This window comes from Duganella aquatilis (assembly GCF_009674565.1).
Classification (GTDB): Bacteria; Pseudomonadota; Gammaproteobacteria; order Burkholderiales; family Burkholderiaceae_D; genus Rugamonas; species Rugamonas aquatilis.
In genome coordinates, this window is record NZ_WKJL01000028.1 from 1 (window position 1) to 55,878 (window position 55,878).

The following is a 55,878-nucleotide window of genomic DNA, read 5'->3' on the forward strand; positions in this document are numbered from 1 at the left end:
GCTCCGGGCGGGCTGGCCGCCCTGGGGCTGTGCGCTTTCGCATGGTGGCGCTGCGCGGCAGCGGCACGCCGGCGTTCACGGCGTCGCCCAGCAGGCTGCTCTTGGTGGCGCCCTCGGTATTCGCCGATTGCGGATCGACCTGGTTGCGCAGCACCAGCGACAGCGTGCCGACGCTGCGCGCCAGGTCCAGCTTTTCCACCTGGTCCGGCGTCAGTTCCAGCGTGACCGCGTTGACCACTTTCGGCTTGGTATCGTCGCGGCTGGATTCCTGCGCGATCGCCAGCACCAGGATGCGTTCCAGCACGATCTTGGAGATCGCCTGTTCGCGCACCAGGTGGTCGCCGTTGCTGTCGCTTTGGGTGTTGACCAGGATGTCGACGTAGTTGCCGGGCAGCGCGAAGCCGGCCACGCCGACCACGTCGTTGACGCGCACGGTCATGGCGCGCTTGCCTTCGGCCACCACCGACGACAGCCCGCCCTGGCTGCCGGCCGGCGCCAGCTTGCCTTCGGTGATCGGTTCGCCGCGCTGCACGTTGGCGCGCGTGATGCGGCCTTCCAGCGTCTTGATGTCGGTCATCGCACCCGGCGGCACCGAGCTGGCCGGCCAGTCCACCATGTGCACCAGTTCCGGCGTGATGCGCGCCCCCATGCTGATGTCGAGCATGGCCACCGCGACCTTGTTGCTGTTGCTGGCCGACTGGCCGGCGATCCATTGCGCCGCCACCACCACGGCCGCCAGCGCCAGGAACAGCGCCACCCCTATCATTGTCAGAGCACGAGTGTTTCTCATCCCAGCCTTCCTGCGTTAAGCGGATTGGTTTGCAGTTCGCGGCGTTCGCGTTCCTTCTTCTGCTGTTCGGCGGCGACGCGTCGGGCGCCGGCGCCGGCAAAGTAGTTGTGCCAGGCCCAGTCCAGCGAGCGCTGGTTCAAGGCGGGCGGCGTGCTTTCGTAGCGGGCCAGGTCGCGCACCTGGCGGATCAGGTCGCGCGGATAGCAGGCCAGCAACGGCGTCTCGTCCTTGGCATGCAGGCCGCCCAGCAGGTAGTCGAAGGCTGCGGCGTCGAATGCGATGCCGTACTGCGCGCAGGCCTGGCGGAACAGAAGCTCATATTCCGCGGGGCTTTGCGGCGGTACTTCTATCTTGTATCCGAGCCGGCGGAGGAAGGCGCCATCCGATAAACGTTCCGGCAGGAAGTTTGACGAGAATACCACGACCACATCGAAAGGAACTTGAAAAACCAGTCCCGTGTGCAACGAAAGATAATCGACGCCACGGTCCATCGGCACGATCCAGCGGTTCATCAATTCCAGCGGCGAGCAGCGCTGCCGTCCGAGGTCGTCGATGATGAAAATACCGTTGTTGGCTTTCAGATGAGGAGGCGCCTGGTACAGGCGCGTGTTGGCGTCGAAGCGCAGGTCGAGCATCTCCAAGGTCAGTTCGCCGCCGGTTAGCGCGGTCGGCCGCTGCAGGCCGCGCACCCAGCGTGCGTCGAGCGTGCGCAGCAGGTCGCTGCCTTCCTCGGCCGGCGGCGCGTCGGCGGCAGGGCGGTGTTGCACCGGATCGTAGAAGGGCACCACTTCGCCGTCGATCATGATGGCGTAAGGCACCGAGATGGCGCCGTGCAGCAGGTCGCACAGGCGCTCGGCCAGGAAGGTCTTGCCGCTGCCGGCCAGGCCGTAGATGAAAATCGCGCGGCCGGAATTCATCGCCGCGCCCATCTGGTCCAGCACCTGCGCGCTGGCGACGACGTCGTGGAAAGCGGCTTGCACATCGGAACGCGTGACATGCAAGTGACGCACGCTTTGCGTCTCCACCTGCGCCACGTAGGCGGCCAGCGTGACCGGCGCCGGGCCGGCGTAGGAGTTGCGGTTGAGGCAGGCGATGGCGCGCTGCATGCCGGCCTCGGTCAGGTGATAGGTCAGGTCGGCGTCGGTGCCGCTGCCGCCGCTGCGCGTGACCTCGCACAGTTTTTCGTTGCGCAAATGCGTCACCAGCGGCGTGATCACGCTGACGCTCAGTTTCAAATGCGCGGCCAGTTCCGGCAGGCGCACCTGGCCGCGCTGGAACAGCACCTTGCACAGCAGCTCGACCAGGAACAGGAACGGCAGCCCGGTTTCGTCGGTGGTGCGCGGCGCGCGGGCGTCGGCGGGAGCTTCGCTGATCTGCGGAGTGGACATGATGCCCATCAGAAGAACAGGCTGCGGCCGCTGCTGGCGCCGACGATCAGGTAGGGCGCGGCGCCGGCGGCGATGGCCACCGCGTACGGCAGGCGGCCGCTCGGCGTGGCCGGCGCCTCCATCTTCGGCACCTCGCCCGCGAGCGAGCGCAGCATGCTGTATTTGATCAGGTGCCAGGTGTTGTAGAGCATCGGCTTGAGGCGGCCGTTGAAGCCGGCCACGACCAGGGCCAGCACGCCGCCGGCCAGCAGCGTCAGCAGCGTGATGCCGGCCACCGCGCCGGGACCGGTGAAGGCGCCGATCATGGCCATCAGCTTGACGTCGCCGGCGCCCAGGGCGCGCATGGCGTACATCGGCAGCAGCAGGCACAGGCCGACGGCCAGGCCGGCCAGCGCCTTGACCAGGCCGATGCCGCCAAAGACTTGTATGAAGAGACCGTCGCCAGCAGGCAACACTGCGTTGAACAACAGGCCCAGTACCGCGCCGCCGAACACCAGCGCATTGGGAATGCGGCGGGTGCGCAGGTCGCTCCAGACTGCCAGTGCCAGCAAGCAGCACAGTATGATCAACGGCAAGATGGTCATTCGTTCGCCTTGTAAAAGGGGCAGACAATTTAGTGTATAGAATATTTCCGGAACGGCGTACACCGTTACGGAAATATTTGCAGCTTGCAAATCAGGAGGATTTCACCAGGCCTGAGATATAGCTCAACGAATCGGACAGTTTCGTGCCGAGAATGGCGACACCGCCGGCAACCGCTGCTGCAATCGCGGCGGCCATCAGTGCGTATTCGATGGCGGTAATGCCATCTTCGTTGCGGACAAAATTACGGAGGGCATTCATTGGGGGCCTCGGAAAGTTAAGGGAAGGGCCGCCGCGCCTACGGGTCAAGGTTGGCGTGGCGGTTCGCCGTGTGCGGCCATCGGCCTCCGCACGGCACGGATAAAAAAAGATCCGGCGCGGGTCCGGATCTTTTGATGCGGCGGCCGATTACGACGACTTGATCAGGCCGGAAATATAGGTCAGCGAGGCGGTGAGTTTCGGACCGAGGAAGGTCAGGCCGGCGGTGATGGCGGCGGCGATGGCGGCGGCCATCAGGGCGTATTCGATGGCGGTGATGCCGTCTTCGTTGCGGATGAAGTTGGTGATTGCGTTCATGCTGAGCCTCGTTAAAGTTAGTTGAGTAATCGGATGCTGCGTCAACTAAAACGGGGTTCAGGTTTTAGGTACTGCAATGTTGCCTATATGAAGCATTCTACGTTGTCTTGCTTGTCACTGCATAGCAGACAAAAGTCACTTTCGGACCGTGACATTTGTCACGGTCGCTCAGGTCTTGGCGCCGAGCACGGCCAGGATGGCGATGATCACGATCACCGACGCCAGGGCGGCGATCAGCGCGTATTCCAGCAGCGTGGCGCCGTCATCGTCGTGGACGAAGCGTTGAATCGATGGTGTGCGCATGCGGCTGCTCCTGTAAGGCGGGGTGGTAATCGATGGTACAAACTGGCATTCTAGACAGCCTGGTATCGTTTCACATCCGACAAACGTCCTGATGTGCCGTGACATTTGTCACGCAAAAAAAATCCGGAACGCGGTTCCGGATTGAAGGCTGCTGAACATCGAGGAGATGGTCGATCAGGACGATTTGATCAGGCCGGAGATATAGGTCAGCGAAGCGGTGATTTTCGGGCCCAGGATGGCCAGGCCGGCGGTGATGGCGGCGGCGATGGCGGCAGCCATCAGGGCGTATTCGATGGCGGTGATGCCGTCTTCGTTGCGGATGAAATTGGTGATTGCGTTCATGGTGAGCCTCGTCAAAGTTGGTGGAGTAAGTGGGGTTGCTTACGACGATTTGATCAGGCCCGAGATGTAGGTCAGCGATGCGGTGATCTTCGGTCCGAGAACGGCCAGGCCGGCGGTGATGGCGGCGGCGATGGCGGCGGCCATCAGAGCGTATTCGATGGCGGTGATGCCGTCTTCGTTGCGGATGAAATTGGTGATTGCGTTCATGATGAACCTCGTAAAAGTTGGTTGAATAAGTAGGGTGACTGCTTCAACTAAAACGGGGTTCAGGTTTTAGGTACTGCTGGTTGCACTGCTGATGTAAGTCATTCTACGCAGCGCACCGCCGCCGCACATCCGACAAACGTCACGACCTGCGGTGACATTTGTCACCTTGTGGGCCATGAGGTTGGCGTGACCCCTCGCAGCACGGGCGGCCATGCGTCGGTTCTGCGCCGACCATCCGGCCGCCCAAGCGCAGAAAAATTCTGCGACTGAAAATTTATTATTGCCGCAGAAATGTTTTCATGGCCTAATGTTCCGTTCCAAATGCGCGGATAGCGATCCTGCCGCGCGTTCATGTAGTGATATAAAAAACGGGAGAAAGACCATGCAGGGAAAACACCTGTTGTGCAGCCTCGTGAGCGCCACGCTCGCGGTCGGCATGACGAGCACCGCCATCGCAGCGCCAGCCACCGTACCAGCCGCTGCCGCCACCAGCGTCTACAACCAGCCCCCCAAGGAAATCCTCGATGTGATGCGCGCCGCAGCGCCGCCGTCGCCGTCGCTCAGCCCGACGCGCGACCGCCTGATGCTGGTCACCATGCAGGATTACCCGTCGATCGCCAAAGTCGCCACGCCGTTCCTGCGTCTGGCCGGCGTGCGCATCGAACCGGGCAACCGCAGCCAGCACGACACGCCGGGCGGCTACGGCATTCCGCCGTGCGTCAGCGCCATCGACCTGGTGCAGGTCGACGGCGGCAAGCAGACCGCCGTCAAGCTGCCGGCCGACGCCTGCCCGCGCCGTCCGGTGTGGAGCGCCGACGGCCAGCGCTTTGCGTTTGAAAACATCACCAGCGACGCCGTCGAGCTGTGGGTCGGCGACGCCAAGACCGGCGCCGTGCGCCGTCTGCCGGGCGTACGCCTGAACCAGATGTTCGGCGACCAGTTGCAGTGGATGCCCGACCAGAAAACCCTGCTGGTCAAGCAGGTCGCTGCCCGCAAGGCGCCGCCGGCCGCGCCGCCGGGTTCGGACGGCCCCGGCATCCAGGAATCGCTCGGCGAAAAAGGCCAGAGCAGCACCTACGAAAACCGCGACACGCTGCGCAACCGCCACGACGAGGAACTGTTCAACTACTACGGCACCTCGCAACTGGCGCTGGTCGACGCCGCCAGCGGCAAGATCACGCCGGTCGGCAAGCCCGGCCTGTATGAAGAACTGAGCGTGGCGCCGGATGGCCACCACGTGGTGGTCACCGAAATCCGTCCGCCGTATTCCTACGTCACCACCTTCGACCGTTTCCCGAAACAGATCGATCTGTGGGACCTGACCCAGCGTGCGGGCAAGGACGGCAATCCGGTGGTGCGTGAAATCGCCGCGCTGCCGCTGGCCGACCGCGTGCCGAACCGCGGCGTGCCGGTCGGTCCGCGCAACTTCTCCTGGCGTCCGACCGACGCGGCGACGCTGACCTGGGTGGAAGCGCTGGACGGCGGCAACCCGAACGTCAAGGCCGCCGAACGCGACAAGCTGATGGTGCTGAAAGCGCCGTTCACTTCGGCGCCGGTGGAAATCACCCGCACCGAGCAGCGCATGGCCAACCTGCAGTGGAGCGAACAGCCGGGCGTGGCCCTGCTGAGCGACTACGACGTCAACCGCAAATGGCTGCGCACCTGGCTGCTGAACGTGGACGATGCGCAGAATTCGCGCCGCCTGATCTGGGACCAGTCGAGCGACGAGAAGTACGCCAATCCCGGCCAGCCGGTGCATCGCCGCCTGGCGAACGGCTTCCCGGTGATCCGCCAGGAGGGCGACACCATCTTCCTGTCCGGCGCCGGTTCGTCGCCGGATGGCGACCGTCCGTTCCTCGACAAGTTCAACCTGAAGACGCAGCAAACGGAGCGCCTGTTCCGCAGCAGCAAAACCTCGTATGAACAGTTCATCGGCTTCGCCGGCAACGACACCCGCCATCTGCTGACCTGGTTCCAGTCGCCGGAAGACACGCCGAACGCCTTCGTGCGCACGGTCGGCGCCAGCACCACCGCCGCTGCCGGCGAGCCGGGCTATGCCTCCACCAGCGTGGCGCTGACCCACCTGGTCGATCCGGTGCCGCAGGTCCGCGAGATCAAGAAGCGCCTGGTCAAGTACAAGCGCGCCGACGGCATCGACCTGTCGTTCACGCTGTACACGCCGCCGGGCTACAAGGAAGGCACGCCGCTGCCGACCATCCTGAACGCGTATCCGCTGGACTATGCGGACGCTTCCAAGGCGGGCCAGACCACCGGCTCGCAGGCCACCTTCACCCGTCTGCGCCAGTACCGCCTGCTGCTGCTGTCGGGCTACGCCATCATCGACAGCGCGGCCTTCCCTATCGTCGGCGATCCGCGCAAGGCGTATGACACCTACACCGAGCAGCTGGTGGCCAACGCCAAGGCGGCCGTCGACGAAGCGGTGCGCCTGGGCGTGACCGATCCGAACCGCGTCGGCGTGACCGGCCACAGCCATGGCGCGCTGATGACCGCCAACCTGCTGGCGCACTCGGACCTGTTCCGTGCCGGCGCGGCCACCAGCGGCTCGTACAACAAGTCGCTGACGCCGTTCGGTTTCCAGAACGAGCGCCGCTCGGTATGGGAAGCGCCGGAGGTCTACACCAAGGCGTCGACCTTCTTCTACGCCGACAAGCTGAAGACGCCGCTGCTGATCGTGCACGGCGGCGACGACGCCAACCCGGGCACCACGCCGCTGCAATCGGTCAAGCTGTTTGAAGCGATCCGCGGCAATGGCGGCGTGACGCGCCTGGTGATGCTGCCGCACGAGCCGCACTGGTACGCGGCGCGCGAATCGAACGAGCAGCTGGTGTACGAAATGCTGCGCTGGTTCGACAAGTACGTGAAGAACGCACCGGCCGCAACCACGGCACCGGCTGCCGCGGCGCAATAACCGTGCTGAAGGTTGTCGTTGCGGTGGTGTTGGGCGGCGTACTGCAATTGGCGAGCGCTGAAAAGATGCAGACCAAGGACCAGTGCTTTGCCAAATGCGCGCCCCTGATCGCCGGAGAACCGGCGTTCAAGGACCCGCATGAGGCAAGCTTGAAGAAGATCCGGGCCAAGCGCGAAGGCATCACCGACCCGGAGAAGCTCAAGCAGCTCGACGAAGAGGAAGCGGACCAGCTGGAACGCTTCCTCGACAAGAACGAGAAGACCTGCCGTTCCCTGTGTTCGTCCTTCCCCGACACGCTATAAACACAAAAACCGGAGCATGCTCCGGTTTTTTTTTGCCGCAGGGCGGATCAGGACGACTTGATCAGGCCCGAGATGTAGGTCAGCGAGGCGGTGATCTTCGGTCCGAGGATGGTCAGGCCGGCGGTGATGGCGGCGGCGATGGCGGCTGCCATCAGCGCGTATTCGATGGCGGTGATGCCGTCTTCGTTCTGGATGAAGTTTTTCATGGCGTTCATGGTGAGTCTCCTTGTCTGGTAATCAGGCGGAGGTGCCGCCGATGAAAACCATTCTACGCAGCCGTGTCGCGCTGCGCAGTGGACAAACGTCACGATCTCCGGTGACATTTGTCACCAATTCTCACACTAGGCGGGAACGCTGGTCATGCCGTGCTTGGTGGCGTAGACGTACAGTTCGAGCCGGTTGGCCACGCCCAGCTTCTGGTAGATCGTGGTCAGGTTGTTGCGCAAGGTCGGCTCGGCGATGAACAGCTTGGAGGCCAGCTCCTTGTTCGGCGCGCCATTGCCTTCCACCACCACGGCGACGATCTTGCGTTCCTTCGGCGTCAGCGAAGCGATGCGGGCCGCTTCCGGATCGGCCTTGGCCGGCGCCGACAGCTGCCCCAGCAGGGCGTTCATCAAGCTCGGGTCGACGCACATATCGCCCTTGAACACGCTGCGGATGCTGTTGAGCACCACGTCGGCCGGCGCTTCCTTGCTGACCACGCCGCGCGCGCCCAGCTTGACGGCCTGCGTCAGCAAGCCCTGGTCGCGGTTGCCGGACAGTATCATCACCTTGGCGCCGCTTTGCTGCAGCAGCTGCGGCAGGATTTCGATCGAGCTGCGGCCTTCAAGGTCGAGGTCGAGCACGATCACGTCGGGTTTCAGCAGGCTGGCCTGCTGCAACGCGCTATCGTTGTTGTTGGCGGTGCCGACCAGCGTCAAATCGCTGCCGCCGCCTTCGATCAGTTTTTCCAGCCCCCACAGCATGGTCTTGTGGTCGTCTACCAGCAGGATGCGGATAGGTGTGCTCATGTCTTGCCTCGGTCAGTTATACCGGGATGGCGATGCTGACTGCGGTGGCGCCTGGCGTATCGCAGTCGATCTCGATCGTTCCGCCCAGCGCAGCGGTGCGCTCGGCGAGTGATCCAGGCAGGAATGGGGCCGTGGGACCTTCCGGGGTTTCATTTTCGATGCGGATCCGCAGCTGGCCGTCAGCGTTGTTGAGGCTGATCGTCCCGGTGCGGGCGCGGGTGTGTTTGCGTATATTGTGCATGCCTTCATTCACGATCTGGAACACTTCCGCAGCGAGCCGGTCGCTGATGGTCAGGCCGTCCTGCGCCTGTATCGTAATCTGGATATCGTAGAACTCTTGCACCTGCTGCGCCTGTCGACGCAACGCCACCAGCAGTTCAGCGTCGGTTTGCGACGCACCCTGCCGTACTTGACGGGTGAATTGTCGCATGTCGCCGATGACCTGGGTGGTCATGTCCAGCAGTTTATCAAGTTCCGCCGCAACCGGGTGGTCCGATTGCAACGTTTGGCGCACCGCGCTGATGCCGTGGCGCAGGCCGATGTAGGGCTGGATGGTGGTGTCGTGCAGGTCGCGGGCGATCTTCTGCCGCTCGCGGAAGGCGGCGTCCGAGGCCAGGCGGTCGAGCAGCACGATGTTTTCGATCACCGGAAACACCTGCGCCGCCAACTGTTGCAAAAACACCGCATCGACGCGGCTGAAGCGGTGCCGGTCGGACACCACGTAAATCCGACCCTCGCCCTTGCGCAGCGGCAGCGGGGCGCTGATGAAGGAACTGGCGTCCAGCAAGTCGATCAGCTGTTCGACGGTTTCCGGCGGCAGGCGCTGCCAGCGCGCCTGCTCCGGCGTGCGGCTGCGCGACTCCAGCGTGCCCGGCAGGCGCGCATGCAGCGCCGCCGCATACTGCACCAGCGCCTGCGGTGCGAACACCAGCAGCGGCGCGGCGGCGCCCTCCGGCAGCCGCGACAGCGAGGCGCGGCCCTGCGGCGCGCCCGAGGAGTGCAACTGCCACAGCTCTTCGGGATTGTCGCGCATCAGCAGCAGGCAGTTGCTGGCGTGGTAGAAGTCGCGCGTCTGCTGCAGCACCAGGGCGATGGTCTGGTCGACGCCGAAGCGCGGATTGGCCAGGCGGCTGACGTCGCGCAGCAGGCGCAGGCGGCGGCGCTGCGCCACGCCCAGGCCGCCCCAGTAGGCGATCATGTAGCCGAGCGCCAGCACGAAGGCGGTGCGCAGCAGCAGGTGGGCGTGGTTGATGCTGCTGTCGGTCAGCCAGGTCGACAGGGCCAGCGCGAAGGTGGCGCCCAGCGTGATGCGCGCGCCCTCGTCGAAGCCCCACTGGAAGGAGGCGGTCAGGATGACGAAAAAGAAAAACGGGAAGAAGAAACTGTTGCCGCCGCCGGTGCAGTACACCATCAGCGCGTACCAGCCGAGGTCGATCCAGTACACCGCCTTGCCGTGCCAGAACGGCGTGCGGTGGCGGCGCGCCACCAGCAGCAGGGTCAGGCTGTGCAGCAGGTAGCCGCCGAAGATCAGCGAATTGAGCAGGTTGCGTTCGCCGTAGCGGTTGCCCAGGTCGCCGGGCGCGACCACCAGCGTCAGGATGGCGGTCAGCGCCAGCACCAGGCGCATGACGAACACCATCGACGCGCCGACGGCGTCGCCGGCGTTGCGCGCGACAGTGCTGGAAGGGCTTTGTGGTATCAATCACGTCTCCTGCCGCGCGTGCCGGCGGCTTCACATATACCCAGGCTAAACAAAATAGCGATTCGATAGTTGTTGCTAACTCAATCGAGTCTACGCAGTCGAAGCTGCTCTGTCCAGCCAGCGCGTGTTACGCTGCTTGCCATGGTTCACGCCCGCGTTGGCCCCGCGCCGCGCCGGCGCCGCGTTTTTGATGCTATGAGAAAACATTAAATAACTAGGCGACATAAATGAATCGGGATAGAATAGCTTACCGTCACCTCATTCCCGTGGCGCTGCCGCCGGCCCCTGCTGCGCCGGCCAGCCCGTCAGCAGTGCCGCGCCATCTGCGCTCCCGCCTGTATTTTCAACGTAACCGTACCACGGACGCAACACCATGAGAGTGCCCGGATTCCTGCGCCGCCAGCGCGGCTCGGCCGTCGTCGAGATGGCGATTGTCGCCCCCGTCGCGTTTCTGCTGCTGATCGGCCTGATCGAATTCAGCCTGGTCTTTTTTGTCACGCTGACCATGCAATACGCGGTGCGCGAAGGCGCGCGCTACGCCGTCACCGGCCGCACCGACGTCGACCCGACCTCGCGCCTGAAGTCGGTGATGCAAGTCATCCGCACCAATTCCATGGGCTACCTCGATACCGTGTGCCCGGTGTTCTCGGTCAACGGCACGGTGTCGTCGACCGCCAACGCCGCCACGGTGCTGGGCGCGCCCGGCGACATCGTGGTGCTGCGGCTGGACTGCACCTGGAACCTGGCCACGCCGATCGTCGCTGCCGTGTTCCCCAGCGGCCAGTACAAGTTCGCGGTGGCCGCCACCATGCAGAACGAGGCGTTCACGCCATGAGCCCGCGCCGTTATCACCGCCATCGCGGCCTGGCCGCCGTCGAGTTCGCGCTGCTGCTGCCCTTGCTGCTGGTGCTGATGCTGGGACTGGTCGATGTGGCGCGCGCCATGCAGGCGCAGATGATCCTGATTAACCTCAGCCGCGAGGCCGCCAACCTGGCCTCGCGCGGCAAGCTGCAGTTGTCGGAAAACGCCCAGACCATCATCGGCCAGGTGGCGGCGTCGGCGCCGCCGCTCGACATGAACAAGCTGGGCATGATCTACATCACCCGCATCATGGGCTCGACCTCGGGCGGCACCACCAAGAGCATCGTGCTGGAACAGTACCGCTGGGACGACGCCGTCAACAACCGCGGCTACCGCATCAGCGGCTACGCGCCGCTGTCGAAGATCTGGACCTGCAGCAACTGGGCCAGCGGCACCGCCGGCACCTGCGTGGTGCCGACCGGCAGCACGGCGCCGGTGGTGTCGATGATGAGCGGCCAGCTGCTGGACGGCGAAGTGATCTACGTGGTCGAGGTCTACTACAAATACAACATGCTGTTCCAGACCTTCACCTTCGGCAGTTTCAGCACGCCTTCGCTGGCGACCGATTTTTACTCGATGACGGTATTCTGACCATGCGCTTCTACAAACATACCCAACGCGGCGGCATCACGCTGATGGTGGTGCTGTCGCTGACCACGCTGCTGGCGGTGGTGGCGCTGGCCTTCAGCGCCGGCCTCAGCTACATGGTGCGCTCCAAGCTCAACGCCGCCACCGACGCCGCCGGCCTGGCCGCCGCGCGCGCCATCAGCAACGGCACCACCCAGGTCGAGCAGACCGCCAACGCCAAGGCGGCGGCGCAGCGCTTCTTCAACGCCAACTTCCCGGCCAACTACCTGATGTCGACGGCGACGCTGAACGATGTCGGCGTCTCCTTCAGCGCCAGCGAGGTGACGGTGACCGTCAGCGCCTCGGCCAGCCTGCCGACCGCGCTGTTCGGCGGCTTCAGCACCGGCGTGCTGGCGCCGTCGGTGCTGACCGAAACCAAGCGCAAGGACCTCGACATGATCGTGGTGATGGACACCTCCGGCTCGCTGGCCGGCTCGGCCGCCAATGTGCGCAGCTCGGCGGTGACCTTCCTCAACCAGTTCAACGTGGCGCGCGACCGGGTCGGCCTGGTGCACTTCGCCTTCGGCTCGATCGTCGACGACGCCATCCGGCCGATCGCGCGCGGCTTTGACCGCACCAGCATGACCAACCACATCAAGGCCTACTCCTTCAGCGGCTCGACCGCCTCGGCCGAGGGCATGTACACCGCGCGCGACCAGATCAACAGCGTGCCGACGGCCAATCTGAACCGTTCCAACCTGCGCGTGATCGTGTTCTTCTCGGACGGCGCGCCGAACTCCTTCGGCGCCTATTTGAACTGGAAGAGCGCCGGCACCTGCACCCAGCCCGGCACCATCTACACCGACGATGACGGCTCCGGCACGCCGGCCGGCCTGTTCAAGCTGGACCAGCAGTACGACGACATCGGCGGCAACTGCACGCCGTCCGATTTGCCGAGCAAGGCGGCGTCGCTGCCGGACTGGTACAACGCGCACAATCCGACGCTGACGCCGAACGACCCGGCGCTGCGCGAATATCCGGTGGTGACGACGACGCCGCGCGTGGTGACCAACACGCTGACCTACGCCAACGTCAACCGCGCCGCGCGCAACCTGGTGGAAGCGATGGCGTCGAAATCGCGCGACGAGGGGATCTACATCTTTACGCTGGGACTGGGCAACAGCCTGAAGATCGGCACCGGCGTCGACGGCGAGAAGGGCGAAGACACGCTGAAGTGCATGGCCAACTCGGTCGATGCGCCGGCGCGCTGCTACAACGCCGCCAAGCCGGTCGGCGTCTACTGCTACGCCGCCACCCAGGCCGACCTGACGCCGTGCTTCTCCAAGCTGGCGTCAGCCATCCTGCGCATCTCCAAATAAAACCGGGGTCAGTTCTGCCAATCGCATACAAGCTCTGCCGTAGCGGCCGCTACGGCAGAGCTTGTATGCGATTGGCAGAACTGACCCCGGATTCGCTTAGCGGTGGTTGGGCGGGGCGACGGCGGCCATTGGCGGCGTCGTTGTCTTGTGGCCGAAGGACATCAGCTCCCAGCTGTCGCGGCTGTAGAGGCGGCCCTGGGCGTCGGCGTCTTGGTAGTCGAGCTTGACGTAGTTGTTGAGCGCCGGGACGAACCAGACGGTCTCGGTCAGCTTGCCGCCGCCGCGCGTGGCGTCGTTGGCATCGGCGTATTGCGCTTCCACCACGATCTTCAGGGCTTCGAATTCACCGGCCGGCACCCGCACTTTTTCCCAGTCCAGCACCTTGCCCTTGATGGCGTAACGCTGCTGCTTGCCGGCCTTGCTGTTGTCGCCGACGACGTCGCTGCTCCATTCGGCACCCGGCGCCATCGGGAAGGCGAAGCGCGTAAACGATGGGCTGAAATGCATGCCGCCGCGCTCGACCGGATTCATGTCCGGGCTGAACAGCTGGGTGCTGATCAGCGCGCCACTGGCGGCGCGCTTGATCGCCATGTGCACGCCGGCCTCGTCGATGGAAGCCACTTCCATGCGGTTGACATTGCCCTTGGCGCCTTTCCACACGTCCGTGTATTGATACGTCCACGAATCGCCAACCGCTGGCGCCGGGGCCGGCACCGATTCGTGGTTGCCTGCCCGCGCGAGCGCGCAAGGCAGGATGAAACAGAGCACTGCAAACGTACGTTTGATGGTCATGCTGTCTCCTTTGTTGTGGTTTGTTCATTGACTATATAACCAAGTTTCAAAGAGAGCTAGCGGCAGTGCAGCAAAGTTTCCTGCGCGTATTAGTTTGACGAGAGGTGTCGGTTCGGCGTCGCGCCTGGGCTTCAAGGGCAACGAGGATCTCGGGGGCGGGCTGGACGCGGTGTTTGTCCTGGAGTCCGGCGTCAAGGTCGACACCGGGGAGTCCGATGTCGCCGGCTCGGCCTTCAACCGCCAGGCGCTGGTCGGCCTGAGCAGCAAGCAGTATGGTGCGCTCACGCTGGGTCGCCAGAAGACCGCCCTGTACAAGGCGCTGGCCGAAGTGGGCGATCCGTTTGGCCTGGGCTATGCCGGCAGCGCCAAGAACCTGTTCCCGCTGGCTGGCCCGAATACCCGGACCAGCAATACGGTTGCCTATGCAACGCCGTCGCTGTCCGGCTGGTCCGGCGAAGTCACCTACAGCCAGGGCGAGCAGCAGGGCGATCAGGCGGCGGGACGCCAGTACGGCGGTGCGGTCGCCTACAGCAATGGCACGCTCAACGCGCGACTGGTGTACAACAACCGCAACAGCGACAGCGTCCCGGCCGGCGCCGCGCCCGTGTCGCGTGACCTCGGACACAATGTGCTGTTCGTGGCCAATTACGACTTCCAGATCGTCAAGGCGTTCCTGGCGCTGGGGCAGGACAAGGGCTTCAACAGCGCGGTGCTGCCGGTCGCCAACGCCTACGGCTACCAGGATGCGCCCAAGCCGACCACCGACAGCCGCGACCTGCTGATCGGCGCCACGCTGCCGCTCGGTCCGCGCGGCACGTTGATGACCTCGTTCCTGCACAAGGATGACCGGCAGTGGAATCAGGATGCCAGCCAGCTGGCTGTCGGCTATTCCTACGCCTGGTCGAAGCGCACCAGCACCTATGTGGCGTACGCGAAAATCCGCAACCAGCATGGCGCCGGCTACACGGTCGGCAACGATACCGAAGCGGGCAGCGGAGATGCCGCCTTCAATCTGGGCGTCCGCCAGTTGTTCTGATAGAGGGGGGATCGGCGCGCACCGCTGCCTGCATGGCGCGCGCCGGGGAGGGGAGGGGAGGGGAGGGAAACTTACGGCTGCGACGCCAGCACCGCCGCGCCGCCGGTTTCCTTGACGGTGACGGCGCCGTTGGTCTGGCCCGGTCCGATCATGGTGCCGTTGGCCATGCCCATGGCGTTGGTGCGGAAGCTGCCGACCGGCGCCGCGTTGCCGCCGGCGTAGACGTCGTACTGCGTGTCCGGCTTCAGCTTGTACAGGAAGGCTTCGATCGATTCCACCACGCCCAGGCTGCGCACCACCACGAAGCCCTTGCTGTCACCCTGCAGCGGCTTGAGCTGGATGTTGACCGAGTCCTGGTTCACGCGCGGCACCAGGTTCGACTTGTCGCTGGCCGACGGCGCCACGTTCGACAGGTAGATCAGCGCCTGCGGCGCCTGGCCGCCGCCGATGGTGGCGACGATCTTGTTGGTGGCGGTGTCGATCGCCTGCACGCCGTCGCCGTTTTCCAGGCCGATGTAGACGCGGCTGTTGTCGTCCGAGGTCCAGGCGCCGTGCGGCAGCGCGCCGGTCGGGATGGTGGCCAGCAGCCTGGCTTCCTTGCCGGTACTGTAGACCTTGACCACGTTCTCGCCGCCGATGGTGACATAGGCGCGCACTTCGCCGCCGACCTTGGCGAAGGCCAGGTGGTTGGAGATGAAGCCGGTGTCGATTACGCCGGTCACTTCCAGCGTCTTGGTGCTGATGCGCGTGACCTTGCCAACGTCCTTATGCGTCATCCAGATTTCGCTGTAGTCCGGCGTGAATTGCAGGAACGGCGAGAACGGGCTGACCACGTTGATGCGCTTGATGATGGTGTGCGACGCCACGTCGATGATGTCCACCGTCGGCGTGAAGCTCGACACCGCGAAGGCCAGCTTGCCGTCCGGGTGGAACTGCACCATGCCCGGTCCCAGGTCGGTCTGGATGCGGCGGGTTTCCTTGAACGTCACCGGGTCGATCACCGAGATGTAGTCCTCGCCGCGCACCACCACCCACACTTCCTTGCCGTCGGCGCTGAAGAAGCCTTCGTGCGGCGAGCGGCCGACGTAGGTCTTGCCCTTGACCTTGTTGGTGGCGGTGTCGATGAAGGTGACCGAGTTGGAGCCGTTGGAAATCGCGATCAGCGTCTTGTGGTCCGGCGAAAAGCCCAGGCCGTGCACATTGATCTCGCCTTTATAGAGCGGCGACAGCACGTCCGGCCGCGAGTTGCCCAGCTTGATCTGGCCCAGCAGCGTATTGGTGGCCGGGCTGAACACCGAGATGGTATTGGTGTTCTGGTCGGCGGTGTAGACGCGGTCCAGCGGCGAGATGGCGGCCCAGGCATGGGCGCACAGCAGCGCGCCGGCGGCGAATGCGAGTTTCTTCATTTGGTGGTCTCCTTGGTGGGGTGGTGTTGCAGCCAGGCTTGCATGACGTTGATCTCGACTTGCTGCTCGGCGATGATGCCGAGCGCCAGGTTGCGGATCTCGGGATCCTGGGTGGTCAGCAGCACGGCCTTGGCCATGTCGATGGCGCCCTGGTGGTGCGGCATCATCATGGTGACGAAGTCGTGCTCCGGTACGCCGTTCATGGGCGCCTGCTTCATGCCGGCGTCCATCACGGCCATGGCGTCGTCCATCAGCGCGCTGAACGGCTTGGCGCTGCTGGCGACGAATACGGGCGGTGTGGCGGACGGCGCCGCGTCGGCGCCGTGATGGTGGTGTTCCTGCGCCTGCGCGCCTGCCGCGATCAGCGACAGGGCGGCAAGGCAGCTGGCGATGGCGGCCCGCATCGGATCAGCCGCGGTACAGCGGGTTGCTGGCGACGTAGACGTTGGTCATGCCGGTGTCCACGCCGGCCGGGGCGATCTTCGCCAGGTCGAAGCTGCCCATGCCGCGCAGGGTGTCGAAGTGCCAGGTGAAGGTTTTGCCGTTGACGTTGAAAGCCACGGTGTCGCCGTCGTTGACGTTGACCGACTTGGTGTCGGCGGTGATGGTGACCTGGCGCGCGGCGGCGCTGCCGGCGACGGCTTCGCCGTAGACTGCTTGCGGATTGGTGGCTGCGTGAGCGGCGCCGGTGGCGGCGATGATGGCGGTGGCGACCAGGGCGGTGCGGAGTGCGTTCAACATGATGTTTCCTTTCAGTGGTGAGTGACGATGGAGCCATTCTAGGCAGACGCTACTGACGGGACGATGACCCGAAGATGACACATTTGTAATCCACGCGTCGCCGTTTAAAACCGACAATGGGCCTCCGTTGAAACCGTATGGGAGTTATTCATGTCACGTCTTGTTCGCGCACTCAGCCTGGCCGTGCTGGCCAATATCGCTGTTGCTGGTCATGCCTGGGCGCATGCTCACCTTAAAGCGGCGGCGCCGGCCGAGCAGGCCGCCGTTGCATCGCCCGCCGGATTGGATCTCACGTTTTCCGAGTCGGTGAACCAGTCCTTCAGCGGCATCAGGCTGACCGGGCCGGATCAGCAGGAGGTCAAACTGGAAGCGGCGTCGCTGGCGGATGGCGGCAAGACCCTGAAAGCGCCGCTTGCCGCCAAGCTGGCGCCCGGCGTGTACACGGTCGACTGGCACGTCCTGTCCGTCGATGGGCACAAGACCAGCGGCACTTACCGCTTTACCGTCAAGCCTTGAGCGCGATAGAGCTGGCGCTGCTGGCCAGCCGCTTTGTCTTCGATGCGTGCGCCTTGTTCCTGTGGGGCGCCGCGGCGTTTCTCGGTACCCTGGCGCCGGCCGTCTTGCGACAGCCGGTCTGGCGCCAGATTGGCGGCCTGCGGCGGGCGGCGCTGGCGGGCATCGCGCTCGCCGTGCTGTGCTCGCTGCCGCTGCAAGCGGCCAGCCTGGGCGACGGCTGGCGCGACGCCTGCAATCCGCAGATGCTGTACCGCGTCGCGACTGGAACCAGCATCGGTGCGGCGTGGTGCATGCAGGTCGTCGTGCTGGTGTGCGTGCTTGGCTGGCGCAGCATGGGGGCCTGTGCGTTCGGCAGCGCGGCGCTGCTGGGCAGCCTGAGCCTCACCGGCCACGCCGTCATGCATGACGGCTGGCTGCGCGCGCTGCATCAGCTGAATCAGCTGTTGCACCTGTTGAGCGGCGGCGCCTGGATGGGCGCGCTGGTCGTGGTGCTGACCTTGCTGCCGAGAATGAAGCGCGCGGAGGAATTCGCGTCCGCCAAGCTTGCGCTGATGCGCTTCTCCACCGTCGGCCACGTGGTCGTGCTGATGGTGTTGCTGAGCGGCCTCGCCAACAACTTCCTGATCCTCGGCGCCTGGCCGTTTGCGCTGTCGCAGCCATACCAGCGCCTATTGCTGTGCAAGGCGGCGCTGGTGCTGCTGATGGCGGTCATCGCCATTGCGAACCGCTACATCATCTTGCCGCGCCTGCGCGCGTCGCCGCTGTTGCGCTGGTCGGTGTGGGGCGAAATTGCCTTGTCCGCCATCGTGGTGCTGCTGGCCGCATGCATAGGAATGCTGGCGCCGTAGCGGTTTCCTCGCCATGAAAAATGACTTTCCATAATGTGAAATCGGACATGATGGAGTGCCGCATGGTTTTTCTCATTTTTTGAAAAAGCGTTTCATATTAAGAAAAGTGATATCTATCTATTTGAAAAATAACGAATAAATTTCACTTGTATGTCTTATATAAGACTTGGTGCAATGCATCAGAATGGCCTACTATTTAGACATGCGGTTTTGCTTATTTGTGTTTTTCTTTAGGAGATAAAAATGTCCCAATATCAAGACGACATCAAGGCAGTTGGCGCTTTGAAAGAGCAACAAGGTTCCGCCTGGAACGCCATCAACCCCGAGTCAGCTGCCCGCATGCGCGCGCAGAACAAGTTCAAGACCGGCCTGGACATTGCCAAATACACCGCCGGCATCATGCGCGCCGACATGGCCGCCTACGACGCCGACCCAAGCAAATACACCCAGTCGCTGGGCTGCTGGCACGGTTTCATCGGCCAGCAAAAAATGATCTCGATTAAAAAACACTTCAACAGCACCGACCGCCGCTACCTCTACCTGTCGGGCTGGATGGTGGCCGCGCTGCGCTCGGAGTTCGGCCCGCTGCCGGACCAGTCGATGCACGAAAAAACCGCTGTCTCGGCGCTGATCAAGGAGCTGTACACCTTCCTGCGCCAGGCCGATGCGCGCGAGCTGGGCGGCCTGTTCCGCCAACTGGACGCCGCCGAAGGTTCGGCCAAGGCCGCCATCCAGGACAAGATCGACAACCACGTCACCCACGTGGTGCCGATCATCGCCGACATCGACGCCGGCTTCGGCAACGCGGAAGCGACCTACCTGCTGGCCAAGCAGTTCATCGAAGCGGGCGCCTGCTGCATCCAGATCGAAAACCAGGTGTCGGACGAGAAGCAATGCGGCCACCAGGACGGCAAGGTCACCGTGCCGCATGAGGACTTCCTGGCCAAGATCCGCGCCATCCGCTACGCCTTCCTGGAGCTGGGCGTGGACAACGGCATCATCGTTGCCCGCACCGACTCGCTGGGCGCCGGCCTGACCAAGCAGATCGCCGTCACCGCCGAGCCGGGCGACCTGGGCGACCAGTACAACGCCTTTCTCGATTGCGAGGAAGTGTCGGCCGACGCGCTGGGCAATGGCGACGTGATCATCAAGCGCGAAGGCAAGCTGCTGCGTCCCAAGCGCCTGCCAAGCAACCTGTTCCAGTTCCGCGCCGGCAGCGGCGAAGCGCGTTGCGTGCTTGACTGCATCACCTCGCTGCAGAACGGCGCCGACCTGCTGTGGATCGAAACCGAAAAACCGCACATCGCGCAGATCGGCGGCATGGTCAAGGAAATCCGCAAGGTCATCCCGAACGCCAAGCTGGTGTACAACAACAGCCCGTCGTTCAACTGGACGCTGAATTTCCGCCAGCAGGTGTACGACGCGTTCAAGGCCGAAGGCAAGGACGTGTCCGCCTACGAGCGCACCCAGCTGATGAGCGTCGAGTACGACGACAGCGAACTGGCCAAGCAGGCCGATGAAAAGATCCGCACCTTCCAGGCCGACGCGGCGCGCGAAGCGGGCATCTTCCACCACCTGATCACGCTGCCGACCTACCACACGGCTGCGCTGTCGACCGACAACCTGGCCAAGGAATACTTCGGCGACCAGGGCATGCTGGGCTACGTGGCCGGCGTGCAGCGCAAGGAGATCCGCCAGGGCATCGCCTGCGTCAAGCACCAGAACATGTCCGGCTCGGACATCGGCGACGACCACAAGGACTACTTCAGCGGCGAAGCAGCCCTGAAGGCCGCCGGTAAAGACAATACGATGAACCAGTTCTAAGACCGGTTCAAGCACCACTTCAAGCTCGCCTCGGCGAGCTTTTTTTTTATGACATGGGATGAAGTCCATCGGCTGGGCGGGAGTAAGATAGCGCAGCCGCGCGACGTGCGCGGAAAAATCAGGAAAGGTCCGATCCATGAAATCAGTATTGTTCTTGAAGTCAGCGCTCGTTGGTTTGGCGGTTGCGCCGATGCTGTTGTCCGTACCGGCACAGGCGCAGGCGCCGTCGGCGGCTGTGACGGCGGCGGTTGCCGATAAGGCGCGGCCGGAAAAAGATGTGCAGCAGGACGAGGTGCGCCATCCGGCCGAGCTGGTCGCTTTCGCCAGGGTGAAGGCCGGCGATGTGGTAGTGGATGTCTGGCCGGGCGGCGGCTACTGGTCGCGCCTGTTCTCGACGGTGGTCGGCCCCAAGGGCAAGGTGGTCGCCTATGTGCCGGCCGAGATCACCGGCTTCAAGTCCGATCCGCTGGCGCTGGCCAAGGCCATCTCCACTGAGGCGGGGCACGCCAATGTCGAGGCAAGTTCCTACCCGCTCGCCGAGCAGCCTGGGGCCGACATGGCCAAAAAGGTGGATGTGGTGTGGACCTTCGAGAATTATCACGACCTGCACGACAGCTTCATGAAAGGCGCCGACGTCAACGCCTTCAACCAGGCCGTCTTCAAGCGCCTGAAACCGGGCGGCTACTACATCGTTGCCGACCATGCGGCCGCTGCGGGCACCGGCTTGAAAAACACCGAGGACCTGCACCGCATCGATCCGGCCGCAGTGAAAGCCGAAGTGGAAAAAGCCGGCTTCGTGCTGGACGGCGAAAGCACCGTGCTGGCAGTGCAGGGCGACGACCATCAGCTGAAGATCTTCGATCCGGCAATCCGCGGTAAGACCGACCGCTTCGTGCTGCGCTTCAAAAAGCCCTCGCCTTAACAGATGCGCTACTGGCGCCCTGCGGTCACATCTGGAGATTGAGCGCAGGGATCTTGGCAAACGCTTCGGCGATGAAGTCCATGAAGACGATCGCCCGTCTTGGCAGAAGCCGGTTCGCAACGTAGAGCATCTGAATGGGCACGCGCGGTGCAGCGTGCCCGGCTAACAGTATTTGCAATCGGCCATTCTTGAGGCCTTCCTCGAACAGCCAGCGCGGCCCATGCCCAATGCCAAGGCCCGCGTTGACAGCCTCGCGCACGGCGTCGGGAGAGTTGACGCGGAATCTGCCGGATACCGGTATCTCGGCATCCCGAAAGCGCCATGTAGACCCGGACGAAAGCAAGGTGTAGATCACACAATCGTGTGCGCGCAAATCGTCTGGTGTTTCCGGGACGCCGCGCAGAGCCAGATAATCTACGCTGGCAACGCATGCGCGCTCGAAAAATCCTATGTGCCGCACCCGTAGTGCACTGTCCTCCAGGTGGCCGATGCGTATCGCCAACTCGGCACCTTCATCGATCAGGTTCACATAGCGATCATTGATCTGCAGGTCCAGTTCCAGGCGGGAATAACGCGCCAGAAATGCCGGCAACTGCGGCAAGACAAAGGCGTGGGCTAACGCGGAGGGGCAGGCAACACGCAGCAAGCCCGACGGCTCGGCGTTTTCACGCAATGAAAATTCCGACTCCGCCACCGCATCCAGAATCCTTCGAACTTCTGCATAGTAGCGCTCGCCTTCAGGCGTCAGCGCGAGCTTGCGCGTGGTGCGGTGGAGCAGACGGGATTGGAGATGTTCTTCCAGCGCCGCGACATACCGGCTCACATTGGGTTGGCCGAGGCCGAGATCGCGCCCTGCAGCCGAAAAGCTTCCTGTCTCTACCGCCCGGGCAAAACAGGTCATCAACAAGAATCTATCCACCGCGCCTCCATGATTCATGCAAAAGCAGCATGAAATATATGCAGAAATCTCATCTTATCAGCAGAAAAGCATGAGCGCATAGTTCCGGGGCAGTCAGTTAATCACTTTATCGGAGAAATTTATGTCTCGTTTGCAAGGAAAACGCACCCTCATCACCGGTGGAACCAGCGGTATCGGACTTGAAACCGCCAAGCAATTCCTGGCGGAAGGTGCGCGCGTCATCGTTACCGGCGTCAATCCCGACAGTATCGAAAAAGCCAGGGTGGAGCTGGGTTCCGAAGTGCTGGTCTTGTCTGCGGATTCGGCGAGTGTCACCGCGCAGAAAGCGCTCGCCCCTGCCGTCCAGGCGCATTACGGCCAGCTGGACATTGCCTTCCTCAACGCGGGAATATCGGTGTGGGTGCCGGTGGAGGAGTGGACCGAGGAGATGTTCGACCGCTCGTTCGATATCAATGTCAAAGGGCCGTATTTCCTGATCCAGTCACTCCTGCCCGTATTCGCCAACCCGGCATCGGTGGTGCTGAATACCTCGATCAATGCGCATGTCGGCGCCGCGCGGTCGTCCGTCTACGCGGCAACCAAGGCCGCTTTTCTGAATCTGTCCAAGACGCTTTCCGGCGAACTGCTTGGACGCGGCATACGCGTCAATGCGGTCAGCCCAGGTCCGGTCGAGACGCCTTTGTATGACAAGCTCGGCATCCCTGATGCCTACCGCGAGCAGGTCAACCAGGACATCACTGCCGGCATTCCCTTTGGCCGTTTCGGTTCGCCGGAGGAGGTAGCGAAAGCCGTTCTGTACCTGGCATCGGACGAGTCGCGCTGGACCGTCGGCACGGAAATCATCGTCGACGGCGGACGCACGCTTAACGGCTGATCAATCACTCTCTTACGGGAACACTTTTATGAAATCATTCTTTCACGGCCTGCTGGCGGCCATCTTGGTGGCCGCCACGGCCGCTTCCGCACAGACTGCGACGCCGCACAAGAGTGCGCTCATCCTTATCGAGTATCAGAATGACTGGATGGCGGTGACCGGTGGCATCAACGCCCAATTCAAGGACCGCAAGCAGTTCGAAGACTCCGTCGCCAACTCGAAGCAGGTGTTGGCGGAAGCGCGGCGCCGTCATATGGAAGTCATTTTCGTCACCATGACCCTGGAACCTTCCTACAAAGTCCTGGGCCAGGCGAAATTCGGTCTGCGTGCAGCGATGCCGCAATACAAATCGTTTCTGGGTAAGCAGGCGGAGTTCTTTCCGGGTTTTGAGCCTGCCGCCAACGAGTATGTGATCCGCGAACGCACCGGCAGCAGCGCCTTCGCGGGAACGTCGCTGGATAGCTATCTGCGCAACAACCACATCGAGGATATTTACCTGACCGGCTATGCCTTGCGCCAGTGCGTGGAGTCGACGCTGCGGCATGCACACGACCTGGGCTACAACACCCATGTCATCTACGACGCCTCGGCGGCATTTACGCGTGAGCAGCAGACCTCGTTCCTGTCGGATATCGTACCGTTCTACGGCAAGGCGCTGACGACGATGGACTTCTTGAAAGCGCCGATGCTTACATCAGAATGACGTCGTAGCGTAATTCGATGCTCTAATGCAATCTATTGGCGTCTACGAATTTATATAAGTATTTGATTTAATAGGTATTTATTGTCTATTGTCGTACATTGACGCCCCGTAAAGTCGCCGCTAATATGCGTAGCCATGTGTGTAGCTAGCGACAAAAAGGACCGGCAATGACAGGGAAAACTAACGCGGCGGAGGGGCTGCAAACCCTCCAGTTGCAACACTGGATACGAGCAGTGAAGGGCGGTGGCAAGCCAACCGCCAAAGACCCGGAAACGGGCGAGGTAAGGGAGTTACCGTTGCCCTTGGCGCGGTCGGATGGTGGCGGACTAACGTTCACGCTGTCCACTGCTGGAACTGCGAGTTGGATTTTACGCTATCGGAGTGCCGGTAGGGCGAAGGAACTCACCATCGGCAACTTCCCCGACATCAGCTTGTCTGATGCCCGCAAGATTGCCCGCGAAAAGCGAGCGCATGTCGACAAGGCAGGCGATCCGGCCATTGACAAGCGGCGCGCGAAAGCGTTAGCGGTGAAGGACTGGACCATGCGGGAGTTGATTGATGACTACCGTGACAAGATCATGGTTGACCTGGGAGTGAGTACGCAAAAGGGCTATGGCCGCAATCTGATTCGCATAGAGTCTCGTCTCGGCGCGTATATGGTGACCCAGGTATCCTCATTAGATATCGTGGAGATGATCGAATACATTGGCGCGCCCTGGGTCGAGTCGCGCACGTTGCTGACCACTGCACGGATGCTGTTCAGGCATGCCGCTGGCCGCAAGCTAGTAGCATCCAATCCATGCATCGGCATCGATCTGACAGCGTTATTGGGCAAGCGTCCGGCAACTAAGCGGCGCCTGATGTTGAGCAGGGATGAACTACTGCTCCTGATGCGGGCTGACATGAACCAAGAGAATGCGCTTGCCGTTCGCCTGCTGCTGGCGACAGCTGTACGTACCTGCGAATTGAGAACCGCTAAGTGGTCACACTTCGATTTCAAGCGTGATATATGGACCATTCCGGAATCGAAGACGGGGCCGGGCATCCAGATACCCTTGACTGAGCCGGTCAAGGGTTGGCTGTACGAACTGAAACAGCGGGCCGGGAATTCGGCATTCGTTTTGCCGATGCGTGGCGATTACAAAAACGCGTCTTCGACGGGCGATCGGCCGATTAATCCGAACACGATAGGTGCGGCGATTGAATTCTGGCTGACCGAGTACAAGCCTGAGGTACGCCGGTTCACGCCGCATGATTTGCGGTCCACCGCGAAAAGCCAGATGCGGGCGCTTGGCGTGGAGCGTGACATCACGGAAATGTGCTTGAACCACAAACTACCTGGCATCGAAGGCATCTATGACGTGCACAACTATTTTGAGGAGCGGAAGCAAGCGCTCATGACTTGGTCTGATTTCCTAGTTGCTGTTGAGCGCGAGAGTATTGCTCTCAGTGCCGCAAAAACGGCTGATTGATTTCCCCGCGTTTTGCGGCGTTTAAAAACGGCATGGTATGCATCAGTATCAGTCGACCGCTTTTGACGGCTTGTCCGGCCGTTTAAGTCGCTTCTCTGGCATCGTGGTTTGCCGAACATGCTGACGTTCGGCACGGTTCACAGGTTTTTGCGGTTCTAACGGCTGTTTGCGACAAAGTTATTTTGTTATCAAAATACCCATTATTCATGAGATAATATTGGTGCAACGCTTGTTCGACTCGGCACCGCACAGTACCGGCAGAGTGAGCTTGCTCATCGCGACATTACCTACCCAAACCCAGCTCCTCGAAATCGAAGTGCAGCGGGACCAGTAATTCACAATACCCAATCCCATCACATCGCCTTGTAGCCGATTCAGGCAGGTACTGTCACGCCCTTTCATTTCACATTGGAGCATTTCATGGTCACGATACCTACAACCATAACCTCTTCGGCAGCCGGGTTTCAGCCTGCATTTAAGCCTGTCACTACCCGAGACCGTCATGCCTGCGCCCTTGCGTCGGTAGCGATCATCGCAGGCACCACACTTGAGGAGGTGTGGAAGAAGGCGGAAGAACTCGGCCTGCCCAAAACGGGGCCTTACAACCACGTGATTGACGGGGACTTCCTTGCTGCTCTATTCGCGAAGTATTCGCTGGTTGCCACCGTTTGGAAGGAGTGCACCAAGGTGTCGCAGCTTCCAGATTGCTGCGTTGCTCTGGTCGGTTACGACGCCGACTGGGAGGTTGGTCGACACGTCGTGGTTCATCGAGCCAAGGCAAGTCATGACGCGAAGATGGTCATCTATGCGATTGACCCAACGGCAGCTAAGCCGGAGCAGCAGGTTCGTACTGATCTGGAGGCGCTGGCGCCAGCTTGGTACATTGGCGTTCATTCGATGGGGAAAGCACCAACCACATCCGCGAAGAAGTAGTTCGATATGGCTTGGTTGAAGCGCTCAGGAGTTCTCGCTGTCTGGAGTCGGCTGGGGACTCAGCAAATCTGGCATCGAAACACCTAAGCCGCGAGCGATCCTCTCAATGTTGCAGATCGAGATGTTACGTTCGCCGCGCTCAACGGACGAGATGTAGTTCGTGTGTAGGCCTGCATATTCAGCCAGCTTTTCCTGCGATATCGATTGGGCCTTACGGAACCTTCTGACATTTGCAGCGAACAGAAGCTGAGCTTCACACTTTTGGGTTGGGGTGGACACACCCGAAGCATCGGGTTTTTCCACGCCTAGCACCACACACTTTGAGTTTGATTTCCATGAGACAATAATCAAACTTAAAGTGTGTTTTTCTTGTAACTTACTTTCTCTAAGGAGCCTAAGCCATGGATTACATGGATCAACCGAGCGCCGGCGGAGTGGTCGGCCGCTCTAAACGTCGCCATTCCAGACTGACCATCATCGCTGTCGTAGCCTCATCGATTGGCTTGACTGGTTGCAGTTCCAAACCAGACGACTCGGACATCAAAACGAGTCTTGCCAACGAATTCCAATGTCCGATCTTGGAAGTCAACGACGTCAAGAAAACTGATGGCGCTGAACTTGGCAATCACAGCTACGAGGTCAGCTATACGTTTGAAGTTGCACTGAAAGGCGGCGCCAGCGCAGCCCAAAAGCTCCTGCCTGAGTTAGCTGTGCTGAATGAACGTCTTGAGCGTGGACGGTTGCAGCATGACCGCGCAGCCAACATCGCGGCCACTTCTGGCAACCCAGCGCCATTGGCCGCAGTCGTTGACCGAGCTACGGATGAAGTCATGACTGTACGTAAGCGACTCGCAGAGATACAGCCTTGTGAGTTGCCCAATGCTCGCTTTGCTATTGAACGAATCCGTGCCGCAGCTAAGCCCAAAGCGGATGCGCCCGATGAAGGTGTTCCTGTTGGCCTCGTAATGCGAGGGACAAGCGCGATGATTAAGGCGGAAAGCGGCTGGCGCTTCGCTGAGCCGCCTAGATTTGACATCAACGCCGAAAAAGTCAGTCGTGACAGCAGCGTGCACATGCCGCAGCCATCCCCTCTTTGGACCGAGTTCTCACAGCGAGAAGGGGCATTCATTGCCAAGGTGCCTTCGGCTGAGCAATGTAACTTTGTCGAAGCTGATCCCAAGACAGGCCAACGGTGGTGGCAATGCTCGTTTGGGACTGCTGACACGAACATGGATGTTTGGTTTGCCAAGTTGTCCGGTACAAATGCCAATGGCAGCGTCGACTTGGATGCGAAAGTCAAAGACATTGCTGAGCGACATAACGAGCAGGTGAGTGACTTGAAGCCAGTGAAATGGGGAGCGGTCGATGCAGCGGAATTCACAGGCAAATCCGCTGAGGAAGTGCGGAAGGTCCGGCTTTTTGTCGCTGGTCAGTATGAGGTCCAAGCGATTGCCTCAGTTGTGCCAGGCAGGAAACCAAACTTCTCCGAAATGCGGCAGTTCATTGAAGGTGTAAAACCGACGTCCATCAGCGACTGACACCAGCCGAACAATTAAAAGATCCCAACTTCAGGAAGTTCATCTAATGTCAATAATTCAGAGAGTAATCGTCGTCACCGCTTCAATCGTCTTGGCTGCTTGTGGTGGCGGAGGCTCGTCTTCTTCGCATGTGGCCGCAACACCACCCACGACGCCAACAGGCCCAACTACACCGGTTGATCCGATGCCACCAGTCGTAACACCGCCGACAGTGGCTGCTTGTGCTGCCCCTACGACAAATCAGGCACCGGTCCTCTTTGACAAAGCTCCGATGCTCGCGATTTGCGACGGCGTGTATGTTGAACCCACCACGACGGCAGACGATCAACTGGCCTTGCGTCAGAGCGTTGCAGGAGCCTATACGACGGTCACAAAGTTTTATGGCGAGTTCACCGCGCCGCATCCACAAATGATCTTCTGCCAAACGCAGGCTTGCCGTGCATATTTCATGGGTAGCTATGCCGGTGTCTACTCGCCACTAGGTTTCAAACTGCCGAACGCAACCTATACAGCCGGGAAGCCAACCATCTTCATAACCTACACCAGCTTCGTGGGGCAGGCACATAGCTTGACGGTCGCGCACGAGTTGACGCATACCGAAACGCTCTACCGATATGGCGGCGGCGGAGTGCCGTCTTGGTTCAACGAGGGTATCGCAACTTTGGTCGGTAGCTATCCTGACTGCACTAGCCTGACCGCTAATTACGTCGTTGACTTCCGAACTGCCGACTTCGAGGCCGCAGTGGCCGATAGCTCGAAGGGGGATGCGATATATTGTCAGGCGGCCCGTGAAACAAACGCTTGGATCACTGCAAATGGCAAGCAGAAACTAATTGACCTGCTGGCAGGCGTCAAAGCTGGCAATCAGTTCTACACGTTGTACGGCAATCTGATCAATCACTGAACCGCGTTTAGCAAGAGGCTTGCTCAAGCCCTCTGCTGAACATGCTCCTGTCTACGGTCGCAACGTATAGCGGCCGTAGGCTCTTCTCCAGTGCATGCAAAGGTCGGCCTCCCAGCTGATCTGCCTGCACTTCCGTTATTCCCGTCATTTATAGACCGTGCTCTAAGCGCAGGCCTTTGCACGCCCGTACTTTGACGGTCCGACCAAGGAACGATTATGAAAGACCACTCATCGGTAGTGAAACCTACTACCTCAGATACGCCACAGTTCAGGCCGCTATTTAAACTCGGAATGCTTTTGGCGACTCCTGGCGCACTTGATCTGCTAGATCGCCACGGCATCAACGCTACAACTTATCTCACTCGGCATCACCAAGGGGACTTCGGCAGCATCTGTGCTGCTGATGCTAAAGAAAACCTGTTTGCCATCGAGCACGGACTTCGCATCTTATCCAGCTATGACGTCGCGAAGGAGCGACTTTGGATAATCACGGAAGCTGACCGCTCCTCCACCACACTGCTGCTGCCGTCGGAGTATTGAACATGACTAGGACATCTGACCCCGGACAAGACTTTCCGCCATCGGCATACGCTATCTGCAACCTTCTGCTCTTAATGCCACATCTTCCGCTCACCACAGAATCAGAAGTGGATTACGGCGCAGCAGACCCGGCCTTGCTTGTACAACTGGCAGACGCTGGTGATGCTGCACTTCTGATCATCCACATTGGGACTGCAGCAGTTGGCCGGCTATTAGCAAGAGCTGCTACAGATCCGTTTGGTGAGGAGGAACTTGCTGATGTTGTCGAGTCATTAGGCTGGCTCGTGGCAGAGCTCAATGACCTCGCAACTGTCGCACACAAGATTTCAGGCCGCTGCCGCCAACTTACCTACGACTATGCGCCAGAAATCGCGAGCTCGCTTCCCCTAGCTAAACCATAAGAACATAGATGGTGGCCTAGCGCCGCCAGATTCAAGCACTAGGCCGGCCATTTCGGATGGCATCCAACAAAGGAAATATGCATGAAAAAGTCAGCAGCTGTATCTTCCAAAACGCCAAAGCCTGAAAGCACGAAGGCAGCGCTTGAAACGCCGCTGGCTGCTTCGTCAGTATTGGTTGCCACTTACTCGGCGGCAGCGCAATCTGACGCCACCACACGGTCATACGACGCGGACATACGGCACTTCCGAATGAATGGCGGCAAGATCCCAGCGACTGCGAAGATGGTTGCTGAATACTTGGCGAACTTTGCCAGTACAAATGCGGTGGCAACTCTACAGCACCGCTTAATCGCCATCCACCGGGCGCATATTGATAAGCATCTTCCATCGCCGGTCATGGATCATCTCGTCAAGCGGACCATGCAAGGCATCCGTCGAACGATGGGAACAAAACAACGCAGGGTAACAGCGTTAGTTAAAGATGATTTGCTAGAGATGATGGTCTACGTCGATCAACAACTACCGCTCAAGGCGGCGCGAGATAAGGCCCTACTGTTGATTGGCTTTGCCGGAGCATTTCGACGATCTGAGTTGGTTGGGTTACGCTACGAAGACATCACCCGATACGACACCGGATTAGAACTTCTTCTTCGGCGCTCAAAGACCGATCAGGAGGGTATTGGGCGCACTGTATTTATTCCGCATGCACGAGGCAGTCGCTGCCCAGTTAAGGCACTCCTAACCTGGCTTGATATTGCTGGAATAGAGAGCGGTCCACTTTTCAGAGCGATCAATCGGCACGATCAGATTGTAGGCGAAAAGGCCCTTACGCCGCAGTCAGTGGCACTGATCGTCAAGTCCGCGGTGCGGGTAATTAAAGGCGATGTCGCCGCGCAGTCGGTGGCAGGGCACTCGTTGCGTTCAGGTTTCGTGACCGAGGCTGCTACCGTGGGCCTTCAGTCATATCAGATTCGTGAGCAGACGGGTCATACTTCCGATGTGACACTAGCCCGCTATATTCGTCCCGTCGCGAAGCGAAAGATTCCAAGTCTGCTTTGAAGTCCAATACGCTCAATCATGTCGGTTGACCTAAACATACGAGGACAACTGGCAAATGCACGGCACGATTCAAGTAAAATCTTGAGGTATCATGGACACCACCTTAACTCGCTCCGGATCACAATGAGTAAGCAAGTCAGCGTTGTTCGCCTTTCCCTATTCAAAGATAGCCAAGTTTCTTTTCTCGCCGCGCTGGATGACGCAAACATTCAACACCAACGCGTACACCTATTTTCATCTGGGGCTCAAGCTTCAGGAATAGTTGAAACTATCTCAGCACTGTCCGATGCAATGCCTTGGAATGCCCTAGCGAAAGTGATAGTGGCCTGGATAGATGCTCGTAAAAGTCGAGAAGTCCTGATTCAAACAGCAGACGGCAAAACAATTCATGCCAAAGGGTATTCGGCTGAAGACGTACAGAAATTCCTTCCAATCTCGGCGACGATTGCAGTCATCGACACAGGAGGTAGCGAAAATTCCGGAGCCAGATCGACTACCTAATAAGTTAACTTTCGTACTCCACCAGCTAGTCCTACCTGATAGGCGGCTTGCGCCCAACGCTACCCTTCAAATTAAGGATGACCAAGGCCGACTGTCCCTGAATCACTCTATGTCAGTAGCTCATATAATGATCGATGCATTATCAATCGATTCATATAATGGTGAATGAAATTCCGCATTCTCCAGTAGCCGACGGCAGTGCTAGGCAGATAAGAAATCGATGGATGCCACTTCACTTAACATTTGACGTAGTACGTCAGACTCCTTTTCTCCCACTTCGCTTTCAAATATTTCCTGTGCCTTCTGCCATTTGTATTTAGCCAGTTCCAAAACACGACGTCCTTCATCAGTCAACAGTACCTCTCTGCTTCGACGATCTTCGCCAGCGACCACTCGCACATATCCGCTCGATTCAAGAGGTCGAATGTTTTTTCCTATCGTAGCTCGTTCCATAATCATTTGCCTCGCCAATGCCCCAAGTGAGATTGGTTGCAAGCGTGCAACCTCCTCTAACACCATGTATTGAGTTGCTTTCAAGCCACAAGGTGCCAAAAGTTGGTCATAAAGTTGAGTCGCACGCCGCGCAGCTCGGCGTAAAGAATAGCAATTGCATCGAACAACCATCCGAAGTCCTCTTAAAAATTGTAATCGTATTTTGACATCTCTCTCCTAAGATGCATTCGAAAAATTAGTAGCATATGCGTATAATTAAAGAAAAAGTAAATTTTATCCCCTCGTACATAGGAGGTCGTGTGCGCAATTCAACTTCGATTCCGGTCATTAAGCTCAGTGATAAGTTATCTATTGGTCCACAGCCAATGCTCGCCGATTTCGCTCTACTTGCAGCGGAGGGCTATGATACGGTAATCAACAATAGACCAGGATTCGAAGACGCCATGCAGCCATCCCCAGAGGCCGAGGCGCAGGCAGCACAATCTGCGGGCATGGTCTATAAGTTCATTCCTATAACATTGGCAAACATCACTGAAGCGGACGTTCGAGCCTTTCAAGACGCAGTTGCAGGGACCGACGGAAGCGTGCTTGCTCACTGCAAAAGCGGCTTACGCTCTGCAACTTTGCACGTGATTGGTGAGGTACTTGATGGAAGACTCGCCCAAAACGAAATTCCGAAAATGGCCGACTATTGGCAACTAAACCTTTCTGAGGCGACGAGGTGGCTCGATCAGCATTCACAGCGTACTCCCCACGTCCACGGGTTTTATGACAACCGAACAGGCAGCGTTCAATACGTGATTGTCGATCCTAGCACCTTGCACTGCGCAGTTATCGATCCTGTGCTCGATTTCGATGAAAAATCTGGCTCAACGGCGACGGTTAGTGCCGATGCCATATTGGCGTTCATAGCAGATGAGGGGCTGTTTCTTGAGTGGATACTTGAAACGCATCCACACGCAGACCATTTCTCAGCGGCGCAATATATGAAGCGGCGCTCAGGAGCACTTGTTGCTACAAGCGCGCGCGTCGTAGAAGTACAACGGTTATGGCAGTCTATTTATAACCTACCGCAACTCTTAACAGATGGTTCGCAATGGGACCGTTTGTGGCTCGATGATGAAGTATTCACGATTGGCTCATTGGACGTGACTGTGCTTTCGTCTCCGGGGCACACCCCAGCATCCGTTACGTACCTAGCAGGTGATGCTGCCTTTGTCCACGACACCTTGTTCATGCCGGATTCAGGTACCGCACGAGCGGATTTTCCCGGCGGCGATGCAGGTCAGTTATGGGACTCAATTGCTGCTATTTTGAAGTTGCCTGATGCGACCAGGCTATTTACTGGTCATGACTATCCGCCAGACGGCCGCTCGCCTCGCTGGGAAACAACTGTTGCCGAGCAAAAAACGCGTAATGTCCACGTGGCGGGAAGCGACCGGGCACAATTTATCGCTCGCCGGGAAGGACGCGACCGCACATTACCTATGCCCAAGCTACTACTTCCCGCGCTGCAAATAAATATCGCCGCTGGGCATTTACCTGAGCAAGAGGCCAACGGTCGCAGTTATCTGAAGATTCCGCTGAACACATTTCCAGGCGTAGCCTGGTAACATCGATGAGGGAGCTACTATGGTTGATCAGTTGAACACAGCACTGCATAACGTTGAAATTCGTCGCGTCGGCACGAAGAACGGAGCGATTCATGTTCGTCATTTCCCTGGTAATGGCCCGGCCTTTCTGCTTCTTCACGGGTTCCCTGACAATTCCCGGATCTACGACGACCTTATTCCACATTTGGTCGCTGGCGGGCGTCAGGTGGTTGCAATAGATTTTCTCGGCTTTGGCGCATCCGAAAAACCAGCGGACGCGCAGTACAGCTTCGCGCAGCAAATAGCGGACGTAGAAGCGGTCGCAAAAGAACTTAACCTGCCGACCGTGATCCCGGTCGGACACGACGCCGGTGGCCCCGCTGCAATCAACTTCGCCCTCAAACATCCACAACAAACTGCTGCGGTTGTGGTGATTAACGCGTTTTATGGAGACGCGCCAGGATTGCTTGTGCCTGAGCTGATTGAGGTGTTTTCACACAAACCATTGAAGGCACTGCAGCAGCACTTTTTGCGCAGTCCAGAACAATTTGCTTGGCTTCTCAATTTTCAGAGGGAGCGTATGAGTGCTGATTTGACGGAGCAACAGAAACGTCGCTATCAGGAATTACTGGGGCCGGTCATTGATGAAAACTTCCGCCAGCAGCCGAGCGCAGGGCCTGCGTTTGCTCAAATGACTTATCAGCTTGGTGATGAGGTCGCGTCAAATACTGCACGCCTGGTTGAATTGCGACGTTCACATGTACCATTCACTTTTGTGTGGGGGCGTAACGATCCGTACCTACATGTCACGGTTGCGGAGTATATGTGCTCTCAAGTTCGGCAAGGAGTCTTGCACGTTCTTGATGCAGGGCACTGGCCCCAGATCGATGAGTCCAGTGCAGTTGCGAATATTATGCTTGGGGTTCGCTGAGCGTTTGACGAGCGGCTTTTCTTCGTTCCAGCGCTTCGAAGACTGCCATGCCTACAACCATCGCGGCAGTGAATATCATCAGTTTGCTGCCGCCGCTTAGTAGCGAGGCAAGTGCCGGGCCCGGACAGAAGCCTGCCAGACCCCAGCCCACACCAAACATCAGGCTACCCAGAACCAAGCGGCGTTCGATATTACTCGCGATAGGCAGCTGCATGACATCGCCTAGAAACGAACGCTCTCGCTTTGATGCGCGCTGAAAAGCAATCGATCCGACGAGGATTGCCCCGAGCATAACCAATCCCAGTGAGGGGTCCCACCATCCCTTCAAATCCAAAAAGCCTTGTACTTTTTCCGGATCGGTCATGCCGGAAACGATTAGACCTAGGCCAAAAACTAAACCAGCCATAAGTGAACTCAAAAGTTGCATTGGATACCTTTCAAACTTAAAGAACCACATGACGCAAAATATAAACAGCAACAAAGCCAGCGAGCATGAAGGCGGCGGTGGCAACAAATGAGCGGGGCGAGCGGCGCGACAATCCACAAACTCCATGACCGCTAGTGCAGCCGGCGCCGTATCGGGTACCGATGCCAACCAGCAGACCAGAGCAAACTAATTGGATTGTGCTTGCTTGAATGTGAATCGTTGGCAGCGGTTCGTAAAGGCCGTAGACCAATGGAGCAATAACCAACCCAGCCAGAAATGCTATCCGCCAGCCGATGTCTCTGCGAACTGGTCTCAATAGACCACCGAGAATCCCGCTAATGCCGGCAACTCGACCATTGAACAAGATAAGTAGTGCGACCGATACGCCGATTAATAGACCGCCAGCCAGCGCGGTCCATGGCGTGAAATGAGACCAGTCTATATACAATATAGGCTCCTTTATGAGTTGTACATGAGCAGCGCTCACAGCTTTTTCAGATTCAGTCCTTTGCGGATCGCAGAGTCGACCGGCCCTGCGGGCATGAAGCGACGCAGCTTGCTTAGCAAAGAGGCTTGTCCCTTCGGTGTCCGGCGCATCTTCCACGGACCAAGAGCTGCTTCTACGATAGCAACTGCTACCGAGTCTGGTGCCGGTGCGTTGTTCACGTGATTGGCGACTGCGTCAGAAGCGGCCCGCCGCTCTTCGTCGTAATCGCTTATTTTGGAAGCTGCTTTTGGCGCGTTAAGGTCCAAGTTGGTGCGGGTGTAGTATGGCTCGACCAATATCACCCGCACACCAAACTGGCGCACTTCGTGATCCAGGCTCTCCGAGAGCCCCTCAACGGCATGCTTAGATGCCGAATACAAACCCATATATGGCGCGGGTAAAAATCCCAATACGGAGCTGAGATTTATAATTTTTCCGCTTCCTTGCTGGCGCATTTGAGGAAGCACGGCTTGCGTTGTGCGCAATACACCAAACACATTTACGTCAAACATCGACTGGGCTTCAGACACCGAAGTTTCCTCTACTGCGCCGACGAGCGACACCCCCGCATTATTTACGAGCACATCAATGCGCCGGGCAAGTTTAACGATCTTCTGCATCGCCTGAGTCACGGACTCGGTGTCGCGAACATCCATTTCTATTAGTGTGACTCCTGGCAGCGGATCGACGCGTTCAATAGCGCGCACTGTGCCGTAAACCTCACAGCCACTTTCAGCAAATTGTTGTGCCGTAGCGCGGCCAATACCGGACGAAACGCCGGTCACTACAACGACTAAAGACTTGGACATGGTGATTCCCCTTATTGAGCAGAATTGGAATGCTTGTGGTTCGCTGTGACATCACGAATAAAGCTGAGAAACTCTGGTGACTGGCTGACGTCAGTCCCCATAGTCTGAATGGCTTGCAGAGTCGCCAAGTACGACCACTCGTGTTCTCTAGCCTGGTGCAAGGCCCACATAACGGATGCGCGCGCGCCACTTGCACAGTGCAGCAAGTACGGCCCGGAATCCTGTTGCAGTTGATTTTGGAGTTGATCGAGCGACAAGGTTGAGAGCGCGTGTTTATCGACAGCGATATTCACGTACTGCATGCCCGCTGCCATCACCACCTCGCGATTGGTGTCCCCTGTCTCGGCAGGCATACGGAAGTCAATCACGGTGCGCACGCCTTGCTCTTTGAGAACAGCTAAGTCGCGATGATCCGGCTGCGCACCGACGTGCACTTTATTGGTTAACTGAAATGTCTTCATGGCTTCACCTTTGAATTTAGAGTTCAATCAGAATCTAAAAATAGATTATACTAAAACTCTAAGTGCGGCAAGAAAAATAGCAAAGTGGAGTGAAAAATCATGAAAAAGTCAAAGATCGAGACGTTGGATACTCGTAGGCGAATAGTGAGGACCGCTACGAGGATGTTTTTGGCAAATGGGCTGGCCGAGACAGGCATCGCCAGCATCATGTCGGCGGTGGGATTGACTCAAGGAGGCTTCTATCGCCACTTCAAATCCAAAGAACATTTGATTGCCGAAGCAAACATCGCTGCAAATGATCGGATGTTTGACTATTTCAGTGCTGCGGTAGACGGCAAGAACCCGTCAGAGGCGCTTGACCTTGTCGTCGCGCTCTATCTTGACCAGGTCGGCAGTACAGGCGCAGAGGACATGTGTCCACTACCAAACTTGGGAAGTGAACTGCGCCGGTCCGACAAGCTGGTTCGAGACGCGGCAATGACAGGTTATCAGCGTCTGGTGGAATTTTTTGCCGCACTGGCCATCGAGCTTGGTGCTGCAGAGCCATCGAAGCTGGCTGAAGCCATCGTCGCTACGATGGTTGGGGCCGTAATGTTAGCAAAACTGGCGGTAACCCCCGAAGCTGCTCGGGTCATTCTTGGCAACGCCAGGCGCACGGTGCAACTCATGGTGCCGACCAGGCTTAAAGAGGAGTAGGCATATGGACAGAAAAAAGACTTGAAATTTATAGAGTTCAGATGTACTCTAAATTTAGTGGTTATATGAACTCTAATTCAATTTTCAGGAAAATTATGAAAACGACATTTTCACCTCCTCGCATCTTCGGCGCGGCGCTCCTGTTGGGCCTTGCCGCATGCAGCCATCCTGAGCAACCACAGGCGAGCCCGCCCAAGGTTGCTTGGTTCACCGCGCAAGCGGCCAATGCCGGTGGTGCCAATTTCACTGGTGTAGTCCATGCCCGCACGGAAAGCAATCTTGGGTTCCGGGTAAACGGAAAGATCGTGGAACGTCTGGTAGATCCTGGGCAAGTTGTGCACAAGGGACAGCCGTTAATGCGCATCGACGCCGTCGATTACGATCTGGCATTGGCCGCGGCACGTTCTGCTGTCGATGCCGCCCAAGCACGCCAAGTTCAGGCCGTGGCGGAGGAAGCGCGACTACGTAATTTGTTGAACAATGGGGCCATCTCAACCCAAGCATACGAGCAATCCAAAGCAGCCGCAGACACCGCGATCGCCCAGACTAAGGCAGAAACCGCAAGGGCGCGAGAAACGGAACATCAACGTGACTATGCGGTGCTGGTCGCGGACATGGATGGTGTCGTTCTGGACGTCCCTGCGGATGTCGGCCAAGTGGTAGGCGCCGGCCAAGCTGTCGTGAAGCTCGCGCGCCAAGGTGCGCGCGAAGCGCTGATTTATCTGCCCGAGCAGGAACTGGCGCTGGCCAAGCGCCCAGCAAGCGCCACGCTTTATAGCGATCCCGGCAAACCGGTTTCGGCCACACTGCGCGAACTAGCGGCCGTTGCTGACCCACAAACCCGCACCTTTCTGGCACGTTACACACTAGGTGGCAGTGCCAGCCAGGCGCCATTAGGCGCCACCGTTACAGTACGCATTGATGGCGCCGCATCTGCGGACATTGTGGTCCCGATCAGCGCGCTGACCGACCAGGGACATGGCCCCGGTGTGTGGGTCATCGACAGCAAAACCTCCACCATTACGCTACGTCCGGTGCAAGTGTCGCAACTGGGTGAAGAGCAGGCTTATCTATCACAGGGCCTGATGGCTGGTGAGCGGGCGGTGGCAGTCGGAGGCCATCTCCTCAAGACAGGCCAAAAGGTACAGTTGCTGGTTGAAACCAAGAATGGGAGCGGCTCATGAGCGGATTTAATCTCTCCGCGTTCGGGGTGCGCGAACGCGCTATCACGCTGTTCATGATCGTCGCCATCAGTGTGGCCGGCATCTTTGCTTTCTTCCGTTTAGGGCGTGCAGAGGACCCGAGCTTTGTGGTCAAAGTCATGACTGTCGCAGCTAGCTGGCCCGGTGCGACCGCACAGGAGATGCAGACGCAAGTTGCTGACCGATTGGAAAAGAGGTTGCAGGAATTGGAAGCCTACGACCGTGTGGAAACAATCTCACGTCCCGGCCTCGTTACCATGAAGTTGTATCTAAAAGATGATACACGCCCCAAGATGGTGGAAGAACAGTTCTACCAGGTCCGTAAAAAGCTGGGTGATGAGGTTGCCTATCTACCGCACGGGGTCAACGGGCCATTCATTAACGACGAGTACTCGGACATCTATTTCTCGCTTTTCTCACTGTCCGCAAACAAGCTCCCGCACCGCGAGCTGGTACTAAAAGCGGAAGATATCCGCCAACGCCTGCTGCGTGTGCCAGGAGTGCAGAAAGTGAACATTCTGGGCGAGCAGCAGCAAAGGATTTTCGTCGAGATTTCGCACGAACGCCTTGCTACCCTCGGCATTAAAGCACAGGCCATCATCGATGCGCTTGGTAAGCAAAATAACGTGACCTCGGCAGGCTTTGTGGAGACCGCGGGGCCGCGCGTGCAGCTGCGTCTGGATGGTGCCATCGACAGCTTGGACGCTGTCAGGGCCATCCCCGTGGTTGGGGTTGATCGCACGTTGAAATTGGGAGATATCGCTACCGTGCGACGCGGTTATGAGGACCCCGCCAGCTTCACCATACGCACGCAAGGTGAACCATCGCTGGTACTGGGCGTGGTAATGAAGCACGGATACAACGGTTTACAGCTGGGTCATGATCTGGGCGGCATGCAAGCGGCGCTGCGCTCCGAACTGGCGACCGGCATTGAACTGAACCAAGTCGCCGACCAGTCACAGGCTATCAAAGCTGCCATCAACGAGTTCATGATTAAGTTCGTGGTCGCTCTGGCGGTAGTGATCGCCGTCAGCCTTGTAACGCTGGGCTGGCGCGTCGGTATTGTCGTTGCGGCGGCTGTTCCGCTGACACTGGGGGCAGTGTTTGTCATCATGTTGGTGACCGGGCGTGATTTCGATCGCATCACGCTTGGTGCACTGATCCTGTCGCTTGGCTTACTGGTGGACGATGCGATTATTGCCATTGAAATGATGGTCGTGAAGATGGAGGAGGGGCTCACCCGTGTAGCGTCCGCTACCTACGCATGGACTGCCACTGCAGCGCCGATGTTGTCGGGCACGCTACTGACCATCATCGGCTTTCTCCCAGTTGGCTTCGCGCGCTCCACTGCTGGCGAGTACGCTGGGAATATCTTCTGGGTCGTGGCCTTCGCACTGATTACATCGTGGGTCGTAGCGGTCCTGTTCATTCCCTATATGGGCGTCAAGATGCTGCCCGATATTCCGGCCAAAGCTGGCGGCCACGATGCCATCTACAATACCTCCAACTATCAGCGCTTGCGCACGCTGGTACGCTGGTGCGTCGATCATAAATGGGTTACTGCATCGATCACAGTTGGCATATTCCTGTTGGCGGTTGTTGGCATGGGCGGTGTGCAGAAGCAGTTCTTCCCGAATTCAGAACGCCCTGAGTTAACGCTGGAAGTTAATCTTCCGCCTGGAAGCTCGTACAGCGCAACTGACGCCGCCGTGCGCCAAATCGAGACTGCTTTACGTAAAGAGCCGGAAGCGCAAATTGTGTCGAGCTATGTGGGCCAGGGAACGCCACGGTTTTTCCTGTCGGTGAACCCAGAATTGCCCAACCCAGCATTTGCGCAGATGATTGTCCTGACAGCCGGCCCCCATGAGCGTGACATTCTCAAGGAGAAAATCCGCGCGATGATTGCCGACGGACGTTTCCCACAAGCCCGCGTGCGGGTCAGCCAATTTCTGTTTGGACCTCCAGTGCCTTATCCCGTGCTGTTCCGCGTGGTTGGTCCAGACCTGAACCAGGTTCGTCAGATTGCAGAGCAAGTGCGCACGGTCATGGCGAAAAACCCGAATATGCGCGATGTACACCTAGACTGGGGGAATATGACTCCGTCGCTGCACCTTGCATTGGACCAGGAGCGTTTGCGTCAAGTAGGCCTGTCGCCTCGCGACGCTGCCAACCAGTTGCAGGCCATGTTGAACGGTATTCCTGCAACGCAGGTGCGCGAAGGCTTGCGCACTGTGGATGTGTTGCTCCGTAGCCCGCACGCGGAGCGCACCAATCTGGCCGATATCCACAACCTCACGTTGACCACCGACAGTGGTGCCACCATCCCGTTGTCGCAGGTGGCACATCTGGAAACCAGCACAGAAGATGAGGTCTTGAAACGCTATAACCGCGAAACCTATATCGCTGTTCAGGGCGATATCAAGGACGGTACCCAGCCTCCGGACGTGACAAAGGAAATTCTGCCTACGTTGGAGACAATCAAGACCGGCCTGCCAGCAGGTTATCGCATTGATACCGGTGGTGCGGTCGAGGAAAGTGCCAAGGCCGACGCGGCGCTGGCCAAACTTTTCCCACTGATGATTATTCTCATGCTGACCGTGATCATGATTCAGGTACGTTCCTTCGCCACTATGTGGATGGTGTTTGCCACAGCGCCGCTGGGTCTCGTAGGCGCAGTACCGACCTTGCTACTGTTCCACCAGCCGTTTGGCTTTAACGCGATCCTGGGCCTGATCGGATTGGCTGGAATATTGATGCGCAATACGCTCATCCTCGTGGACCAGATCCAGCATGACCTGCACGCTGGTCTCACTCCATACGAGGCGGTAATCGAATCGACTGTGCGCCGTTCACGGCCCGTGATTCTAACCGCTGCTGCCGCCATGCTAGCTTTCATTCCGCTGACTCACTCTAGTTTCTGGGGGCCGCTAGCGTATGTGTTGATTGGTGGCGTTGGCGTGGGTACGGTCCTGACTCTGCTGTTCCTTCCCGCGCTGTATTCGCTGTGGTTCAAGGTAAGTAAACACCCCGCTCCGGCGGCTGAGGTTATCGACATGGAGGCAGCATGACCATCATTCAAAAAATAAGCCGTAGCTCGGTACTGATTGCCATGTTGTTGGCAGGTTGCTCTCTCGCGCCAACCTATGAACGCCCAATCTCGCCAGTAGCCGAGGCCTGGCCAGCTGCGGTCGCAATGCAAAAAAAGGAGGAAGGCACAGCCCCTCACGATCTGCCTTGGCAGGATTTTTTCAAGGATGAACAGCTGAAGCAGCTGATCGGTGTGGCATTGGAACGTAATCGTGACCTGCGCGTGGCGACGCTGAATATCGAGCGCACCCGCTCCCTGTATCAGGTCCAGTCTGCCGATCGACTTCCGAACATCAACCTAGGCTTGAGCGGTTCACGGCAACAGGTCCCCGACTTGGTAGCTCCTGGTGGCCACGGTGGTACGTTCACCAGTTACACCGCAGGTTTGGGCTTAAGCGCGTTTGAACTGGACTTATTCGGGCGAGTACGCAATCTGTCCGGCGCGGCGCTGGAACGCTTCGCCGCCACCCAGGAAGGTCAGCGCGCAGCGCAAATCAGCTTGGTAGCACAGGTAGCCTACAGCTATGAAGCCGTACTGGCAGACGAGCATCTACTTGCGTTGAGCCGACAGACGCTGAGCAGCCGTGACGCCTCACATCAACGCCAGATCGAACTGCGTGCATCCGGCGCCACTTCGGATTATGACCTACGTCAATCCGAATCGTTGCTGGCGGCCGCGAAGGTCGCAGTGCTGCAGGCGCAACGTCAGCGTGCCCTGGATGAGAACGCGCTGGTGGTGTTGATAGGTGGCGCGGTGCCAGCCGCATTGCTGCCTGATGTAAATAAGACTTGGGACAGCGAGGCCATTTCGGCTTTGCCGGCCGGGCTACCATCCGACTTACTGAACTCACGTCCTGACATCCGCCAGCAGGAAGCGTTGTTACGGGCAGCTAATGCAAATATCGGTGCCGCTCGCGCTGCCTTTTTCCCTCGCATCAGTTTGACAAGTGCTTTTGGCTCTTCCAGCAATGAGCTGAGTGGCTTGTTTGATTCAGGAAGTCGCGCCTGGAGCTTTCAACCATTGATCTCCTTGCCGATATTTGATGGTGGCCGCAATAGCGCCAATCTAGGTGTCGCTTTGGCTGACCGCGATATCGCGGTGGCACAGTATGAAAAGACTGTACAAATCGCGTTCCGGGAGGTAGCTGACGCATTAGCGGGGCACGCAACCCTATATGATGAACTACGTGCTGTCAAAGCCCAAGAGCATGCGGAGCATGTGCGTCACGATTTGGCAAAGCTGCGTTATGAAAGCGGTGAAGCGAGCTATCTCGAATATCTTGACGCTCAGCGAACTTTATTTGCGGCCCAGCAGCAAACAATACGTACTAGCCTAACTGAACTACAGAATCGTATTACCTTGTACAAATCATTGGGGGGCGGTTGGAGTACACCGCCACAATAATAGGGTTGAAGAAGCCGGGTCACTATCTTGCCCATGGTGGCCCAGCTTCGAACGCATCTAGTTGTGAGGAGGGATGTCATGAAATTCTCGCGCCGCTGTTCACTCATTTTGTTCTTACTGTTACCGGATTTAGCGGACGCAGCCGGTCCGACAGAGCGAGTTGAGCGTACTATCGTCATGTCGACGTTGGCACCAATGTCGATGGGAAAGCCACTCTCTTTGAACGCGCAGATTTATTCTGAAGCTTTTCATCGCCTTGGCTACCGTTTGGTCGTGATGCCGTTGCCGCCGCTGCGAGCCACTATGTTGATAGAGTTAGGCCTGATTGATGGAGAGCTGGAGCGCAGCACTGAATATGGCATCGCTCATCCCAGTCTATTGCGTATCGACGAGGTGTCTCAATTTCGGACTTTGGCCGCGTATGTTCGAGATGGCAGTATCAAGACGTTCGGCTGGAGTTCGTTCAATTCTTCAGGGCATCGTTTTGAATACAGAATGGGCATCCATGTTGCCGAAGCGGGTATGGCAAACCTCGTTCCAAATGGACAGGTGTCGACGATAAATAACACCACGCAGGGCTTGCGGAAATTGGCTTTAGGGCGCACAGATGTCTACATCGATTTCGACGAGCGCGTAAGCTTGGAAATGAAGACAAACCCGCTGTTGCAAGATCAACGCATCTACAGATCGGGTACTGTGCAACGGGTCAGACTCCATGCATATCTGAACCAGAAAAACGCCGCTTTAGCACCACGTCTGGTGGAGGTGCTAAGTGCCATGAAACGAGAGGGGGTTGTTGCAAATTATGAGCGGGCCGTAAAAAGCGAAACCAATTCCTACCTAGCTAGTAGGTAGCAGCTCACGTTGTCGCTTTGTGACGATCACGACCGCGAGTAGCACTCTCCAGTATCAAGTTCACCGTATTTTTTGCGTTATCCAGAATTGCCGACGACAGATCGGACTCCAAGGTTAGACGTGACAGGGATACCGCGCCGACGAGGACAGCTACAATCGCCTCTGCAATTCCCATGTAGTCTCCATAATCCAATCGAATTAAGTAAGCAGCAAACATCTTAACGAAGCGGTGATAGCCTTCCGTTACGACATTCTTGATTAGTTCGTCCGCATTACGAATTTCGCTGGACAAATTTGCCATAGGGCATAAAACACTCGATTCAGGATTTTGATGTTGGTGCAAATAGCAATGCACTATCAGATCGACAGCATCCCGAGGAGACTTGCCAACAGTGACGGAGTCAAAAGTGTTTAATATCAAATCGAAGGCCGCCGAGCTCGCCTCTGCGACGAGATGTTCTTTGGACTCGAAATGACGATAGAAGCCCCCTTGAGTGAGTCCCGCAGCAACCATCACGTCTGCGATTGCGGTTTCTGCGATACCGTTCTTTAGAAATAGACCAGATGCAGTTGCCAAAATTCGTCTACGAGTTTCAGCCGCTTCCGCATTTGACTTCCGCACATCTTTCTCCATCAATAAATTAGAGTTTAATTATAATCCAAATTCGCGATGGTCTACCTACGAGAAGTCTCCTTTGCAGCTAGGACGATCTATTGGTACTCGACAGACTCCATACTTGAGCCAATGCAGAGTTAGTTCAGGTCAGTGTGATAAGGGGCACGAACATCTGCAACTGGCCAGAACTCGGAGGTCGTAGTGCGCATGCAGCACCTGCAAGTCCGGCGATACGCGTCTAGTGCAAAATCAAGTTGCGGAATATTGCGCACACCGCTGGTCACTGTCTGACGAAGGACATAGGGGCACCGACCAAAGCCGGCGACTATTCGCGCGTTTTCCTTGACTCCAGCAGCAACCTCGTCCCGATTATTGGGAATCGGTGGCCTCTGCCCCGAAGCGCCTGTATGACATCTCCTCAGGAATGATCAACTTGGCCTGAAAAAGCACTAAGCCTTCACTTACAGACCGACGACGGATTAGGGGCGGAAGCGATATTCGCTAGCTGACCGTGCTATCGTGGCGTAGCGTGTGAAGGCATGTAAGCGTGTTTTGCACCTTACAGAAGCCACGATATACGCAGCACCGTTCAAGTCGTTAGCTATCGAAAACACACAATTAACACTACCAAAATCAAGCAACCAACACCCTAAAAAAGAGGGAATTGAAACCCAATCAAGCGACCAATGTCCTTACATGAGCCATTACTCTCGCCGCCAGATTAAAAAGATCATTTGCAGAAATTTGATGCTCTTCCGACAGTTTAAATACCTCTTCATGCTTACCGATACCTCTTCTACCTGGGTCTGGGTATCGGCCCGCCCAATAAACAAAATGCGTCAACAGTTCCAAGATAGCTAGGTCTTTAATGTTAAGCTCTTTGATAAAGCTCGCTAGCTTGCGAAGCTGGTGATGCTGATAATCCCGCTCGGATACTGAGTATGCATCAATACCATCGCGCAAAATAATCATAGCTTTCAAACACACTTCCAAACTATACCCGACTAACATCAGTGCCACAGCGCAGTATTGAGTGTCACAGATCCCTCGAATTTCAACAGGTGAATTTTCAAAGGCTGGCTCATGCTTTAAGAGAACGATTGCAGCTTGAGTCATTGCTTCAGCCTGAGCCAGCCATAAGATAGGATTCTTTAAGTCCTCGCTGGTCGGCGCTTTAAAGGGATCAATCTCAGCTCCGTGAGCCCCCGCTAGCATTGCCCAGCGCATCCAGGCTGAACGACTATAACCCCCAGGATCATTGCTGAACATGTCTCGGCTCGGTAAGGTTGGATCATGCATCTTGAGTTCCTCGTAACTTCTAAATATCGACAACTGGTAGATCTCTTTAGCGGTAACATACCAGTACTGGCTTGCGTGCCGTGATGATCGTAATCACCAGCCCTTAACTTCTAGAGTTCACGGCTGCTTTCGCAATGAACAACACAAATGGAGTGTAGACTGCTCTTCCATCCACGGGTTTGCTAACGCCTTTAGGTCTCGGCACCACACCTCTGAACTCCTCAGGAAAAGTGTAAATCGCACGAAAAACCGGTTTGGGCGTTAGTTCTGCGAGCTTAGTAGCACAGGCGTTTTGCATTTTTCTCAGATCTTTATTTAGATCAGTGAATTTTGCTCTATCGGCATTCCGGCGTCCGACGACAACCATTAGTGCGATAGAAATGGGAGCTCGGTAACGCTTGATGTCCTCGCGCTGGCGTGCACGGAGGTAATTTTGAGCAGTGCCGGCCTGATCTAGAACCTTGGCCCAGCGGTCCCTGATTTGCTTCGTCACAGCAGGCGACTCGCAATTCATACCGACCATTTTCAGTTCGACCGCTATGACTCGCCCTCCGTACCAAGCCAAAAAATCAACACGTCCATGCTTGGCACCCGGGGACAGATCACCTTCGTTCTTGTTCTCAATTGCAGCTAGACTTTGTTCCCTGTCTGAGCGGTCAATCCGGACCTCAGTCCTAGAGCGCGATGCTACTCGCGAAATTGCGGTGGCAAACAGCCCAGACATGACGCGTTCATTGGCTCTAAGCGGTGGGTCCAAGTCAAAGCGTCCCTCCATGTTGCCTCCAGAAGTGACTGCCATCATCTCGAACATTGTTTGCCGATAATTCTCTGCTGCGACTTCTACCAAAACATTACGTAAAAATCTGTTCAGATCCCCAACATGGGAATTCCTTGCAGACTGACCGTTGAAACCCTTCATAATTTGAAGCATAGATTTCCTTCAGGGTATTTACGTAAATTTTTGTGAAAGTGCCTTTAGCGACGAGTTGCAATTTCTTTGATAACCCATGTAACTTCGCGAGGACGACAGTAGAGGCATTGATAGTGATGAAGGACTTCAGTCCGAGTCACTGTGCGATCCTTATCGTCGTGACCTACCCAGCTACGGCCTTCTTCCTTACCTCGATAACTCGCATTGCCTTCGCCACAACTCGGGCAGCGGTTTCGTAGCAACCAGTGCCAGAATGTGACCCCAATAAAGAACAAGGCGCCGCAATAAATCCACAACTCCCAGCGTGCAAACAACCACCAGGACATGAACTCAACCCCAGCAGCTTTAGTAATGAGGAAACGCAGTCCAGCAGCTAACGCGAGAGCTATGATGCCACCCCACTTTGCAACAGATTCCATAAATCCCTCTTAGTTGAATTGCCATATGGCAATCTAATTTTAACGAGATATCTCGAAGACTGCCATACAAAGATTTACATCTCACGGTACTACTGGCATCCTGTTGTGCAGCTAATGCTGCACCGTCGAGTTACGAAACACTTTTTCCATTCATTGTCTTGCCATTGCCTATGTGATAACGTAGGATGTTATTTAATAGCAATCTACTCTTGCTCAAACATAACTCAAGGAGCCTGTAATTGCCGACAGCAGCATCCATTTCCGTCAGGGAAACGCTCGCGCTCTTTGACACTCAATTCTCGGGGCTAAGCAAGGGGACCGCTCAAGGTGAGTATGCATTTTGGCTAGGATCAGGCATTTCGCGTGAACGAGTTGTTGGACTGGATGGCGTCCTCGCCACGCTGATTGAGTTTCTGCAGAAAAAAGTTACGCCGGTACCAGCATGCGGATATAGAGCGGCCCTCGATAAGATTATTAGCATGGCGGCCCCTTCGGCGGCAGAGCAGGCACAAATCGACTACGCACAGCCAGCGACGAGTTGGCCATGCTTTAAGGACTTATTGAAGCGCTTGTGGAATCAGTATTCAGCAGTCTTGTCCGTTGAAATACCTGGCGAAAAGCTAGACTTCCTGCTTTGGGTGGGTTTGGATTTTCCGAAAACCTTCAGTGCTCAACAGCCGGATGCTGAACATCTTGCGATTGGAATGCTTGCTCTGGAGGGCGCTGTCTCTGAACTCGCCACTGCTAACTGGGATGGCTTACTTGAAGCAGCTATCCAGGAACTTGGATATGACAAAACGTTCTATCAAATTGTGGTAACTGGCGCGGAGGTTCGCAACCCTGCGGCAGCGGCTAATCTTTACAAATTCCACGGCTGCGCACTAAGAGCTATCGATAATGAGGTTGAATATCGACCACTGCTGGTTGCTCGTACTGCTCAGATCACAGGCTGGAAGAGTAACGCAACGTTTAAGATCACTCGCGATCAGCTGAGCGCTCTCGTTCAAAGGCGCAAAACGCTTATGATTGGCATGTCCGCACAAGATGAAAACATCAAGCATCTCTTCGCGTCTATGAACGAGGTGAAGGGATGGAAATGGACTGACAAACCTAGTCCGATTGTTTTTTCCGCGCAGGAGTTGGGGGATGACCAGAAAAACGTCCTGATCGGAGCTTACGGAGAAGCAGAATATGAAGCGCACCGTGACGAGATATGTGAAGCTGCTCGATTCCAGGCGTATGCGAAGCCACTGCTTCTTGGCTTACTTCTCCATGTTCTAACTGCAAAACTAGAAATCCTTGCTAGCGTCGCTCCGGCCCCCAATCTCGACTTACCATCACGCGCAGCTATTGCTGATGGGCTTAAAATACTGCGCAACCGTATAGCGGAGGCAGGAAATGCGGACAGACTTGCGCTTGTAAGATCGATAGCGGCAAACCTAGCTCGTGCGCGCCATCAGCTTCAAAATGGGAGTAGTGATGTTGGTGTCCAGCCCTATTTTCCAATCGATACCGAGCCAGCACATCGGCTGGCCAACAAGCTCGCTTTGAAAAGCTCAGGACAGCAAGAGGCCGCTGTAGCTTTGGGACTCATCGGAATGGAAGAACAAGCAACAAACTGGACATGCTCAGTAGATGATCCTTCACTTCCAACAACCGGAGCGCTTCGGCTTACTTCGACGAACGCAACCGCTCGGGTTTTCTTCGCAGCCAATGACGCTACGGTGACAAGCCTTCTCGATACTGGTGCGTTTGACGAAACGGATTCCGACGCAGTCATCGTCTGCTCCGGGAAAATCTCTGGACGGCAGCAGCGAAATCCGAGTGCTACTATGCGTACCGGCACATTAGGACCACGCTATATCGCTTTTGGCCCACTACTGAATAGTGCTGATGACCTCGCAAAGCTACGAGATCAATTTCGAGGAGAGCTAGGATTATGAGGACCTCTGACCACGTTCTCGAAATTCTCACAAAGGAGGGCGGCTATCGCCAACTGCCTAAGCCATTCAAGGTTGGCACTCTTCCCTTCGAGTTTACGCACGCACTCGTCGGTACTGATCGAGCTAATGATCTTGTTATTGTTATCGACCTCAATGACAATAACTTCGATGAGATGGCTACCAGAAAAGTAATGGCGCTAACGCGTGCTCTCGACGTGATAGGATCGAAAAGACCTGTCACTGCGGTTCTCACATCAGGGAATCCGCACTCTAAAACGGTTCAAGCAATCAGTAAAGTATCCCGAGTCCTTCCGATTGGCTCACCAGTAGGTCCAAACGCAGTTAATTCCATACGTGAGTGGCTGTCTGTATTGCTGCCCTTAGTTCAGCAATCTTCAATTGAGGCAATGCTTAATTGGGCAACGGATCTTAGTGTCGCCACTCCAGCGCTTACCGGAAACGAATTCATGAAATCAGTTGTGGATGCTGCATTGCATGGCAAGGCTGCGGTAGAAACAGTATTGGCCGATTCCATCACAAGTTCTATCGATACCGCCTTATCCGACAAGGGGGATAAAACATGAGCACTAGGCTGAGTCATCTCACCATAGAAAATTTCCGAAGTATACGAGGCAAGATTGACATACCACTTGATGCTCAGGTCGTGTTGATCCACGGAACAAACGGCATGGGAAAGACAAGTGTGCTTTCTGCAATCGAACTTGGCCTAACTGGGAAAATAGCTCACCTTGCAGCTAACGGCTCTGGATATCAGGCGTATCTAAGCACACTCGACAGTGGCGGTGGCACCATCGAGCTCACCACTACCGCCCCCCCAGGTGGCGTCGGCAATACGTCCGGAAAACTGTCATTCTCTGACAATAGCTTTATTCCAACGCCTGTCTTAGATGATAAAAGTGCGCGTTTTTTTGCGGAGCGCTGTTACTTGCCTCAGGCGACGCTAGGCCGGCTGCTAGAAGTTTATAACGCTAAAAATACTGGACCAGCTTCGCCATTGACTCTGTTCGTAAAAGAATTACTAGGTCTCGACCCACTAGATGCATTGATTGATGGCCTGGACCATGCGTTCAATGTAACGCGTGTACGCAAGCTGGTGCCTGATTTCGTCAGTCTAGAGAAAACTAAGACGTCATTAGAGGAAGAAAGTGGGCGCACCGACTTAGCAATCGTGGAAGCAACAAAAATAGCCAACGAACGATTAATCAGTTTGAACGAGGCGTTGCAATCATCGTTTATAACTCTGGACGAAGCCCCTACAATCGTCACCGCCGCTACTGATCTTGTCCAGCTCAAATCGCAGCTTGATTCTGTGCGCGACACTGACCGTCGGCTGACTGACCTAAGTCGGACTCGTTCTGAACTGCGAGCCTTGCAAGAAAGGTGGAAAGCACTTGCGACAGCGCCTTCTGGTCAGGACCAAGCGACTAAAGAAAAGGACGATTTGCTGGCAACCGAGGCGCTAGCTACATGGCAAGCAGGTCAAGGGCGCACGTTAGGCGAAGCAATCCAACTGGCCAGAACACACTTCTCCGACCTGCCTTCCTTTGAGGATGCTCCAGAGGAAAGTCGGTCTGAAGCTCAGCGACGTGCTCAAGCGGAGGCTGACAGGTGCGAGCGAATAATATCTAGCCACAATGTGGCCATTGCTCAGGTGGCAGACCTTAACGCAGTTGTGCAGAAGGCTTCGACGCGCATAGATGAACTAAACGTTAGTCTTTCCGGAGCAGCAAGTGACGCAAAATCGCTGGCTAACTCGTTGGCCGGCCTGAGCGCTCATATTGGTGATGAGACCTGTCCGGTATGCAGCCGAAACTATGCAGAGTTAAGCGCTGGCTCCCTTTCTGCTCATGTAGCTGCCAAAATCGAATCTCTATCTAACCAAGCTGTACAGCTTCAAGCACTAGCAGCATCACGCGCCGAAGAGACCACTCGTTTGGGAACCGCGCAGCGTGCCTTGCTCAGCGCAGTCAACAAGCAACTCTCTTCAGAGGATCTGGAAAAAATCACCCAGCGTAATACCCTAATGACAGGTCTGGTCCAAACGTTATCAAACCTAAAGGAAACCAGCGCAGAAACAATGAGGCTATTGAGTAGGGCGGCAACTGCCAGACAAGCAGTAATAACAGGTCGACGTCGCGATCAGCAGTTGGCTCAGCTGTTTCCCGAAGTAGAGACGGTGATAAACGAAATCTTACAAGTCTCCCACAATAGCTTCCAAAACATTGAGGATGCTCTTGCTGAGGCGAGTCGCGTCATTGATGAGCGCGTCTTACAAGTAGAGAGAATTGCATCCAGTAGGATTAGGGCTGGCTCTGAATTGGATATGAGAATCCGTGACCTCGCACAAATCGCCACTTTGCGTTCCGCTCGCAGTGAAACCGTCACACGTATCAAAAAACTTGAGGATGGTTTAAAGGAAATCGACAACACCCGTACTCGTTCCAAGAAGATTTCAGAAGCAGCCAGCAAAGTGCGATCAGACATCGTAACAAAAGTGTTCAATACATCGCTCAACAAAGCTTGGCGTGACCTATTCATGCGCCTAGCGCCATCCGAGCAATTCGTACCTGCCTTCCGACTCCCTGCTAGCAACAACGGGAAGGTCGAAGCTATACTCGAAACCCTACATCGATCCGGTAAGGCGTCCGGCTCGCCGGGGGCTATGCTTAGTCAAGGCAATCTCAACACTGCTGCGTTGACACTTTTCCTTGCATTACACCTTTCCGTTCCAGTTCGTATGCCTTTGCTTCTACTTGACGATCCGGTTCAATCTATGGATGACGTTCACATCGCCCAATTCGCGGCACTTCTTCGTTCTTTGTCAAAAGGGTTAAATCGCCAAATAGTGATCGCAGTTCATGAGCGGGCACTCTTCGAGTACCTATCCCTTGAGCTAAGTCCCGCTTTCCCTGGCGATAGTCTAGTAACGGTTGAGATCGGTCGTGACTTCGATGGAAAATCCGCTGTCACTTCGCACACATTCACGTTTGAAGATGATCATGCAATCGCTGCCTAGCTGCTACTCAAACAGTGGGCTATGAATTACCATTTCAATTCTGGTAGTTGAGTGTCTGACGGGTACGACGCTGTCTCCAATGTAATGTTCCGGCCGCCCTTGCAAGGTGTCAGAACAATCGTGCCGTCGTCTCGGAGACGGCAGCCTATCTCATCTCCTACGTGTAATCCGGCAGCTTCCAAAATGGACTTGGGAATGCGAAGCCCCCCATCCGAGTTCCCCCAACGCGTTAGCCGTGTCATAGCCCCTCCTTCAGAAAAAGTATATACATTGAGTACACTGCTAAATTGGCACAGCCTTGCTACCGATGACATGTAATGCTGACTCCACAGCGCTTGCCAACAACGCTAAATCCAGTAAAGCAATCCTTAAGCGCATTGACACAGTAGCGGGGCGACCAAACTACTAGGCCGCCCCGACATGACTACTACTCTGCTAAAACCTCTCCAGTATCCGGATCTACGTTGCCGTCACCGCTTTGTAATGCCAGCTGCCTCTCCAGCTCAATCTGCAATTGGGCCTGAAGTGCGGGCAAGTTAGCTTGGCAGAAGGATGTGGACACGCGCTCAGCAGGAGGATGATGGTCGCCCGGGTAGACGATGACTTTTTCCATCCATGTATTGCCGAGTTTTCTGTGCTCTGCCCACGGGATATTGATGTCGATTCTGAGCAGCTTGAAGATTGCCCGTGCAGCAGCGGACTTTGCTTTCTGAACAGCCAGTTTTGATGATCGTTTTAACAACTCACAGCCAGCCAGATCTTTGCCAGCAAGGTAGCCTTCTACGATGTGACGGTTAACGTCGCTGAGCTTCGCCAGGTCTGTTTCCTTGGGTTTGTCAGTACGGAGCCGTTCATGCAGCCGAAGCCCTTTCTCGCGCACATACTCATTGAAGAGATTTTCGTAGACGTCATCAGGATGGGCCGTAGCCCATGCGGTAGCAGGCTGCAGCTGGTGCTTACGCAGCCTCTCCACGGTCAAGGTCAGTTCTATCCGAACGACGTTGCGGACAAACGCAATCCGCGACTGATGCACCGGATCATTAGGATCACCTTCGATTGTGTCAATCGGTGAAGAGTATGCACGAATGTTGAACCCACGTTGACGGAGGTATGCGGTGCGGCTGCCCTTCGACCCGACAGTAGACCCGCCGTACTGTGGTTTTTTGGTCTTGGCCTTCGAGTCGTTTTTTGGCTTGATTACGGGGAAGAACTGTTCAAAACGATGAGCTATCTCACCGAGAATCGATTGAGCATCGCGCCCTGCGGGCACCGGCACTAAGTAGGTTATTGTCGCGCTATTGGCCTGCATGTCCTCCACGCTGAGTAGATTCAGAGCATCGCGGGGAACCCCGTGTTTAGCGAGGAATGTTTTGAACAAATCCAGCGCCACCAGATTGGCGGCGTAGCAGCTGTGCCCAAGTTCAGCGTTCTGCCCGACGGTCGCATTTGGAATGTTGAAATCTCCGATCAGCGCGGTCGGCACGAGCTCGGCGTCAGTGACCACCTTGAATCGCATTCCGTTGCGCGTGAGCGGACTGGGAACGGTCTGCCATGAGTGGAACGGGGTAAGCGGGCCTGGAGCCTTCGGCTTGAATCGACCTGTGCAAACCACTGGAATGTGTTCAAGCATTGCCTTCGGCAAGGCTGAGAGGTTGAGAATAGACTTGATTGAGTCGGTCATGTTGTTACCCTTGTCTAACCTGTAGAGAAGTCCACTCGTAACCAGCCGCTAGCGTGCAGGTTGAACATACCGTCTATCCGATGTATAAGCTTGACCTCGTTGTTACGTTACAGCTTGGCTGGCACGTAACTGCTTGATGACTTTTTGGTTGGCCGAGTGGTGTCAATGTGAAAAGCGTGTGTATTACTAAACGGCTTAATTCATGTGTCGCCTTTGCCTAGGCGAACTATCCACCACACGCCTGCGAGCGTGGGTTTTGAGTCTACATGGCGTAGTACCGAGTGTTTTAATATTGATGGTGTGGTAGCGTAATTGGCCGGATTACGCTACCGTAGCGTGACCGAAAATTGAGAACAATGAAGTTATCCGCTCATTGAAAATTGCATACTAAAGCTGTAATTTTCACTCATCCAGATAAGAGAGATCTCCTCATTTTTACAACAGTGTTTGGTCAGTAAGCTTTGATGGCGAGCTATTCCTGATCTCGTGCTAGTCAAAGTCGGTTAGTAAAATGTCTTTATCAACTAACGTGGAAAACATGATGCACTCACGCCTTTCGTTCCACCCTATGCGAACGGACGTCACGAAGAAATAGCCGGGCTTTCCATCAAGGATGACAGCTTTGGAGTGCGCTCTTCCACGAGCATGTCCTGAAGCGATGTAGTGATTGATGAAGGCCAGCTCATCGGCCAATATGTCGCTACTTGCTGTTGTCGTCTCGTGTATAGAGAATCCCGTGGAATTGATGGCTGGGCGACGTTCTGGACGTTTCATCTTCTTTGCTTCTGTACTCATATGTCTCTCCTAGTTAGTCTGTGTGGAAGGCGGGGGCGTGTCTGCTCTACGCAGCAATCAAGGCCGTTACAAAATCTGCGAGATTCACTTTGGCCCCGGTTCGGGAGATCAAAGCTTTTGCCGCAAGGAGGGCGTCGACTTCCGCCTCAATCCACGCGACACTACGAATCGAGATGCGGATTGGCGGCACAAAAGTCATACGGCTGACGTCTCGCCATATTGTGGATTCCCCCATTGCACTTCTTTTTGCCGTCTCAGGAAGCTTTAGTAGGCTCCGATTGGGGCTGGCTTGAGCTGCATCGATCAACTCCTGAAACTTGGGAGGAAGTTCCTGTGGTGCCGGTGTTGTTACTTGTAGAGCGATCGGTATGTTGTCTGCTTTTTTATATGGCGGACTATGCCGTTGATTGAAGTGCGTCAAAGTTTTCTCCTATGAGATCGTGGTGTATGTCAAGAGACAGGTGCATTCTCTCCTGTGTTTCTGAATTCAGGAATGACAAAATAGATTCCTTCTAATGGTCTAAAAACGTTTAATGATGGCGATCAAATAGCGTCGGAGTACGAGAAATGATTGATGTTAAATTCTGTCGTGATTAGAATCTGTATCTTCAACCTCCGCGAGGGAAACGAATGAGACCATCTGATTACGCTGATTTGCTGACCTTGGATCAAGGGAGCCGGCCTGGCTGGGAAAATGCAGATAACTACGCAAATTGTTGTGATTGGAATTACAGGCAGTGGGCGTGGCAATTCTTGCGGCGCAACCCTTTCTATCAGCTCGATTCACACAGACCCGGACCAACGAGTAAGGCTAAAGCTCAGAAGTACGGACGAGAGAATATGAAGCACTACAACACCCCTTACACAGCAAGAGATGATGCGGAAAGGTGCTGGCATCCAGAGTTGCTGGTTGGGGTTGATGCCTGCCATTCAGCTACAGGAAGATCTGTGACTTACAACTTGGAGCGCGGGCAAGTGGCGATAGTGTTTGACTTAGGGGTAACGCTAAAGGGAGGTCGATCTGCTATTCGATCAATGCTCGCGAATGCGAGACTGGATCTTTACACTGAATTGGAAAAATTTGAACGCTCTGTCCTCAAGCCCGGCTCATCTAGGCCGAAAATTAAAAAGCCGCGTTTGAACAAGCTTTTGCTAAGACTTCGTATGTGCGACGCAATGTGGAAAAAGGCCACCGACGATGAACTCCTGCGAGTTCTCTATCCAGGTTATTACTTGAAGGGGAATAGCCCAACACCAGACGAGCGAGCGCAGTTGGTTAGAAAGATTAGAGATGATCAACGTGCGGCTATCCAATTGATGGAGTCGGGCTATTTGGAATTGGTGCCACTCGATTATTTTTCGGAAGAGCCCTTGCAGTCTAAATGATCATTTCATGCATGCGATGGATTCTGAAGGACAAAAATCGTGTGTAGCTAAGTGTGTAGCTATGCGCGATATTTGCTATTTTATCGCTGTAACTATTTGATTAAAAAGCGTTATTTACTCACATTAAAATCACGTCGTACTGTTCCTGATGATAGGCGGTTTCGACCTGTAGCGAAATCTTCTTGCCGATGAAGTCGCCCAGCATCGCCAGGTGCTGGGATTCTTCTTCCAGGAACATGTCGACCACTTCCTGCGACGCCAGGATGCGGAATTCGCGTGGATTGAACTGCTTGGCTTCGCGCAGCAACTCGCGCAGGATTTCGTAGCAGATGGTGCGCGAGGTCTTGACCTGGCCCTTGCCGTTGCAGGCCGGGCACGGTTCGCACAGGATGTGCGCCAGCGATTCGCGCGTGCGCTTGCGCGTCATTTCCACCAGCCCCAGCGCCGAGAAGCCGCTGACCGACACCTTGGTGCGGTCGCGCGACAGGGCTTTCTTCAA

The 55,878-nt window shown here is 56.9% G+C and carries 61 protein-coding genes and 1 pseudogene (1 of these 62 only partly in view); 32 read left to right on the top strand and 30 right to left on the bottom strand.

Annotated features, from left to right (window positions below):
- The 8 genes from cpaB to GJ698_RS25790 all read right to left on the bottom strand — a co-directional run.
- Positions 1–790: Flp pilus assembly protein CpaB (cpaB, locus tag GJ698_RS25755; protein WP_154360725.1), on the bottom strand; the 790-nt coding region annotated here is incomplete at its 3' end.
- On the bottom strand, positions 787–2,178 hold the full coding sequence (locus tag GJ698_RS25760; RefSeq protein ID WP_229260174.1) for a DUF8689 domain-containing protein: 1,392 nt from the start codon (positions 2,176–2,178) through the stop codon (positions 787–789). The genes GJ698_RS25760 and cpaB, both read right to left, overlap by 4 nt.
- An 8-nt stretch (positions 2,179–2,186) precedes the next feature.
- On the bottom strand, positions 2,187–2,762 hold the full coding sequence (locus tag GJ698_RS25765) for an A24 family peptidase (protein ID WP_154360726.1): 576 nt from the start codon (positions 2,760–2,762) through the stop codon (positions 2,187–2,189).
- Positions 2,763–2,853: 91 nt separating this feature from the next.
- Positions 2,854–3,021: a Flp family type IVb pilin gene (locus tag GJ698_RS25770; RefSeq protein WP_154360727.1), complete on the bottom strand. Its 168-nt coding sequence runs from the start codon at positions 3,019–3,021 to the stop codon at positions 2,854–2,856.
- Between the two features lie 147 nt (positions 3,022–3,168).
- Positions 3,169–3,336, bottom strand: a complete 168-nt coding sequence (locus GJ698_RS25775; RefSeq protein WP_154360728.1) for a Flp family type IVb pilin — start codon at positions 3,334–3,336, stop codon at positions 3,169–3,171.
- Between the two features lie 168 nt (positions 3,337–3,504).
- Positions 3,505–3,639 carry a Flp family type IVb pilin gene (locus GJ698_RS25780; protein WP_154360729.1) on the bottom strand — a complete coding sequence of 45 codons (135 nt, stop codon included), beginning with the start codon at positions 3,637–3,639 and terminating at the stop codon, positions 3,505–3,507.
- Positions 3,640–3,813: 174 nt separating this feature from the next.
- Positions 3,814–3,981, bottom strand: a complete 168-nt coding sequence (locus GJ698_RS25785; RefSeq protein WP_154360730.1) for a Flp family type IVb pilin — start codon at positions 3,979–3,981, stop codon at positions 3,814–3,816.
- Between the two features lie 39 nt (positions 3,982–4,020).
- The gene (locus GJ698_RS25790; RefSeq protein WP_154360731.1) at positions 4,021–4,188 is read right to left on the bottom strand and encodes a Flp family type IVb pilin; all 168 of its coding nucleotides are present in this window, start codon (positions 4,186–4,188) and stop codon (positions 4,021–4,023) included.
- 412 nt (positions 4,189–4,600) lie between these two features.
- Between GJ698_RS25790 and GJ698_RS25795 the strand changes: the two genes are divergently transcribed.
- Positions 4,601–7,117, top strand: a complete 2,517-nt coding sequence (locus tag GJ698_RS25795; RefSeq protein WP_371865438.1) for a S9 family peptidase — start codon at positions 4,601–4,603, stop codon at positions 7,115–7,117.
- Positions 7,118–7,119: 2 nt separating this feature from the next.
- Entirely contained in the window at positions 7,120–7,419 is a 300-nt protein-coding gene (locus tag GJ698_RS25800) for a hypothetical protein (protein WP_154360733.1), read from the top strand.
- Positions 7,420–7,466: 47 nt separating this feature from the next.
- Here GJ698_RS25800 and GJ698_RS25805 read toward each other — a convergent pair whose 3' ends face one another.
- The 3 genes from GJ698_RS25805 to GJ698_RS25815 all read right to left on the bottom strand — a co-directional run bounded on the left by GJ698_RS25805 (position 7,467) and on the right by GJ698_RS25815 (position 10,131).
- Positions 7,467–7,634, bottom strand: coding sequence for a Flp family type IVb pilin (locus GJ698_RS25805; protein WP_154360734.1), 168 nt, complete (start codon positions 7,632–7,634; stop codon positions 7,467–7,469).
- Between the two features lie 126 nt (positions 7,635–7,760).
- Positions 7,761–8,429, bottom strand: a complete 669-nt coding sequence (locus GJ698_RS25810; RefSeq protein WP_154360735.1) for a response regulator transcription factor — start codon at positions 8,427–8,429, stop codon at positions 7,761–7,763.
- A gap of 16 nt (positions 8,430–8,445) precedes the next feature.
- Positions 8,446–10,131, bottom strand: a complete 1,686-nt coding sequence (locus GJ698_RS25815) for a sensor histidine kinase (protein WP_154360736.1) — start codon at positions 10,129–10,131, stop codon at positions 8,446–8,448.
- 373 nt (positions 10,132–10,504) lie between these two features.
- Between GJ698_RS25815 and GJ698_RS25820 the strand changes: the two genes are divergently transcribed.
- The 3 genes from GJ698_RS25820 to GJ698_RS25830 are packed head-to-tail and all read left to right on the top strand — an operon-like array spanning position 10,505 to position 12,938.
- On the top strand, positions 10,505–10,966 hold the full coding sequence (locus GJ698_RS25820; protein WP_154360737.1) for a TadE/TadG family type IV pilus assembly protein: 462 nt from the start codon (positions 10,505–10,507) through the stop codon (positions 10,964–10,966).
- Complete coding sequence (locus GJ698_RS25825) at positions 10,963–11,583, top strand: TadE/TadG family type IV pilus assembly protein (protein WP_154360738.1); 621 nt, start codon at positions 10,963–10,965, stop codon at positions 11,581–11,583. Before GJ698_RS25820 ends, GJ698_RS25825 begins: the two co-directional genes overlap by 4 nt.
- Before the next feature lie 2 nt (positions 11,584–11,585).
- On the top strand, positions 11,586–12,938 hold the full coding sequence (locus GJ698_RS25830) for a vWA domain-containing protein (RefSeq protein ID WP_154360739.1): 1,353 nt from the start codon (positions 11,586–11,588) through the stop codon (positions 12,936–12,938).
- A 96-nt stretch (positions 12,939–13,034) separates the two neighbouring features.
- On the opposite strand, the gene GJ698_RS25835 is transcribed toward GJ698_RS25830, so the two are convergent.
- Positions 13,035–13,730, bottom strand: coding sequence for a DUF3108 domain-containing protein (locus tag GJ698_RS25835; RefSeq protein WP_154360740.1), 696 nt, complete (start codon positions 13,728–13,730; stop codon positions 13,035–13,037).
- Positions 13,731–13,824: 94 nt separating this feature from the next.
- Between GJ698_RS25835 and GJ698_RS25840 the strand changes: the two genes are divergently transcribed.
- Complete coding sequence (locus tag GJ698_RS25840; RefSeq protein ID WP_154360741.1) at positions 13,825–14,766, top strand: porin; 942 nt, start codon at positions 13,825–13,827, stop codon at positions 14,764–14,766.
- 71 nt (positions 14,767–14,837) lie between these two features.
- Here the strand turns inward: GJ698_RS25840 and GJ698_RS25845 are convergent, their stop codons facing one another.
- Genes GJ698_RS25845 through GJ698_RS25855 form a run of 3 tightly spaced genes read right to left on the bottom strand, consistent with a single transcriptional unit; the run spans position 14,838 to position 16,913 of the window.
- On the bottom strand, positions 14,838–16,172 hold the full coding sequence (locus GJ698_RS25845; RefSeq protein WP_154360742.1) for a YncE family protein: 1,335 nt from the start codon (positions 16,170–16,172) through the stop codon (positions 14,838–14,840).
- Positions 16,169–16,576 (bottom strand): DUF305 domain-containing protein, encoded by a 408-nt coding sequence (locus tag GJ698_RS25850; protein ID WP_154360743.1) that lies wholly within the window; start codon positions 16,574–16,576, stop codon positions 16,169–16,171. The genes GJ698_RS25845 and GJ698_RS25850 overlap by 4 nt, the downstream gene beginning before the upstream one ends.
- A gap of 4 nt (positions 16,577–16,580) precedes the next feature.
- The gene (locus GJ698_RS25855; RefSeq protein WP_154360744.1) at positions 16,581–16,913 is read right to left on the bottom strand and encodes a CzcE family metal-binding protein; all 333 of its coding nucleotides are present in this window, start codon (positions 16,911–16,913) and stop codon (positions 16,581–16,583) included.
- A 150-nt stretch (positions 16,914–17,063) separates the two neighbouring features.
- Between GJ698_RS25855 and copC the strand changes: the two genes are divergently transcribed.
- The 4 genes from copC (at position 17,064) to GJ698_RS25875 (ending at position 21,023) form a co-directional block, all read left to right on the top strand.
- The gene (gene copC, locus GJ698_RS25860; RefSeq protein WP_154360745.1) at positions 17,064–17,429 is read left to right on the top strand and encodes a copper homeostasis periplasmic binding protein CopC; all 366 of its coding nucleotides are present in this window, start codon (positions 17,064–17,066) and stop codon (positions 17,427–17,429) included.
- Complete coding sequence (copD, locus tag GJ698_RS25865) at positions 17,426–18,277, top strand: copper homeostasis membrane protein CopD (protein WP_166454948.1); 852 nt, start codon at positions 17,426–17,428, stop codon at positions 18,275–18,277. Before copC ends, copD begins: the two co-directional genes overlap by 4 nt.
- 243 nt (positions 18,278–18,520) lie before the next feature.
- Positions 18,521–20,101 (top strand): isocitrate lyase, encoded by a 1,581-nt coding sequence (locus GJ698_RS25870; protein WP_154360747.1) that lies wholly within the window; start codon positions 18,521–18,523, stop codon positions 20,099–20,101.
- A gap of 190 nt (positions 20,102–20,291) precedes the next feature.
- Complete coding sequence (locus GJ698_RS25875; RefSeq protein ID WP_229260175.1) at positions 20,292–21,023, top strand: class I SAM-dependent methyltransferase; 732 nt, start codon at positions 20,292–20,294, stop codon at positions 21,021–21,023.
- A gap of 25 nt (positions 21,024–21,048) precedes the next feature.
- On the opposite strand, the gene GJ698_RS25880 is transcribed toward GJ698_RS25875, so the two are convergent.
- Entirely contained in the window at positions 21,049–21,924 is an 876-nt protein-coding gene (locus GJ698_RS25880; protein ID WP_154360792.1) for a LysR family transcriptional regulator, read from the bottom strand.
- A gap of 139 nt (positions 21,925–22,063) precedes the next feature.
- On the opposite strand from GJ698_RS25880, the gene GJ698_RS25885 reads away from it, so the two are divergent.
- The 4 genes from GJ698_RS25885 to GJ698_RS25900 all read left to right on the top strand — a co-directional run bounded on the left by GJ698_RS25885 (position 22,064) and on the right by GJ698_RS25900 (position 25,924).
- On the top strand, positions 22,064–22,816 hold the full coding sequence (locus GJ698_RS25885; protein WP_154360748.1) for an SDR family oxidoreductase: 753 nt from the start codon (positions 22,064–22,066) through the stop codon (positions 22,814–22,816).
- 28 nt (positions 22,817–22,844) lie between these two features.
- Positions 22,845–23,519, top strand: coding sequence for a cysteine hydrolase family protein (locus tag GJ698_RS25890; protein ID WP_154360749.1), 675 nt, complete (start codon positions 22,845–22,847; stop codon positions 23,517–23,519).
- Positions 23,520–23,686: 167 nt separating this feature from the next.
- Entirely contained in the window at positions 23,687–24,991 is a 1,305-nt protein-coding gene (locus tag GJ698_RS25895) for a tyrosine-type recombinase/integrase (RefSeq protein ID WP_154360750.1), read from the top strand.
- A gap of 420 nt (positions 24,992–25,411) precedes the next feature.
- Complete coding sequence (locus GJ698_RS25900) at positions 25,412–25,924, top strand: hypothetical protein (protein ID WP_154360751.1); 513 nt, start codon at positions 25,412–25,414, stop codon at positions 25,922–25,924.
- Positions 25,925–25,948: 24 nt separating this feature from the next.
- Here GJ698_RS25900 and GJ698_RS25905 read toward each other — a convergent pair whose 3' ends face one another.
- Positions 25,949–26,239: a helix-turn-helix domain-containing protein gene (locus GJ698_RS25905; protein WP_371865440.1), complete on the bottom strand. Its 291-nt coding sequence runs from the start codon at positions 26,237–26,239 to the stop codon at positions 25,949–25,951.
- An 86-nt stretch (positions 26,240–26,325) separates the two neighbouring features.
- Between GJ698_RS25905 and GJ698_RS25910 the strand changes: the two genes are divergently transcribed.
- The 6 genes from GJ698_RS25910 to GJ698_RS25935 all read left to right on the top strand — a co-directional run bounded on the left by GJ698_RS25910 (position 26,326) and on the right by GJ698_RS25935 (position 30,867).
- Positions 26,326–27,462: a hypothetical protein gene (locus GJ698_RS25910; protein WP_154360753.1), complete on the top strand. Its 1,137-nt coding sequence runs from the start codon at positions 26,326–26,328 to the stop codon at positions 27,460–27,462.
- 271 nt (positions 27,463–27,733) lie between these two features.
- Complete coding sequence (locus GJ698_RS25915; RefSeq protein ID WP_154360754.1) at positions 27,734–28,366, top strand: hypothetical protein; 633 nt, start codon at positions 27,734–27,736, stop codon at positions 28,364–28,366.
- Positions 28,367–28,582: 216 nt separating this feature from the next.
- Positions 28,583–28,906 (top strand): hypothetical protein, encoded by a 324-nt coding sequence (locus GJ698_RS25920; protein WP_154360755.1) that lies wholly within the window; start codon positions 28,583–28,585, stop codon positions 28,904–28,906.
- Between the two features lie 2 nt (positions 28,907–28,908).
- The gene (locus tag GJ698_RS25925) at positions 28,909–29,307 is read left to right on the top strand and encodes a hypothetical protein (RefSeq protein WP_154360756.1); all 399 of its coding nucleotides are present in this window, start codon (positions 28,909–28,911) and stop codon (positions 29,305–29,307) included.
- 81 nt (positions 29,308–29,388) lie between these two features.
- The gene (locus GJ698_RS25930) at positions 29,389–30,366 is read left to right on the top strand and encodes a site-specific integrase (protein ID WP_229260176.1); all 978 of its coding nucleotides are present in this window, start codon (positions 29,389–29,391) and stop codon (positions 30,364–30,366) included.
- A 123-nt stretch (positions 30,367–30,489) separates the two neighbouring features.
- Positions 30,490–30,867, top strand: coding sequence for an effector-associated constant component EACC1 (locus GJ698_RS25935; RefSeq protein WP_154360757.1), 378 nt, complete (start codon positions 30,490–30,492; stop codon positions 30,865–30,867).
- Positions 30,868–31,068: 201 nt separating this feature from the next.
- Here the strand turns inward: GJ698_RS25935 and GJ698_RS25940 are convergent, their stop codons facing one another.
- Entirely contained in the window at positions 31,069–31,404 is a 336-nt protein-coding gene (locus GJ698_RS25940; protein ID WP_166454949.1) for a MarR family winged helix-turn-helix transcriptional regulator, read from the bottom strand.
- Positions 31,405–31,619: 215 nt separating this feature from the next.
- Here GJ698_RS25940 and blh point away from each other — a divergent pair, with 215 nt between their 5' ends.
- Both blh and GJ698_RS25950 read left to right on the top strand, forming a co-directional pair.
- Positions 31,620–32,933, top strand: coding sequence for a bifunctional sulfur transferase/dioxygenase Blh (blh, locus tag GJ698_RS31210; protein WP_208023882.1), 1,314 nt, complete (start codon positions 31,620–31,622; stop codon positions 32,931–32,933).
- 19 nt (positions 32,934–32,952) lie between these two features.
- Positions 32,953–33,843, top strand: coding sequence for an alpha/beta fold hydrolase (locus tag GJ698_RS25950; protein WP_154360760.1), 891 nt, complete (start codon positions 32,953–32,955; stop codon positions 33,841–33,843).
- On the opposite strand, the gene GJ698_RS25955 is transcribed toward GJ698_RS25950, so the two are convergent.
- Genes GJ698_RS25955 through GJ698_RS25970 form a run of 4 tightly spaced genes read right to left on the bottom strand, consistent with a single transcriptional unit; the run spans position 33,824 to position 36,027 of the window.
- Positions 33,824–34,270, bottom strand: coding sequence for a YeeE/YedE family protein (locus GJ698_RS25955; RefSeq protein ID WP_154360761.1), 447 nt, complete (start codon positions 34,268–34,270; stop codon positions 33,824–33,826). The genes GJ698_RS25950 and GJ698_RS25955 overlap by 20 nt on opposite strands.
- Before the next feature lie 16 nt (positions 34,271–34,286).
- Complete coding sequence (locus tag GJ698_RS25960; RefSeq protein WP_154360762.1) at positions 34,287–34,718, bottom strand: YeeE/YedE family protein; 432 nt, start codon at positions 34,716–34,718, stop codon at positions 34,287–34,289.
- 35 nt (positions 34,719–34,753) lie between these two features.
- Positions 34,754–35,566, bottom strand: coding sequence for an oxidoreductase (locus GJ698_RS25965; RefSeq protein WP_154360763.1), 813 nt, complete (start codon positions 35,564–35,566; stop codon positions 34,754–34,756).
- Between the two features lie 11 nt (positions 35,567–35,577).
- On the bottom strand, positions 35,578–36,027 hold the full coding sequence (locus GJ698_RS25970) for a protein tyrosine phosphatase family protein (RefSeq protein WP_154360764.1): 450 nt from the start codon (positions 36,025–36,027) through the stop codon (positions 35,578–35,580).
- 99 nt (positions 36,028–36,126) lie between these two features.
- On the opposite strand from GJ698_RS25970, the gene GJ698_RS25975 reads away from it, so the two are divergent.
- The 5 genes from GJ698_RS25975 (at position 36,127) to GJ698_RS25995 (ending at position 43,272) form a co-directional block, all read left to right on the top strand.
- Positions 36,127–36,723 (top strand): TetR/AcrR family transcriptional regulator, encoded by a 597-nt coding sequence (locus tag GJ698_RS25975; protein ID WP_154360765.1) that lies wholly within the window; start codon positions 36,127–36,129, stop codon positions 36,721–36,723.
- Between the two features lie 41 nt (positions 36,724–36,764).
- Positions 36,765–37,907: an efflux RND transporter periplasmic adaptor subunit gene (locus tag GJ698_RS25980; protein ID WP_229260177.1), complete on the top strand. Its 1,143-nt coding sequence runs from the start codon at positions 36,765–36,767 to the stop codon at positions 37,905–37,907.
- Positions 37,904–40,993 carry an efflux RND transporter permease subunit gene (locus tag GJ698_RS25985; protein ID WP_154360766.1) on the top strand — a complete coding sequence of 1,030 codons (3,090 nt, stop codon included), beginning with the start codon at positions 37,904–37,906 and terminating at the stop codon, positions 40,991–40,993. The genes GJ698_RS25980 and GJ698_RS25985 overlap by 4 nt, the downstream gene beginning before the upstream one ends.
- The gene (locus GJ698_RS25990) at positions 40,990–42,417 is read left to right on the top strand and encodes an efflux transporter outer membrane subunit (protein WP_154360767.1); all 1,428 of its coding nucleotides are present in this window, start codon (positions 40,990–40,992) and stop codon (positions 42,415–42,417) included. Before GJ698_RS25985 ends, GJ698_RS25990 begins: the two co-directional genes overlap by 4 nt.
- 78 nt (positions 42,418–42,495) lie before the next feature.
- Positions 42,496–43,272, top strand: coding sequence for a transporter substrate-binding domain-containing protein (locus GJ698_RS25995; RefSeq protein ID WP_154360768.1), 777 nt, complete (start codon positions 42,496–42,498; stop codon positions 43,270–43,272).
- A gap of 4 nt (positions 43,273–43,276) precedes the next feature.
- On the opposite strand, the gene GJ698_RS26000 is transcribed toward GJ698_RS25995, so the two are convergent.
- The 3 genes from GJ698_RS26000 to GJ698_RS26010 all read right to left on the bottom strand — a co-directional run bounded on the left by GJ698_RS26000 (position 43,277) and on the right by GJ698_RS26010 (position 46,118).
- On the bottom strand, positions 43,277–43,906 hold the full coding sequence (locus GJ698_RS26000; protein WP_154360769.1) for a TetR/AcrR family transcriptional regulator: 630 nt from the start codon (positions 43,904–43,906) through the stop codon (positions 43,277–43,279).
- Between the two features lie 657 nt (positions 43,907–44,563).
- Positions 44,564–45,187 (bottom strand): hypothetical protein, encoded by a 624-nt coding sequence (locus GJ698_RS26005; RefSeq protein WP_154360770.1) that lies wholly within the window; start codon positions 45,185–45,187, stop codon positions 44,564–44,566.
- Between the two features lie 103 nt (positions 45,188–45,290).
- On the bottom strand, positions 45,291–46,118 hold the full coding sequence (locus GJ698_RS26010) for a hypothetical protein (RefSeq protein WP_154360771.1): 828 nt from the start codon (positions 46,116–46,118) through the stop codon (positions 45,291–45,293).
- A 658-nt stretch (positions 46,119–46,776) separates the two neighbouring features.
- On the opposite strand from GJ698_RS26010, the gene GJ698_RS26015 reads away from it, so the two are divergent.
- From GJ698_RS26015 to GJ698_RS26025, 3 genes are read left to right on the top strand one after another with little or no spacing between them, the layout of a single operon-like run.
- Positions 46,777–48,480 carry an SIR2 family protein gene (locus GJ698_RS26015; RefSeq protein WP_154360772.1) on the top strand — a complete coding sequence of 568 codons (1,704 nt, stop codon included), beginning with the start codon at positions 46,777–46,779 and terminating at the stop codon, positions 48,478–48,480.
- Positions 48,477–49,064, top strand: a complete 588-nt coding sequence (locus GJ698_RS26020) for a hypothetical protein (protein ID WP_154360773.1) — start codon at positions 48,477–48,479, stop codon at positions 49,062–49,064. Before GJ698_RS26015 ends, GJ698_RS26020 begins: the two co-directional genes overlap by 4 nt.
- The gene (locus GJ698_RS26025) at positions 49,061–51,517 is read left to right on the top strand and encodes an AAA family ATPase (RefSeq protein ID WP_154360774.1); all 2,457 of its coding nucleotides are present in this window, start codon (positions 49,061–49,063) and stop codon (positions 51,515–51,517) included. The genes GJ698_RS26020 and GJ698_RS26025 overlap by 4 nt, the downstream gene beginning before the upstream one ends.
- A 26-nt stretch (positions 51,518–51,543) precedes the next feature.
- Here the strand turns inward: GJ698_RS26025 and GJ698_RS31465 are convergent, their stop codons facing one another.
- The 4 genes from GJ698_RS31465 to GJ698_RS26040 form a co-directional block, all read right to left on the bottom strand.
- Positions 51,544–51,831, bottom strand: coding sequence for an AbrB/MazE/SpoVT family DNA-binding domain-containing protein (locus GJ698_RS31465; RefSeq protein WP_371865439.1), 288 nt, complete (start codon positions 51,829–51,831; stop codon positions 51,544–51,546).
- Between the two features lie 113 nt (positions 51,832–51,944).
- Complete coding sequence (locus tag GJ698_RS26030) at positions 51,945–53,198, bottom strand: hypothetical protein (protein WP_154360775.1); 1,254 nt, start codon at positions 53,196–53,198, stop codon at positions 51,945–51,947.
- A 489-nt stretch (positions 53,199–53,687) separates the two neighbouring features.
- Entirely contained in the window at positions 53,688–53,993 is a 306-nt protein-coding gene (locus GJ698_RS26035; protein ID WP_154360776.1) for a hypothetical protein, read from the bottom strand.
- Between the two features lie 46 nt (positions 53,994–54,039).
- Positions 54,040–54,414: a helix-turn-helix transcriptional regulator gene (locus GJ698_RS26040; RefSeq protein WP_154360777.1), complete on the bottom strand. Its 375-nt coding sequence runs from the start codon at positions 54,412–54,414 to the stop codon at positions 54,040–54,042.
- A 209-nt stretch (positions 54,415–54,623) separates the two neighbouring features.
- Between GJ698_RS26040 and GJ698_RS31470 the strand changes: the two are divergent.
- Together GJ698_RS31470 and GJ698_RS26045 are read left to right on the top strand one after the other, a co-directional pair.
- Positions 54,624–54,782: pseudogene (locus GJ698_RS31470) on the top strand (transcriptional regulator domain-containing protein); the annotation flags it as partial.
- A 51-nt stretch (positions 54,783–54,833) separates the two neighbouring features.
- A complete protein-coding gene (locus tag GJ698_RS26045; RefSeq protein WP_154360778.1) occupies positions 54,834–55,379 on the top strand; it encodes a hypothetical protein in 546 nt (181 codons plus the stop codon).
- 118 nt (positions 55,380–55,497) lie between these two features.
- On the opposite strand, the gene rng is transcribed toward GJ698_RS26045, so the two are convergent.
- A protein-coding gene (gene rng, locus GJ698_RS26050; RefSeq protein WP_154360779.1) for a ribonuclease G crosses the window boundary here: on the bottom strand, positions 55,498–55,878 show its final stretch. 1,086 nt of this gene lie beyond the right edge of the window; 381 of the gene's 1,467 nt are visible here — the last part of the coding sequence; its start codon lies off the right edge, out of view; it ends in the stop codon at positions 55,498–55,500.

Coding starts and splice junctions, on each gene's coding strand:
- GJ698_RS25760 (WP_229260174.1), bottom strand. CDS start 2,178: ATGTCCACTCCGCAGATCAGCGAAGCTCCCGCCGACGCCCGCGCGCCG.
- GJ698_RS25765 (WP_154360726.1), bottom strand. CDS start 2,762: ATGACCATCTTGCCGTTGATCATACTGTGCTGCTTGCTGGCACTGGCA.
- GJ698_RS25770 (WP_154360727.1), bottom strand. CDS start 3,021: ATGAATGCCCTCCGTAATTTTGTCCGCAACGAAGATGGCATTACCGCC.
- GJ698_RS25775 (WP_154360728.1), bottom strand. CDS start 3,336: ATGAACGCAATCACCAACTTCATCCGCAACGAAGACGGCATCACCGCC.
- GJ698_RS25780 (WP_154360729.1), bottom strand. CDS start 3,639: ATGCGCACACCATCGATTCAACGCTTCGTCCACGACGATGACGGCGCC.
- GJ698_RS25785 (WP_154360730.1), bottom strand. CDS start 3,981: ATGAACGCAATCACCAATTTCATCCGCAACGAAGACGGCATCACCGCC.
- GJ698_RS25790 (WP_154360731.1), bottom strand. CDS start 4,188: ATGAACGCAATCACCAATTTCATCCGCAACGAAGACGGCATCACCGCC.
- GJ698_RS25805 (WP_154360734.1), bottom strand. CDS start 7,634: ATGAACGCCATGAAAAACTTCATCCAGAACGAAGACGGCATCACCGCC.
- GJ698_RS25810 (WP_154360735.1), bottom strand. CDS start 8,429: ATGAGCACACCTATCCGCATCCTGCTGGTAGACGACCACAAGACCATG.
- GJ698_RS25820 (WP_154360737.1), top strand. CDS start 10,505: ATGAGAGTGCCCGGATTCCTGCGCCGCCAGCGCGGCTCGGCCGTCGTC.
- GJ698_RS25825 (WP_154360738.1), top strand. CDS start 10,963: ATGAGCCCGCGCCGTTATCACCGCCATCGCGGCCTGGCCGCCGTCGAG.
- GJ698_RS25830 (WP_154360739.1), top strand. CDS start 11,586: ATGCGCTTCTACAAACATACCCAACGCGGCGGCATCACGCTGATGGTG.
- GJ698_RS25835 (WP_154360740.1), bottom strand. CDS start 13,730: ATGACCATCAAACGTACGTTTGCAGTGCTCTGTTTCATCCTGCCTTGC.
- GJ698_RS25845 (WP_154360742.1), bottom strand. CDS start 16,172: ATGAAGAAACTCGCATTCGCCGCCGGCGCGCTGCTGTGCGCCCATGCC.
- GJ698_RS25850 (WP_154360743.1), bottom strand. CDS start 16,576: ATGCGGGCCGCCATCGCCAGCTGCCTTGCCGCCCTGTCGCTGATCGCG.
- GJ698_RS25855 (WP_154360744.1), bottom strand. CDS start 16,913: ATGTTGAACGCACTCCGCACCGCCCTGGTCGCCACCGCCATCATCGCC.
- copC (WP_154360745.1), top strand. CDS start 17,064: ATGTCACGTCTTGTTCGCGCACTCAGCCTGGCCGTGCTGGCCAATATC.
- GJ698_RS25870 (WP_154360747.1), top strand. CDS start 18,521: ATGTCCCAATATCAAGACGACATCAAGGCAGTTGGCGCTTTGAAAGAG.
- GJ698_RS25875 (WP_229260175.1), top strand. CDS start 20,292: ATGCTGTTGTCCGTACCGGCACAGGCGCAGGCGCCGTCGGCGGCTGTG.
- GJ698_RS25880 (WP_154360792.1), bottom strand. CDS start 21,924: ATGACCTGTTTTGCCCGGGCGGTAGAGACAGGAAGCTTTTCGGCTGCA.
- GJ698_RS25885 (WP_154360748.1), top strand. CDS start 22,064: ATGTCTCGTTTGCAAGGAAAACGCACCCTCATCACCGGTGGAACCAGC.
- GJ698_RS25890 (WP_154360749.1), top strand. CDS start 22,845: ATGAAATCATTCTTTCACGGCCTGCTGGCGGCCATCTTGGTGGCCGCC.
- GJ698_RS25895 (WP_154360750.1), top strand. CDS start 23,687: ATGACAGGGAAAACTAACGCGGCGGAGGGGCTGCAAACCCTCCAGTTG.
- GJ698_RS25900 (WP_154360751.1), top strand. CDS start 25,412: ATGGTCACGATACCTACAACCATAACCTCTTCGGCAGCCGGGTTTCAG.
- GJ698_RS25910 (WP_154360753.1), top strand. CDS start 26,326: ATGGATTACATGGATCAACCGAGCGCCGGCGGAGTGGTCGGCCGCTCT.
- GJ698_RS25915 (WP_154360754.1), top strand. CDS start 27,734: ATGCTCGCGATTTGCGACGGCGTGTATGTTGAACCCACCACGACGGCA.
- GJ698_RS25920 (WP_154360755.1), top strand. CDS start 28,583: ATGAAAGACCACTCATCGGTAGTGAAACCTACTACCTCAGATACGCCA.
- GJ698_RS25925 (WP_154360756.1), top strand. CDS start 28,909: ATGACTAGGACATCTGACCCCGGACAAGACTTTCCGCCATCGGCATAC.
- GJ698_RS25930 (WP_229260176.1), top strand. CDS start 29,389: ATGAAAAAGTCAGCAGCTGTATCTTCCAAAACGCCAAAGCCTGAAAGC.
- GJ698_RS25935 (WP_154360757.1), top strand. CDS start 30,490: ATGAGTAAGCAAGTCAGCGTTGTTCGCCTTTCCCTATTCAAAGATAGC.
- GJ698_RS25950 (WP_154360760.1), top strand. CDS start 32,953: ATGGTTGATCAGTTGAACACAGCACTGCATAACGTTGAAATTCGTCGC.
- GJ698_RS25955 (WP_154360761.1), bottom strand. CDS start 34,270: ATGCAACTTTTGAGTTCACTTATGGCTGGTTTAGTTTTTGGCCTAGGT.
- GJ698_RS25965 (WP_154360763.1), bottom strand. CDS start 35,566: ATGTCCAAGTCTTTAGTCGTTGTAGTGACCGGCGTTTCGTCCGGTATT.
- GJ698_RS25970 (WP_154360764.1), bottom strand. CDS start 36,027: ATGAAGACATTTCAGTTAACCAATAAAGTGCACGTCGGTGCGCAGCCG.
- GJ698_RS25975 (WP_154360765.1), top strand. CDS start 36,127: ATGAAAAAGTCAAAGATCGAGACGTTGGATACTCGTAGGCGAATAGTG.
- GJ698_RS25980 (WP_229260177.1), top strand. CDS start 36,765: ATGTACTCTAAATTTAGTGGTTATATGAACTCTAATTCAATTTTCAGG.
- GJ698_RS25985 (WP_154360766.1), top strand. CDS start 37,904: ATGAGCGGATTTAATCTCTCCGCGTTCGGGGTGCGCGAACGCGCTATC.
- GJ698_RS25990 (WP_154360767.1), top strand. CDS start 40,990: ATGACCATCATTCAAAAAATAAGCCGTAGCTCGGTACTGATTGCCATG.
- GJ698_RS25995 (WP_154360768.1), top strand. CDS start 42,496: ATGAAATTCTCGCGCCGCTGTTCACTCATTTTGTTCTTACTGTTACCG.
- GJ698_RS26000 (WP_154360769.1), bottom strand. CDS start 43,906: ATGGAGAAAGATGTGCGGAAGTCAAATGCGGAAGCGGCTGAAACTCGT.
- GJ698_RS26005 (WP_154360770.1), bottom strand. CDS start 45,187: ATGCATGATCCAACCTTACCGAGCCGAGACATGTTCAGCAATGATCCT.
- GJ698_RS26010 (WP_154360771.1), bottom strand. CDS start 46,118: ATGCTTCAAATTATGAAGGGTTTCAACGGTCAGTCTGCAAGGAATTCC.
- GJ698_RS26020 (WP_154360773.1), top strand. CDS start 48,477: ATGAGGACCTCTGACCACGTTCTCGAAATTCTCACAAAGGAGGGCGGC.
- GJ698_RS26025 (WP_154360774.1), top strand. CDS start 49,061: ATGAGCACTAGGCTGAGTCATCTCACCATAGAAAATTTCCGAAGTATA.
- GJ698_RS31465 (WP_371865439.1), bottom strand. CDS start 51,831: ATGTCATCGGTAGCAAGGCTGTGCCAATTTAGCAGTGTACTCAATGTA.
- GJ698_RS26030 (WP_154360775.1), bottom strand. CDS start 53,198: ATGACCGACTCAATCAAGTCTATTCTCAACCTCTCAGCCTTGCCGAAG.
- GJ698_RS26035 (WP_154360776.1), bottom strand. CDS start 53,993: ATGAGTACAGAAGCAAAGAAGATGAAACGTCCAGAACGTCGCCCAGCC.
- GJ698_RS26045 (WP_154360778.1), top strand. CDS start 54,834: ATGAAGCACTACAACACCCCTTACACAGCAAGAGATGATGCGGAAAGG.